Source organism: Cohnella thermotolerans DSM 17683 (assembly GCF_000429825.1).
Classification (GTDB): domain Bacteria; phylum Bacillota; class Bacilli; order Paenibacillales; family Paenibacillaceae; genus Cohnella; species Cohnella thermotolerans.
Map to the genome: position 1 here is coordinate 1 of NZ_AUCP01000040.1, position 57,671 is coordinate 57,671.

General features: G+C 61.0%; 51 protein-coding genes and 2 pseudogenes (1 of these 53 running past the window's edge). 40 read left to right on the top strand and 13 right to left on the bottom strand.

Features of this window, described 5'->3' with window-relative positions:
* Nucleotides 1–420: 420 nt before the first annotated feature.
* The 3 genes from G485_RS0107645 to G485_RS0107655 all read left to right on the top strand — a co-directional run bounded on the left by G485_RS0107645 (nt 421) and on the right by G485_RS0107655 (nt 3,501).
* The gene (locus G485_RS0107645; RefSeq protein ID WP_156922195.1) at nt 421–1,047 is read left to right on the top strand and encodes a helix-turn-helix domain-containing protein; all 627 of its coding nucleotides are present in this window, start codon (nt 421–423) and stop codon (nt 1,045–1,047) included.
* Between the two features lie 18 nt (nt 1,048–1,065).
* Nucleotides 1,066–2,595 (top strand): sugar ABC transporter ATP-binding protein, encoded by a 1,530-nt coding sequence (locus tag G485_RS25550; protein ID WP_051318095.1) that lies wholly within the window; start codon nt 1,066–1,068, stop codon nt 2,593–2,595.
* A 120-nt stretch (nt 2,596–2,715) separates the two neighbouring features.
* Nucleotides 2,716–3,501 carry an alpha/beta hydrolase gene (locus G485_RS0107655; RefSeq protein WP_027092078.1) on the top strand — a complete coding sequence of 262 codons (786 nt, stop codon included), beginning with the start codon at nt 2,716–2,718 and terminating at the stop codon, nt 3,499–3,501.
* Between the two features lie 45 nt (nt 3,502–3,546).
* Here the strand turns inward: G485_RS0107655 and G485_RS0107660 are convergent, their stop codons facing one another.
* Together G485_RS0107660 and G485_RS0107665 are read right to left on the bottom strand one after the other, a co-directional pair.
* A complete protein-coding gene (locus G485_RS0107660; protein ID WP_027092079.1) occupies nt 3,547–4,227 on the bottom strand; it encodes an LrgB family protein in 681 nt (226 codons plus the stop codon).
* Entirely contained in the window at nt 4,221–4,598 is a 378-nt protein-coding gene (locus tag G485_RS0107665) for a CidA/LrgA family protein (RefSeq protein WP_027092080.1), read from the bottom strand. The genes G485_RS0107660 and G485_RS0107665 overlap by 7 nt, the downstream gene beginning before the upstream one ends.
* Before the next feature lie 109 nt (nt 4,599–4,707).
* Here G485_RS0107665 and G485_RS0107670 point away from each other — a divergent pair, with 109 nt between their 5' ends.
* The 5 genes and pseudogenes from G485_RS0107670 to G485_RS28875 all read left to right on the top strand — a co-directional run.
* Nucleotides 4,708–5,595, top strand: a complete 888-nt coding sequence (locus tag G485_RS0107670) for a LysR family transcriptional regulator (RefSeq protein ID WP_027092081.1) — start codon at nt 4,708–4,710, stop codon at nt 5,593–5,595.
* 359 nt (nt 5,596–5,954) lie between these two features.
* On the top strand, nt 5,955–6,851 hold the full coding sequence (locus G485_RS0107680; protein WP_027092082.1) for a DMT family transporter: 897 nt from the start codon (nt 5,955–5,957) through the stop codon (nt 6,849–6,851).
* 43 nt (nt 6,852–6,894) lie between these two features.
* On the top strand, nt 6,895–7,563 hold the full coding sequence (gene rnhA, locus G485_RS0107685) for a ribonuclease H (RefSeq protein WP_027092083.1): 669 nt from the start codon (nt 6,895–6,897) through the stop codon (nt 7,561–7,563).
* Between the two features lie 100 nt (nt 7,564–7,663).
* Entirely contained in the window at nt 7,664–8,179 is a 516-nt protein-coding gene (locus tag G485_RS28275) for a GNAT family N-acetyltransferase (RefSeq protein ID WP_051318096.1), read from the top strand.
* Between the two features lie 29 nt (nt 8,180–8,208).
* Nucleotides 8,209–8,334: pseudogene (locus tag G485_RS28875) on the top strand (acetyltransferase); the annotation flags it as partial.
* A 58-nt stretch (nt 8,335–8,392) separates the two neighbouring features.
* On the opposite strand, the gene G485_RS0107700 reads toward G485_RS28875, so the two are convergent.
* A complete protein-coding gene (locus tag G485_RS0107700) occupies nt 8,393–9,211 on the bottom strand; it encodes a glucosaminidase domain-containing protein (protein ID WP_027092084.1) in 819 nt (272 codons plus the stop codon).
* Nucleotides 9,212–9,402: 191 nt separating this feature from the next.
* Nucleotides 9,403–10,848, bottom strand: a complete 1,446-nt coding sequence (locus G485_RS0107705) for an aminotransferase-like domain-containing protein (RefSeq protein WP_027092085.1) — start codon at nt 10,846–10,848, stop codon at nt 9,403–9,405.
* 156 nt (nt 10,849–11,004) lie between these two features.
* On the opposite strand from G485_RS0107705, the gene G485_RS0107710 reads away from it, so the two are divergent.
* Both G485_RS0107710 and fabI read left to right on the top strand, forming a co-directional pair.
* On the top strand, nt 11,005–11,214 hold the full coding sequence (locus G485_RS0107710; protein WP_156922199.1) for a hypothetical protein: 210 nt from the start codon (nt 11,005–11,007) through the stop codon (nt 11,212–11,214).
* A gap of 112 nt (nt 11,215–11,326) precedes the next feature.
* A complete protein-coding gene (gene fabI / locus G485_RS0107715; protein WP_027092087.1) occupies nt 11,327–12,103 on the top strand; it encodes an enoyl-ACP reductase FabI in 777 nt (258 codons plus the stop codon).
* A 321-nt stretch (nt 12,104–12,424) separates the two neighbouring features.
* Here the strand turns inward: fabI and uraA are convergent, their stop codons facing one another.
* From uraA to G485_RS0107735, 4 genes are all read right to left on the bottom strand, one after another.
* Entirely contained in the window at nt 12,425–13,717 is a 1,293-nt protein-coding gene (gene uraA / locus G485_RS0107720) for a uracil permease (protein ID WP_027092088.1), read from the bottom strand.
* A gap of 238 nt (nt 13,718–13,955) precedes the next feature.
* Nucleotides 13,956–14,813: an SDR family oxidoreductase gene (locus tag G485_RS0107725; protein WP_027092089.1), complete on the bottom strand. Its 858-nt coding sequence runs from the start codon at nt 14,811–14,813 to the stop codon at nt 13,956–13,958.
* Nucleotides 14,810–15,895 carry a mannonate dehydratase gene (gene uxuA / locus G485_RS0107730; RefSeq protein ID WP_027092090.1) on the bottom strand — a complete coding sequence of 362 codons (1,086 nt, stop codon included), beginning with the start codon at nt 15,893–15,895 and terminating at the stop codon, nt 14,810–14,812. The genes G485_RS0107725 and uxuA overlap by 4 nt, the downstream gene beginning before the upstream one ends.
* Before the next feature lie 22 nt (nt 15,896–15,917).
* On the bottom strand, nt 15,918–16,589 hold the full coding sequence (locus G485_RS0107735) for a GntR family transcriptional regulator (protein ID WP_027092091.1): 672 nt from the start codon (nt 16,587–16,589) through the stop codon (nt 15,918–15,920).
* An 89-nt stretch (nt 16,590–16,678) separates the two neighbouring features.
* Between G485_RS0107735 and uxaC the strand changes: the two genes are divergently transcribed.
* The 13 genes from uxaC to cls all read left to right on the top strand — a co-directional run bounded on the left by uxaC (nt 16,679) and on the right by cls (nt 33,736).
* Entirely contained in the window at nt 16,679–18,082 is a 1,404-nt protein-coding gene (uxaC, locus tag G485_RS0107740; RefSeq protein WP_027092092.1) for a glucuronate isomerase, read from the top strand.
* A gap of 26 nt (nt 18,083–18,108) precedes the next feature.
* A complete protein-coding gene (locus G485_RS0107745; protein ID WP_027092093.1) occupies nt 18,109–20,184 on the top strand; it encodes an alpha-glucuronidase family glycosyl hydrolase in 2,076 nt (691 codons plus the stop codon).
* A 282-nt stretch (nt 20,185–20,466) separates the two neighbouring features.
* Nucleotides 20,467–21,426 (top strand): carbohydrate ABC transporter permease, encoded by a 960-nt coding sequence (locus G485_RS0107750; RefSeq protein ID WP_027092094.1) that lies wholly within the window; start codon nt 20,467–20,469, stop codon nt 21,424–21,426.
* Nucleotides 21,423–22,265, top strand: a complete 843-nt coding sequence (locus tag G485_RS0107755) for a carbohydrate ABC transporter permease (protein WP_027092095.1) — start codon at nt 21,423–21,425, stop codon at nt 22,263–22,265. Before G485_RS0107750 ends, G485_RS0107755 begins: the two co-directional genes overlap by 4 nt.
* A 104-nt stretch (nt 22,266–22,369) precedes the next feature.
* A complete protein-coding gene (locus G485_RS0107760; RefSeq protein WP_027092096.1) occupies nt 22,370–24,127 on the top strand; it encodes a sensor histidine kinase in 1,758 nt (585 codons plus the stop codon).
* Between the two features lie 104 nt (nt 24,128–24,231).
* Nucleotides 24,232–25,563, top strand: a complete 1,332-nt coding sequence (locus G485_RS0107765) for an ABC transporter substrate-binding protein (protein WP_027092097.1) — start codon at nt 24,232–24,234, stop codon at nt 25,561–25,563.
* 99 nt (nt 25,564–25,662) lie between these two features.
* Nucleotides 25,663–27,285 carry a response regulator transcription factor gene (locus tag G485_RS0107770; RefSeq protein ID WP_027092098.1) on the top strand — a complete coding sequence of 541 codons (1,623 nt, stop codon included), beginning with the start codon at nt 25,663–25,665 and terminating at the stop codon, nt 27,283–27,285.
* Between the two features lie 23 nt (nt 27,286–27,308).
* Entirely contained in the window at nt 27,309–28,106 is a 798-nt protein-coding gene (locus tag G485_RS0107775) for a Nif3-like dinuclear metal center hexameric protein (protein WP_027092099.1), read from the top strand.
* A 95-nt stretch (nt 28,107–28,201) separates the two neighbouring features.
* Nucleotides 28,202–29,593: an MDR family MFS transporter gene (locus tag G485_RS0107780; RefSeq protein ID WP_027092100.1), complete on the top strand. Its 1,392-nt coding sequence runs from the start codon at nt 28,202–28,204 to the stop codon at nt 29,591–29,593.
* A gap of 382 nt (nt 29,594–29,975) precedes the next feature.
* Nucleotides 29,976–30,323 carry a hypothetical protein gene (locus tag G485_RS25560; RefSeq protein WP_051318097.1) on the top strand — a complete coding sequence of 116 codons (348 nt, stop codon included), beginning with the start codon at nt 29,976–29,978 and terminating at the stop codon, nt 30,321–30,323.
* Nucleotides 30,324–30,345: 22 nt separating this feature from the next.
* Nucleotides 30,346–30,831 carry a nitroreductase family protein gene (locus G485_RS0107790; RefSeq protein WP_027092101.1) on the top strand — a complete coding sequence of 162 codons (486 nt, stop codon included), beginning with the start codon at nt 30,346–30,348 and terminating at the stop codon, nt 30,829–30,831.
* A 13-nt stretch (nt 30,832–30,844) separates the two neighbouring features.
* Nucleotides 30,845–32,257, top strand: a complete 1,413-nt coding sequence (locus tag G485_RS0107795) for an MFS transporter (protein ID WP_240489095.1) — start codon at nt 30,845–30,847, stop codon at nt 32,255–32,257.
* Nucleotides 32,258–32,281: 24 nt separating this feature from the next.
* A complete protein-coding gene (gene cls / locus G485_RS0107800) occupies nt 32,282–33,736 on the top strand; it encodes a cardiolipin synthase (protein WP_027092103.1) in 1,455 nt (484 codons plus the stop codon).
* Nucleotides 33,737–33,816: 80 nt separating this feature from the next.
* Here cls and G485_RS0107805 read toward each other — a convergent pair whose 3' ends face one another.
* Complete coding sequence (locus G485_RS0107805; RefSeq protein WP_027092104.1) at nt 33,817–34,794, bottom strand: aldo/keto reductase; 978 nt, start codon at nt 34,792–34,794, stop codon at nt 33,817–33,819.
* Between the two features lie 233 nt (nt 34,795–35,027).
* On the opposite strand from G485_RS0107805, the gene G485_RS0107810 reads away from it, so the two are divergent.
* The 11 genes from G485_RS0107810 to G485_RS0107865 all read left to right on the top strand — a co-directional run bounded on the left by G485_RS0107810 (nt 35,028) and on the right by G485_RS0107865 (nt 48,802).
* Nucleotides 35,028–35,573, top strand: coding sequence for a helix-turn-helix domain-containing protein (locus G485_RS0107810; protein ID WP_027092105.1), 546 nt, complete (start codon nt 35,028–35,030; stop codon nt 35,571–35,573).
* Between the two features lie 35 nt (nt 35,574–35,608).
* The gene (locus G485_RS0107815) at nt 35,609–37,198 is read left to right on the top strand and encodes an ABC transporter substrate-binding protein (protein ID WP_027092106.1); all 1,590 of its coding nucleotides are present in this window, start codon (nt 35,609–35,611) and stop codon (nt 37,196–37,198) included.
* A gap of 90 nt (nt 37,199–37,288) precedes the next feature.
* Nucleotides 37,289–38,305, top strand: coding sequence for an ABC transporter permease (locus tag G485_RS0107820; RefSeq protein WP_027092107.1), 1,017 nt, complete (start codon nt 37,289–37,291; stop codon nt 38,303–38,305).
* Entirely contained in the window at nt 38,305–39,159 is an 855-nt protein-coding gene (locus G485_RS0107825; RefSeq protein ID WP_027092108.1) for an ABC transporter permease, read from the top strand. The genes G485_RS0107820 and G485_RS0107825 overlap by 1 nt, the downstream gene beginning before the upstream one ends.
* Entirely contained in the window at nt 39,159–40,166 is a 1,008-nt protein-coding gene (locus tag G485_RS0107830) for an ABC transporter ATP-binding protein (RefSeq protein ID WP_035155257.1), read from the top strand. Before G485_RS0107825 ends, G485_RS0107830 begins: the two co-directional genes overlap by 1 nt.
* Nucleotides 40,163–41,128 carry an ABC transporter ATP-binding protein gene (locus G485_RS0107835; protein WP_027092110.1) on the top strand — a complete coding sequence of 322 codons (966 nt, stop codon included), beginning with the start codon at nt 40,163–40,165 and terminating at the stop codon, nt 41,126–41,128. Before G485_RS0107830 ends, G485_RS0107835 begins: the two co-directional genes overlap by 4 nt.
* 68 nt (nt 41,129–41,196) lie before the next feature.
* Nucleotides 41,197–42,309, top strand: a complete 1,113-nt coding sequence (locus tag G485_RS0107840; RefSeq protein ID WP_027092111.1) for a DUF917 domain-containing protein — start codon at nt 41,197–41,199, stop codon at nt 42,307–42,309.
* A 129-nt stretch (nt 42,310–42,438) separates the two neighbouring features.
* Nucleotides 42,439–44,496, top strand: coding sequence for a hydantoinase/oxoprolinase family protein (locus G485_RS0107850; protein WP_027092112.1), 2,058 nt, complete (start codon nt 42,439–42,441; stop codon nt 44,494–44,496).
* 2 nt (nt 44,497–44,498) lie between these two features.
* The gene (locus G485_RS0107855; protein WP_084423196.1) at nt 44,499–46,178 is read left to right on the top strand and encodes a hydantoinase B/oxoprolinase family protein; all 1,680 of its coding nucleotides are present in this window, start codon (nt 44,499–44,501) and stop codon (nt 46,176–46,178) included.
* A complete protein-coding gene (locus G485_RS0107860; RefSeq protein WP_027092114.1) occupies nt 46,175–47,722 on the top strand; it encodes a hydantoinase/oxoprolinase N-terminal domain-containing protein in 1,548 nt (515 codons plus the stop codon). Before G485_RS0107855 ends, G485_RS0107860 begins: the two co-directional genes overlap by 4 nt.
* Nucleotides 47,723–48,802, top strand: a complete 1,080-nt coding sequence (locus G485_RS0107865; RefSeq protein ID WP_051318098.1) for a DUF917 domain-containing protein — start codon at nt 47,723–47,725, stop codon at nt 48,800–48,802.
* Between the two features lie 155 nt (nt 48,803–48,957).
* On the opposite strand, the gene G485_RS0107870 is transcribed toward G485_RS0107865, so the two are convergent.
* Nucleotides 48,958–49,299 carry a LytTR family transcriptional regulator DNA-binding domain-containing protein gene (locus G485_RS0107870; RefSeq protein WP_027092116.1) on the bottom strand — a complete coding sequence of 114 codons (342 nt, stop codon included), beginning with the start codon at nt 49,297–49,299 and terminating at the stop codon, nt 48,958–48,960.
* Nucleotides 49,300–49,387: 88 nt separating this feature from the next.
* On the opposite strand from G485_RS0107870, the pseudogene G485_RS31215 reads away from it, so the two are divergent.
* Nucleotides 49,388–49,513 (top strand): annotated as a pseudogene (locus tag G485_RS31215) (metal-dependent hydrolase); the annotation flags it as partial.
* A 241-nt stretch (nt 49,514–49,754) separates the two neighbouring features.
* Here the strand turns inward: G485_RS31215 and add are convergent.
* Complete coding sequence (gene add, locus G485_RS0107880) at nt 49,755–50,792, bottom strand: adenosine deaminase (RefSeq protein WP_027092117.1); 1,038 nt, start codon at nt 50,790–50,792, stop codon at nt 49,755–49,757.
* A 4-nt stretch (nt 50,793–50,796) separates the two neighbouring features.
* On the bottom strand, nt 50,797–51,204 hold the full coding sequence (locus G485_RS0107885) for a DnaJ family domain-containing protein (protein ID WP_027092118.1): 408 nt from the start codon (nt 51,202–51,204) through the stop codon (nt 50,797–50,799).
* Between the two features lie 249 nt (nt 51,205–51,453).
* Here G485_RS0107885 and G485_RS0107890 point away from each other — a divergent pair, with 249 nt between their 5' ends.
* The 5 genes from G485_RS0107890 to G485_RS0107910 all read left to right on the top strand — a co-directional run bounded on the left by G485_RS0107890 (nt 51,454) and on the right by G485_RS0107910 (nt 57,325).
* A complete protein-coding gene (locus G485_RS0107890) occupies nt 51,454–52,383 on the top strand; it encodes a nucleoside hydrolase (RefSeq protein ID WP_027092119.1) in 930 nt (309 codons plus the stop codon).
* Nucleotides 52,384–52,521: 138 nt separating this feature from the next.
* Entirely contained in the window at nt 52,522–53,637 is a 1,116-nt protein-coding gene (locus G485_RS0107895) for a BMP family lipoprotein (RefSeq protein WP_027092120.1), read from the top strand.
* A 94-nt stretch (nt 53,638–53,731) separates the two neighbouring features.
* A complete protein-coding gene (locus tag G485_RS0107900) occupies nt 53,732–55,276 on the top strand; it encodes an ABC transporter ATP-binding protein (RefSeq protein ID WP_027092121.1) in 1,545 nt (514 codons plus the stop codon).
* On the top strand, nt 55,273–56,385 hold the full coding sequence (locus G485_RS0107905) for an ABC transporter permease (protein WP_027092122.1): 1,113 nt from the start codon (nt 55,273–55,275) through the stop codon (nt 56,383–56,385). The genes G485_RS0107900 and G485_RS0107905 overlap by 4 nt, the downstream gene beginning before the upstream one ends.
* Complete coding sequence (locus tag G485_RS0107910) at nt 56,360–57,325, top strand: ABC transporter permease (protein WP_027092123.1); 966 nt, start codon at nt 56,360–56,362, stop codon at nt 57,323–57,325. Before G485_RS0107905 ends, G485_RS0107910 begins: the two co-directional genes overlap by 26 nt.
* 77 nt (nt 57,326–57,402) lie before the next feature.
* On the opposite strand, the gene G485_RS0107915 is transcribed toward G485_RS0107910, so the two are convergent.
* Nucleotides 57,403–57,671, bottom strand: partial view of an MFS transporter gene (locus G485_RS0107915; RefSeq protein ID WP_027092124.1) — the 3' end only. Its footprint extends 946 nt past the window's final position; 269 of the gene's 1,215 nt are visible here — the last part of the coding sequence; its start codon lies off the right edge, out of view; its stop codon occupies nt 57,403–57,405.

A 57,671-nucleotide genomic window follows, 5' to 3' on the forward strand; every position in this document is an offset into this window, starting at 1 on the left:
TAGTCCAGCACCAGACGCAGACGATCCAAGTCTCCAAGCGTTTGAATTTCATTCCACTCAAACAGTTTCAGTTGTGGTATAATAGCCATAGCAGGCGACCCCTCTCATAGTGAAAATTGTTTTCTCGTCAATTACAATTTTACCATGGATGGACTCGCCTGTTTACTATTTATTACCACATCGGGAGGCTGGGGTGGAATTTCGCTCCGCCTCTCTTTTTACGCCCATAGCCCCGCATTTTTCCGCTTGTTTTTGGGGTAAAATTTATTTTCGCTCATCTTTCAACCTTTGTCGCGTCCGGTTTCCCGGACATCGCAATTAGCTTCATTTGTTGGCGGGTATACGAAAGATTCGCGAGGCCGCAAACGCCTCGAGGGCTCGATTTTCCCTTATACGGTATACCGGCCGAAGAAAGGGGATTTGATCGTACACCATCCGATGGTCGAACACCAGGAGGCTTCCGTCAAGGGTTCTTCATTCCAGGCGATCTCCATCCTGTTTAAAGGATTGAAGCTGGGCGGCAAGCCCGCCGGGCGGATTACGGGAGAAGACGAATCGCCCCTGTTTCATTGCCAGCACAGCTACGATAAGGTCAACCAATATCTGATCGAGGTATTGACCGAGTATTATGAAGAGAAGCCCGGATACGTCGAACTGAATTCCTCCCTGCTTCAGACCGTCATCCTTTTGCTGCTGCGCAATCAGCAAGCTGCGCCTCCTCCTTCGCTTTCCTCGGTTTCCGAGAAGGTGAAAGCTTATATAGAAGAGAATTTCCGGCTCGAATTGACTTTGAGCGATTTGGCGGAAATCGTCCATGTCAGTTCGTACCACCTTGCTCACGTTTTCAAGGAGGAAGTCGGGGTATCCCCCATTCAATACCTCATCCGATGCCGGATCGAGGAGGCCAAGAAGCTGCTGCTCCAAACGGATCTTTCCGTTGCCGATATTTCCGCGGAAGTCGGTTACCCCAACGCCAACTATTTCAATATTCTGTTTAAAAAAGTGACGGGTGCAAACCCGGGAAAATTCAGATCGAAACGCGGTTGAAGGATTGGAGGCAAAAAGATGCTACTGCAGATGCAGAACGTGTTCAAACAATTTTTCGGCGTCAACGTCCTTTCTTCCGTTGATTTCGACCTGAAGCGAGGGGAAGCGCACGCTCTTCTCGGCTTGAACGGCGCGGGCAAGTCGACGCTGATCAACATTATTTCAGGGTTGTACGAACCGGATTACGGGCATATTTGGATGAACGGCCGTCCCGTTAAAATAAGTTCTCCCGCCCAAGCGCAAAAACACGGCATTTTCACGATCCATCAAGCCCCGGCGCTGGTTGAAAACTTGAGCGTCGCCGAAAATATTTTTCTCGGGAACGAGCCCCGGTTGTTTAAAATGTTCACGGATTTCAAAACGATGAAGCGGCAGGCGGCAAACGTATTGAACATGCTGGGGAATCCGATCGATCCGGAGCTCCCGGTCCGTTCCTTGTCGCTCGGCGAGAAGTATGAAGTGGCGATCGCGAAGTGCTTCGTGATCCAGCCGAACATTTTGATCCTGGACGAGCCTACGGCCGGGTTGTCCGAGCGGGAGCGGACGCTGCTGTTCGAGCTGATTCGGAATCTCAAGCGCCGGAATACCGGCATTATTTATATTACGCACCGCTTGAATGAGCTTCCGTTCATTTGCGATCGGATCACGATTTTGAAGGACGGCCGCAATATCGTCACTTGCGGCATCGACGAAATGTCGGAGCAAGAAATGATCGAGACGATGTGCGGCAAGATGATCGTCCAATATTTCCCCGAGATCATTCCCTCCTGCGGGCAGGAAGTGCTCAAGGTGGAAAATCTGTGCCTGGACACCCGGCTCAAAAACGTAAGTTTTTCGCTCCGCGAGGGCGAAGTTCTGGGCATTGCCGGCCTTGCGGGCTCGGGCAAAAAGGAATTGGCGAAGTCGATATTCGGCCATATCAAGAAGGATGCCGGCCGAATCTGGTGGAGGAACAAGGAAGTGGATTTTAAGGATCCTTCGCATGCGGTCGATCAATCCTTCGGTTATATTAGCGACAACCGGATCAAAGCGGGCCTTTTTATGGATATGGGCGTGACGGCGAACATGACGATCGCCAGCTTGAAAAAGCAGAATATCTGGCAGCTGATCCGTCTGGACAACGAGAAGGAGTCGGCCGTAGACAAGGTGATCGAGCTCGACATCAAAATTCGCCATCTCGAACAGGAAGTCAAATATTTGAGCGGAGGCAATCAGCAGAAGGTTTTGCTTGGACGCTGGATGATGTCGGAGAGCGAACTGTATATTCTGGAGGAGCCAACGCAAGGCATCGACGTAGCCTCGAAGAGCGACATTTACCTTGCGATAAGCGATCTGGCCAATCAGGGCAAAAGCTTCATCTTGATGTCCGACGATATTAAAGAATTGATCGGGCTGTGCTCCAGGATCATCGTCATGCACCAGGGCGCCATCGTCGACGAGATGAGCGCTTCCGAAGTTTCCGAAGAGCGCATCCTTAGGGGGATGAAAGGAGCGGCGCCGCTTATGGCGGACCCCTCGCAAGCGAGTGAAGTCGGCTCGATTCGATAAGTGCAAAATAGGGAACGATGTTCCTTGTCCAAGACGGAGAAGCCGTTTTACTTCATGCGCGATTTGAGCCATACTTGAAGAGGAAACCTAGCAACCAATCTCATGGGAGGCTGACGCCAGGTGGCTCTTATTCATTGTCAATTTTTCTCCGAAGTTTTGGGCTTGAGCACCTCGATGACCGTTATTTTGCCGCAGCAGACAAACAACCAGATCGGCATGAGCGGCCATGCGCATAGCGGCAAGCATCCGACGCTGTATTTGCTGCACGGCTTGTCGGACGACGACACGATCTGGACGAGGCGAACCTCCATCGAGCGCTATGTCGCGCCGCTCGGGCTCGCCGTCGTCATGCCCAACGTCCATCAGAGCTTCTATACGGACATGGAATACGGCAATCCGTACTGGACGTTCCTGACGGAGGAGCTGCCGGCGGTGGCTCGTTCGTTCTTCCCGCTGTCCGGGGAGCGGGAGCATAATTACGTCGCGGGGTTGTCGATGGGAGGATACGGAGCGTTCAAATGGGCGCTTCGGCATCCGGACAAGTTCGCGGCGGCAGCCAGCTTGTCGGGAGCGCTCGATATGGTGTCGCGGATCGCCAGGGAGAAGGGAACGCCGATGGGACGGGTGCTGCAGCTTGTGTACGGCGGCAAGAACATTCAAGGAACGCCGGACGATTTGCTGTGGCTTCTGGAAGAGGCGAGCCGTTCCGGCGAGCCGAAGCCCGCCTTGTATCAATGCTGCGGAACGGAGGATTTCCTGTACGACGACAATCAAGCGTTTCGGCAAGCTTGCCTGAGAACCGGCTATCCGGCGTACGTCTACGAGGAGGGGCCGGGCGACCATACTTGGGAGTATTGGGACGAGCATATCCGGAAAGCGCTCGATTTCTTCTTTAAAGCCCAATGAACGCTTCCAAACCGAAGCCGCCCGTCGAAGAATAAGCGCAGGACGCTATGGGAGAAAAGACAATATCCACGGAGCCGCGCACAGCGTGACGAAGGCGGTGAACATCATGGCGACGCTCGCGACGGACCCGGTGACCGGGTCGTATTCCAGCGCTTTGCTGATGCCCGCCGAGTGCGCGCTCGTTCCGAACAAGACCCCGCGTCCGATGGGACTTTGCATGCGCAGCCCTTTGACGATGAGCGGCCCCATGACGAGACCCAACAAACCCGTAATCAACGTCGCCACGGCCGTAACGGTCGGAATGCCGCCGATAAGGCGCGATATGGAGATCGCGATCGGCGTCGTCGCGGACCGCGGCGCCAGGCTGTCCGTTACGGCCGGCTGCAGCCCGAACCATCGGGCCAGACAGACGGACGTGACGATGGCGGCGACGCCTCCGCAGCCGGCTCCGACCGCGATCGCGACCGCATGCTTGCGCAGCACGTCGATATGCTTGTAAAGCGTAACGGCCAGCGCGATCGTGGCGGGTTCGACCAGATCGCTGAGCAGGCCCGCGCCGCGGTCGTACGTGCCGAACGATACGCCGCTGCACTCGAGCAGCGCGATCAGGACGACCGGCGTGACGAGCAGCGGGGTCAAATAAATTTTCGGATACCGTCTATAGATTCGTTTGGCCGCAGCATAGACCACGACCGTGACAAGAAGCCACATCGCCGCGCTTAGCATTCCTTCGCTTCCTCCTTCCGGCGAGCCGCGATCCGCTCTCCGATCCAACCGGAGCAAGCCATGACCGCCGCGGTGCTGAGCACGATCGTCAAGGCGATTTGCCAGCCGCTGTTCGCCACGAGGCTGCGGTAGTTGACGATGCCGACGGCGGCGGGAATGAAGAACAGCAGCATCTCGCCGAGCAGCCAGCTCGCCCCCCGCTCGATCCAAGCGAGCTTGACAATTCCGAGCTTCAGCGAGACGAACAGGATGGCGATGCCCGCGATGCTCCCCGGAATCGGCAGATGCAGCCGTCCGACGAGCCAATCGGCGCCGCGGGCGAGCGCAATATAAAACGCCACTTGGACGAGGGTGATTGCCAACGTCTTCATGATGTCATACCCCTTCCTTTATGACGTAAGTATATACGGTTGATTTTCATGCGTAAAATGAATATATTGAATGTGTTACATTCCGTTTATCTATGTTAGGAGCGGCTGCATGGACATACGCCATCTGCAAGCGATTTCCGAGATCGTCCGCCACAACAGCTTTACGAGGGCGGCCGATGCGCTCCACGTTACGCAGCCGACGATCAGCAAGATGATCAAGAGCCTGGAGCAGGAGCTGAATATCGAAATATTCGCGCGCGACGGCAAGCAAGTGAAGCTGACCGATGCCGGCGAGGCGATTTTCAAGCACGCGGGACCGATTCTGCAGCTGTTCGACCGCCTCGTTACGGAGATCAACGACCTGACCTACTTGCACAAGGGCAGCATCCGCCTCGGCATCCCGCCGATGGCGGGCTCCAGTTTTTTTCCGCCCGTGATCAAGCGGTTCCAGGAACGGTATCCGGGCATCGCCATCCAGATGGAGGAGGACGGGGCCCTCAAAATCGAAGAGCGCCTCGCGGACGGCGCCCTGGACGTGGGGGTCGTGCTGCTGCCGATCGATCGCGAAGAGTTCAATTGGTTCCCGATCGTCGAAGACCGGCTGAACGTGCTCGTTCAGCCCGCCCACCGGCTCGCTTCCCGCAAGCGGATCGAGCTGGCGGAGCTGGAAGGGGAGCCGTTTATTCTGTTCAACAACGATTTTGCGCTGCACGACCGCATTCTCCGGGAATGCCGCGCGATCGGGTTCGAGCCTCGCGTCGCGTACGAGAGCACGCAGTGGGACTTTATCGGCGAATTGGCCGGGGCGGGACTCGGCGTCGCCATGCTGCCGGATACGGTCTGCCGCTCGCTCCACCCGGACAAGGTGCGCGCCGTGCCGCTCGTCCGGCCGGTCATTCCCTGGCATCTGGCCATGGCTTGGAGGCGGGACGGGTATTTATCGCTTGCCGCGCGGGAGTGGATCCAGTTTACGAGAGAAGCGTTCGGACAGACTTAGCGGATCGGGCGGTCTCGTTCATATTCCGTTCAAAAAAAGATGGTATAGTTTCGATAACAGAGGAGGGGGGTGGTCGGATGAAAGAGTGCCTGGACGTGCGAAGAGCCGTCCTCTACGTCGGATTCGCCATGGTGCTGTTCTCGCTCATCACCGCCTTCGTACCTCATTGATCGCGATAGCGGCGAAGCCGTCCCGTCAAGGCCCCGAGCCTTGCGGGACGGCTTTGTTGTTGCGGGCCGAACGGCCGCCCGGTGCGTTTGCCGCACGCCGGTTCCGATCGCGCCATGAAACATTCATTTCAATAACGCCGGAATTGGTGTATCATTCGAAATGAATTTCATTCGAGGAGAGAGGCTATCATGGCGCGATTGTCGCGTAAGCAGACCGTTCTGTATTTATCGTTTCTAGTGCTGATGTGGGGCGTCAACTGGCCTTTGTCCAAATACGCGCTCAGGTTTACGCCGCCTGTTCTGTTTGCGGGCATCCGCACGCTGATCGGCGGCCTTCTCTTAATCGCTGTGGCGCTGCCGCGCTGGAGACAGCTGCGCCTCCGGGAGACTTGGCGCATCTACCTGCTGTCCGCCATTCTGAGCATCGTGTTCTATTACGGCTTCCAAACCGTAGGCCTTCAATATATGCCGGCCGGGCTGTTCTCGGCGATCGTCTTCCTGCAGCCCGTCCTGCTCGGCTTGTTCGCGTGGATATGGCTGGGAGAGGCCATGTACGGCCGGAAAATCGCCGGGCTGCTCGTCGGCTTCGCGGGCGTGGCCGCGATGAGCATCGGGGGGCTGGAAGGCGGCGTCTCGGCCATCGGCATCGTCCTGGCGCTGGCTTCCGCCTTGAGCTGGGCGCTTGGCACCGTCTACACGAAGCGGGTGACGGCCAAAGTCGATTCGCTCTGGATGACCGCTATGCAAATAACGATCGGCGGCATCGTCATGCTCGCGTACGGTTCTTCCGTCGAGAGCTGGTCGGCGATCCGCTGGACGGGATCGTTCGTTTACGACACGCTGTTCATCTCGATTTTTGTCATCGCCCTCGGCTGGCTCGTCTACTTCCGGCTTATCGGTTCCGGCGAAGCTTCCACGGTAGGCTCGTTTACGTTTCTCATCCCGGTCGTCTCCATTATTTGCAGCGTGCTGTTCATGAACGAGAAAGTGACGCTGAACCTGGTCGCCGGTCTTGCGCTCATCGTCTCCAGCATTGTTCTCGTCAACGTGAAGCCGAAGCGCTTGAGAGGTTCCGTGCAACCCTGATACAATGAGAGCCGGAATGGCGGACGAGCGGTCGAAGGAGAGGGTGGGAATGGCCAAATATTATGTGGTGTGGGCGGGAGCCAACCCCGGCATTTATGCGAGCTGGCCCGAATGCCAGGCTCAGGTGAAGGGAATCGCCGACGCCAAGTACAAATCTTATCCGACCCGGGAGGAAGCCGAGCGGGCTTACCGGGAAGGGTGGAAGAAGCATTGGGGGCAAGGCGCGCGAGGCGGCTCGTCCGGAGCGGCGGCTGCCGGGAGGAAGGCCGCGCCGGCCAAGGCCTCGCCGAAGCCAGCCCCGGAGGCCATCGACTACGACAGCATCTCGGTCGATGTCGGCACGCGGGGCAACCCGGGACCGGTCGAATACAAAGGCGTGGACACCCGCACGGGCGAGGTGCTGTTCGAACGCGGGCCGATCCCGAACGGCACGAACAATCTCGGCGAATTTCTCGCCATCGTGCACGCGCTGGCCTACCTGAAGAAGCAGGGCAGCGCGAAAACCGTCTACAGCGATTCCCGCACCGCCTTGAAGTGGGTCAAGACGAAGCGAGTGGCGACGACGCTTCCGCGCAACGAATCGACCCGCGAAATTTGGGAGTTGGTCGACCGGGCGCTTCGCTGGCTGCAAACCAACACTTATCCGAACAAGGTGCTCAAGTGGCAGACGGAGGAGTGGGGCGAGATCAGGGCGGACTACGGGAGAAAATAAGGTATGGGGCTGTTCACGAGGAAGAAGTGGGGCTCTTCATTCGCGATGAGTTGGAAGTCTACTCGATTCGCAAGAGGCGCCAGAGAGGGGAATCCATCGAATGCCGACGAGTTACCGGTTAAGACCCGCAGTGCCGGCCGATATCCCGGGCATTCAGGTGACGGCTCAGGTCACTTGGGAGCACACGTACGGATCGTTTTATTCGGAGGCTTATATTCGTTCGTTTCTCGAGAGGGCCTATTCTACTGCAAATCTTGAGGCTTCGATCGCCCGGGACGAAGCGAGCGCGATCCGCCGATTCCTCGTGGCCGAGACCGAGGCGGGCGTCGTCGGGTACGCGCAGCTGGCCGAGCCCAAAGCCGGCGAAGCTGAACTTTATCGGATTTACGTGCGCCCGGAATGCCAGGGACAAGGCATTGGCAAGGCGTTGCTTGAAAAGCTTATTGCAGCCGATCCGGAGATCGGTCGCGTAACGGCTTGGGTAGAGAAGGATAACCGGTCGGGAATCGCCTTCTATCGATCGAGCGGATTCCGGTTCGAAGAAGATACGGAAGAGAAGGAAGACGGGCAAACCTTCACGTTGAGCAAGTTTGTATTGAATTTGCAAGATAGATAAGCCGGCATACCGGCAGCGGACCCAACGGAGCCACGCATCCGATAAACGCGGAGGAACGGATATCGGGTGCGGAATACGGAATGCCGGTGAAGATCGGCTACAACGTGTGGATCGGCGGGAGGGCGGTCATCAACCCCGGCGTAACCATCGGCAACACGCCGCGATTCTGATACAAGATTTCCCCCTTTTCCGGACCGATGGGTCAAGAAAAAATTACGCGGGCGAAGCTCGGGCATAATCGCGATTGATGATGTTTTTGACTAACCCCGGCCATTTCGAATTGGCGGGACAATATTTTCTGCCGATTTTCTCGATGGTGGTGTAGCCCTTGCCTATGTAATTTTTGGAGATCAACTGTCCGAATTTTTTCACGCTGTCGACCTTCGTCTTGAACCGGAGGTAGCCGGTTCCGTTGCTTGAGTTCAAGCCGAACAAATTGTTTTTGTTTTTGGCGATTTTGCTGTTGCCGTTGCCGCTTTCCAGCTTCATGACGGCGATGGTGAAGTAAGCGTTGATTCCGTATTCTTCCTCGATTTCGAGCACCGCTTGTTCCAGGTCGTTACCCGCGAGTCCCGTCCCTTTGAAGATGGCCCGAATCGCTTCCTCCGTCAATCCGGAGTCGGAGACGACCTGGGAAGCGGGCTTGCGGGGAGAATCGGCGGCCAGCTTCCGGACTTTTGCGGCCGGCGCGGGGGTTTCTTTCACCGATTTGCCGTCAGGCTTGGCATACGCGCCGTGCACGTAGGTTCCGTCGGCCAACTGCAGCCAGCCGTTCTCGGTTTTGCCGACGACCGATATCGACGCCCCTTTTTTGAGAACATTCAGAATTTTTGATTTGGCGGATGCTTCCGCCCGGACATTTAGATAATAAGCGGTGGTTACGTATGGCGTCGCAACGAGCTCCTTCTCATCGGATACGGCCGCCGCGTCGGCGAGGCCGCCCTGGGCGATGCCAAAATATAAGAAAATCGCAAAGAAGACGGCAAAGTAAACGCTTGAACGGCACGTTCTTTGAACAGGAAATTTCATCATACGACCACTCCTCCTACAGATGGTTGGAGACAGGTTACAATGATTGTACTGAGAAGCGGCCGAGAAGCATGTCAAAGTCTCTGAGCGTATTGCATGTTTATTTGTCGCAATAAGCGAAATCCCCCGCCTTTTCGGTCGAGGGATAGGGGAACGCAACTTAAAAAATTTTAATATTGATTCGGTTTGGCCGTTCAAGACGGAGTCGGCCCGGCGATTTTGCGCAGCGCTTCGGACAATCGGACGACGCCTTCTTCGATCTGATCGAGCCTGGGCCTTGCGAAGCATAAACGGAAGCAATCGGCATCCGAGCCGTATACGCTGCCCGGGACATAGACGACTCCTTCGCGAACGGCTTGCTCGAACAAGCGCAGATCGTCGATAGGGCGGCGCCATTGAACCCACAGGTTCAAGCCGCCTTCCGGCACCCGGTATTCCGTCTCGCCCGGGAGATGGGCGTCCAACGCGACGCGCAGGCTGTCCAGCTTATAAGCGAGCTTCAACCGAAGGTCCCGCAGATGGCGGTCGAATTCGCCGGAATCGAGAAATTCCGCTGCGACCCATTGCGGGATGGTGCTCAGGCCGAAATCCATTTGCCGTCTGGCGTCGGCCAGCCGGGAGACGACGGAACCCGGCGCGGCCAGCCAGCCGATGCGAAGGCCCGATGCCGCAATTTTGGACAACGATCCGATATAGAGCACTTGCCCGCCCGCATCCATCGACCGGAGCGGGGGCGGAACGTTCCCGTCGAACGCCGTTAAGCTGAACGGGTCGTCCTCGACGATCGGAATGCCCCATTCGGCTGCGACGTCCAGCAGCCTTCGCTTGCGCTCGGCCGACAGGACGGTGCCCGTCGGATTTTGAAAGTTCGGATTGGTGAAAATCATTTTGAGCCGGTGCCGGCGGTGGAGCGCGACGATATCGTCGGGATCGAGGCCTTCCCGGCGATCGGCGCGCAGCCTGAGAACTTTGAGCCCGGCCGACTCGAAGAGCGAGAGCGAGCGGCAGTAGGACGGATCCTCCACCGCCACGGCGTCTCCCGGCTGCAGAAGGCAGTGGGTGATCAGAAACAGCGATTGCTGCGAGCCCGACGTCACGATCAGCGACGATTCGGAAGCCTCGACGTTCAAATATCGCCGGAGAAACCGGGACAACGCCTCGCGGAGCGGTCGGAAGCCTTGCGGATCGTCGTAGCCCAAATAGCCGGAGTAAGGCCGTTCTTGCAGCAGCTTGCGCACGATGTCGTTCGGGAACAGGTCGGCGGACAGCTCCCCGCTGGCGAAATCGATCACCGGGGCTTCCACGTTCAATTCGGAGCGGATGCGGCGCATGGCCGGAACGTTCGGGAGGAAGGTGCCGCTCTCGAGATATTGCCGCCAGTTCGGCGTCTTGACCGTGCCCGCTGCAGGTCCGGCCACCCGGGTTCCGCTTCCGACCGCCCGTTCGACGAGCCCCAAGGATCGGAGTTCCTCGTAAGCTTGAATGACGGTCGTCCGGTTCACCCGGAGCATCGCCGCCAGCTTGCGCTCGGAGGGGAGAACGCTGCCCGGCGGAAATTCGCCGCTGCGTATTCGCCCTTCCATATGTCCGGCGATCTGCCGGTAAATCGGCGTCTTGGCTTGCCGATCGGGTTTCCACATGTTCTCGTTCACCGCTTTCGTCATGCTCCCATTATTGCGGAAATCCGAGGCTCGTTCAAGCCGTATTGGATGGGACAATCGGCTCGGAATTGGATGGTGAACTCGCGGCGCAAACCGACTAAGATACACGATAGAGAAAAAGAAATGGGGGATTCGATGAACGTCGAATGGTTGATCGCCCTGGTCGTCGTCGTTATGCTGATCGCGCTGGTGAGCACGTTCACCGTGGGATTCTCCCGCAGCAACCGGGAGGAGAACTCCGATTATATGAAGCGGACGGGCCGGAACTGGACGAATCTGGCGCTGCTGTACGCCGTTATTTTCCTGATCGTCTTGTTGATCTTTTTTATCGTCTGGAAAAGCTGACCGCACCCGCCCGGGGAAGGGAACGGCGCCCGGCTTTGCCTCCGGATGTAGAACTATCCCGCGCAAAGTAGTATAATAGCGGCTAGCTCTGCATTGTATTGGAGGAAACTTCATGTCTCAACTGTTGGAAGGCAAAACGATCGTTGTCATGGGCGTCGCCAACGAGCGCAGCATCGCTTGGGGAATCGCCAAGTCGTTGCACCGTCAAGGCGCCAAGCTTGTATTTACGTACCGGAAGGAGCGTTCGCGGGACAAGCTCCTGAAGCTCCTGGAGACCAGCGGCATCGAAGCGAAGGCAGTCGTCGCCTGCGACGTGTCGGACGACGCCAGCGTCGCCGAAGCGTTCGAACGCATCGGCAAGGAGGCGGGGACGATTCACGGCGTCGCGCATTCGCTCGCGTATTCGGACAAGGACGAGCTGAAGGGCGAATACGTCGATACGTCGCGCGCCGGCTACATGCTGGCCCAGGATTCGAGCGCCTATTCGCTCGTCGCGGTCGCCCGCGAAGCGAAGAAATGGATGACCGAAGGCGGCGGCATCGTCACGCAGTCGTATATCGGGGCGGAGCGCGTCGTGAAAAACTACAACGTCATGGGCGTCGCCAAGGCGGCGCTGGAAGCGAGCGTCCGTTATTTGGCGGAGGATTTGGGCAAATACGGCATTCGCGTCAATGCGGTATCGGCCGGGCCGATCCGCACGCTGGCCGCCAAAGGCGTATCCGGCTTCAACGAGATCATGTCGACCATCGAGGAGAAGGCGCCGCTTCGCCGGAACGTCGACCACGAGGAAGTCGGGGATGCGACGATGTTCCTGCTGAGCGACCTGTCCAGAGGCATTACCGGCGAAGTGCTGCACGTAGATGCCGGGTACCATATTATCGGGCTGTAATTCGATTCCGAAGAACGGGGGATTTGTCCCGCGCGCGGCGCGGCGGCAAGTCCTTTTTTTTCTTGCCGGTTATTCGCGTTACCCAAGCCCGCCGTACTTCCGGTTGCGAATCCAAACGTCAGGGGCTGTCCCGGGGGGCCGAGAATCGGCCCTCTGGAGACAGCCCCTGTTACATTCTTACGTTAACGCGACGAATTGCGGTCTTCCGCCTGCACTCCATCGACTTTGGCGCCGAGCGGCTCCCTGATGCACCGGAGCGGCCAATAGGAGGAAGAGCCGGCGATCGTCACGCAAGGGCGGGAGCGTTCTGCTTATGCGGCATCAGTGTCCGGCGTCCACCGTGTCGTTGGAGACGCGCATGACTTCGAACAACTTGAACAACAGGCTCAAGACGATAGCGACGACGGTGGCCAGCGCCATGCCGGTCAGGGAGAAGTCGCCGATCTTGATCGTGACGCCGGACAAGCCGGTGACGAGGACGACCGTCGTCAGATAAAGGTTCGTCGGCTTGCTGTAGTCGACCTTCGATTCGACGAGCATGCGCAAGCCGGAAGCGGCGATGACGCCGAACAGCAGCAGGGAGACGCCGCCCATGACCGCACCCGGAATGGCCGCAATCAGCGCCGAGAACTTGCCGAGGAAGGAGAGCACGATCGCGAACACGGCCGCGCCGCCGATGACGAAGGTGGAATAGACGCGGGTGATGGCGAGCACGCCGATGTTTTCTCCGTAGGTCGTGTTCGGAGTTGCGCCGGTGAAGCCGGAGAGAATCGTCGAGATGCCGTTGCTCAGGAGCGAACGGTGCAGGCCGGGATCTTTGGTCAAGTCTTTGCCGACGATGTTGCCGGTAACGATCAGGTGGCCGGTATGCTCGACGACGACGACGAGCGCGGCCGGGACGATCGTCAGAATGGCGGACAGCTCGAAGGTCGGCCAGGAGAACGTTGGCGCATCGAAGAAGCGGGCCGCTTCGACGCCGGAGAAATTCGTCAGGCCGGCGAGCCAGGCAATGACGTAGCCCGCGACGATGCCGAACAAAATTGGGATGATGCGCATAAAACCCCGGAACAGCACGGAACCGAGCACCGTGATGAGCAGCGTAACCGTCGAGACGAAAATCGTGGTCGCGTCCGGCTTCCAATCCGGCGTTCCGTCGGAGATCCATCCGGCCATCCGCGCGGCGACGGGGATCAGCTCAAGCCCGATGACGGCGATAATGGCGCCCATGGCGGCCGGCGGGAACACGACGTGAATCCATTTGGTTCCGGCCAATTGGATGATGTAAGCCACCAGGGCGAACACGACGCCCGCGACGATAAATCCGCCCAGTGCCGCGGAATAACCGTCTCCATGGGAAGCGTGCGCGCCGATGACGGCGCCGGCCGGTGCGATGAACGCGAAGCTGGAGCCGAGGTAGGCGGGAATCTTGCCTTTGCAAATCAGGATGTAGAGCAGGGTGCCGATGCCGTTCATAAGCAAACAAACGGCCGGATCGACTTCCAGCAGGTTCGGGACGAGCACGGTCGAGCCGAACATGGCGAATAGGTGCTGCAGGCTGAGCATAACGCTCTGCCCGAGCGGGGGTCTTTCGTGAACGCCGATCTCGCGTCTCATAATCGGTGAATTCCTCCAATGAAATAAGGTCGCTTCCTTTGATGCCCTTGTAGATTCTACATAGCGCGGCGCAAGTTGACAAGCGTTCCTTTCAAAGTTTTCGAATCGCCGCGTCTAAATATCCCTTTCGCGCCAGCGGCGCCCAACGGCGAGGCGAACCCGCGCTTCCCGTCCGACGCAAAAAAGGGGATCGTCCCGCAGCAGCGGAACGATCCCCATTGGCGCTTGTTTGATTCGCCTATACGCCCGAATAGGCCAGAAACCCGCCGTCCACCGGCACGACGGTGCCGGTGACGAAGCCGGACGTCGCGTCGTCGACGAGCCACAGCAGCGTGCCGAGCAGATCCTCCGGCTCGCCGAACCGCCGCATCGGCGTGTGCGCGACGATTTTGCGCGAACGCTCGGTCGGCGTGCCGTCCGCGTTGCGGAGCAGATTGCGATTCTGCTCGGTCAGGAAGAAGCCCGGCGCGATCGCGTTCACGCGGATGCCCGCTTCGGCGAAATGAACGGCGAGCCATTGCGTGAAGTTTTCGATGGCCGCCTTCGCCGCGCTGTACGCCGGCACCTTCGTCATCGGCGACGGAGCGCTCATCGAGGAGACGTTCAGGATGACGCCCGAGCCGCGCTCCGTCATGTCGCGGGCGAAAATTTGCGTCGGAATGAGCGTCCCGACGAAGTTCAGGTCGAGGACGTTGCGGAACCCTTCCACACTGACGTCGAAGAACGTCGTCACGCCCGGGGCGCCAAGATCGTCCGGCCGGAAAATTTCGTTCGTCGTATTGGCGCTCGGATGGTTGCCGCCCGCGCCGTTCAGCAAGATGTCGCAAGACCCCAGCCGCTCGCGCACGACGCGCGCCGCCTCCTCGACGCTTGCTGCGTCGGTCACGTCGCATGCGACCGCGATAGCCGTGCCTCCGGCCGCTTCGATCTCGCGGACGACGTTTGCCCCTTTCTCGGCCGTGCGGTTCAGAATCGCCACCTTGACGCCCTGCCGGGCAAGCTCGATCGCCATGACCCGGCAGAGGACGCCGGAGCCTCCGGTGACGACGGCGACTTTGCCGGCCAGCGCCGGATGAATCGGCAATTCCGTTCTCATGGCGCAACCTTCCTTTCCCGGGCTGCGCGGCGCTCGGCGCCGTCCCACAGCCCCCACAAATACATGATGCCTAAGGCGCGATCGTACAACCCGTACCCCGGCCGGCATTGCTCGCCCCACAGATGGCGGCCGTGATCGGGCCGCGCATAGCCGGTGAACCCGATGTCGTGATACGCCTGGACGATGCCGGCGATATCGACCGTGCCGTCCTGCGTGCGGTGGGACGTCTCGATGAAGTCGCCGTTCTCGTACACGCGCACGTTGCGGATATGGGCGAACGGAATGCGGTCCGCGAACTCGTGAATCATGGCGACGATGTCGTTGTCCGGATTGGCCCCGAGGGAGCCGCTGCACAACGTAATGCCGTTATAAGGGCTGTCGTACAGCTTCAAGAAACGGCGCAGGTTGGCCTGGCTCGTAATGATGCGGGGCAAGCCGAACACCGGCCACGGCGGATCGTCCGGATGAATCGCCATCTTGATGCCGCAGCGCTCGGCGACCGGAACGATCTCGCTGAGGAAATAGCGGAGATTGTCCCACAGATGCTCCTGCGTCACGCCTTGGTACGCTTCGAACAGCGCGGTCAAATGCGCGAGCCGCTCGGGCTCCCAGCCGGGCATCGTCAGCGCCGAATTCTCGTTGATGCGCCTCACCAGCTCGAACGGGTCGATATCTTCGATTTTGCTTTTCTCGTAGAACAGCGCCGTCGATCCGTCTTCCAGCTCCTTGCGCAGATCGGTGCGCAGCCAGTCGAACACCGGCATGAAATTGTAGCAGATAACCTTCACGCCGACTTGCGCCAGCTTCTCGATCGTCCGCTTGTAATTGGCGATGTACCCGTCCCGGCTCGGCCGTCCCAGCTTAATGTCCTCATGGACGTTGACGCTCTCGACGACGTCGATGTTCAGACCGGCGCGCGCCGCCTGATCGCGTACCGCCTCAATTTTGTCCATCGGCCATTCCTCGCCGGCCGGCACGTCGTGCAGCGCCCACACGATGCCCGTCACGCCGGGAATTTGCCGGATTTGGTCCAGCGTGACGGTGTCGTTGCCTTCGCCGAACCAGCGGAATCCCATTTGCATGCTCGGTTCCTCCCCCAAGGATTCATTTGAAGTATTGCGGAAACTTCTCCTTGAGCATCGCCTGATCGTGAATGTTCAAGGAGAGATGTTCCTTCATGACCTTCTCCGCCGCGTCGGCGTCGCGGGACCGGATCGCTTCCGCCATCTGCTTGTGCTGGGCGTACAGATGGTCCCAATCGTGATCGCTGACGAGGCGCAGCATCCGGCTGCGGTTCAGATGGGCGTTCATCTGCTGAATGACCGACCACGTGTTCAGCTTGCGGCAGCCTTCGAAGATCGTGCGGTGAAAAGCTTCGTCCAGCTCGAACATCCGCTTGTCGTCTTCGCGGGCGATGCTCTCCCGCTGGCGGAGCAGATTCGTCTCGAGCGCCTCGAGGGATTCGTCGGGAAAAGACGCGCAAGCGAGGCGGATGACCGCCTTCTCCAGCTGCTCCCGCATGAAGCGGGCTTCCTCGACGAGCTCCGGATCGATGAGCGAGACGAACGTGCCGCGCTGCGGCAGCACCTGCACGAGGCCTTCCTGCGCGAGCCGGACGAAGCTCTCGCGGACCGGCGTGCGGCTGACGCCGAACGCGAGGGAGGCTTCCTTCTCCGACAAAGCCGCGCCCGGAGGCAGCTCCAGGCTCAAAATTTGCTCCCTTAGCTTCGCATAGACGGCATCCCGCGCGGATGCCGGCGTTACGTTCAAATTCATTTCTCAGCCTCCTATGGTTCCATACTACCACACTTGTATGGTAGTATGGAACTCGTGAAGTTATTTTTGTAGGGGGAGGCTATCGGCGGATGGCTGTTTTCGAGACGGAAAACTTGCTGCTCACGAGCAAAAGCGCGCGAACGTTATATTACGATTACGCGGCGGCGATGCCGATTTACGACTTTCACAACCATCTGGATCCCGGCAAAATCGCCGGCCGCCACCGGTTCCGCAATTTGACCGAGGCCTGGTTGAACGGAGATCACTACAAATGGCGGGCGCTGCGATGGCTCGGCGTGGACGAAGCCTATATTACGGGGGAAGCGCCGGACAAGATCAAGTTTCTGACCTGGGCGAAGGCGGTTCCCGCCATGGCCGGCAACCCGCTCTACCATTGGACGCATCTGGAGCTTGAGCGGCATTTCGGCATTCGGGAACGGCTCTCGGAGGACAATGCGGAAGAAGTATGGAACGTCTGCAACGAGCGGCTGCGGGACGACGATTCCTTGACCGCCGCCGGCATTCTGGAGCGATTCGACGTTCGGGTCGCCTGCACGACGGACGACCCGGCCGATTCGCTGGCCGCGCACCGGACGATCCGGGATAAGGGCGAGATCCGGACGAAGGTCGTTCCGACGTTCCGGCCGGACCGCATCCTGGACATCCGGCGGCCGGATTTTGCCGCTTATTTGGAACAGCTCGGGGCGGCTGCGGGTGTCGGGATCGATTCGCTGCCCGGCTTGCTCAAGGCGATCGAGGCGCGGGCGCAAGCGTTTCACGAGCAGGGCTGCCGGCTGTCGGACCACGGCTTCGGGGAGCTTCCGTACGAGCCTGCGGACGAGAAGACGGCAGGGGACATTTTCGCGCGCGCGCTGGCCGGAGGGGATATTTCGGAGAAGGAAGTCAGGCAGTATCAGACATTCATGATGCTTAAGCTCGGCGAATTGTATCATGCGCGCGGCTGGACGATGCAGCTTCATATCGGAGCCATCCGGAACAACAACACGCGCATGTCCGCGCTTCTCGGCAAGGATGCGGGGTACGATTCGATTCTCGATTTCCACCTGGCGCGCTCGCTGAACGGATTGCTGAACGCGTTGGACGCGGAAGACCGGCTGCCGCAAACGATCGTCTACACGTTGTTCCCGGCGCAATACGACATGATCGCGACGACGATCGGCAACTTCCAGGGAGGGGGCGTGCGCGGCAAGCTGCAGCTCGGCTCGGCCTGGTGGTTCCACGACCAGAAGGAAGGGATGCGGCAGCAATTGAAGGCGCTGTCCAGCATCGGACTCGTCAGCACGTTCGTCGGCATGCTGACCGATTCGCGCAGCTTCCTGTCGTTCCCGCGCCACGAATATTTCCGGCGGGTGCTGTGCGGCTTGTTCGGCGCCTGGATCGAGGAAGGGGAGCTGCCGGCCGATTATGAATACGTAGGGGAAATGATTCGCGATATTTGCTTCCGCAACGCCGAAGCATATTTTGGAATTTGAGGATGGACAACGGGAGGAGAATCGGCATGGCTGATTATGCATACGTAAAAAGGGAACCCGGTTACGACGCGTGGCTTGGGCGAGAGCCGATCGCAGACGAAGCGCGCCGCTCGTATGTCGCGGATTGGGGAGGCGCGGTCGTCGCCGAGGAACGCGACCCGCTCGTGCGGAATGCCGCCAAGGAGCTGGAGGAAGGTTTGGCGGCCATGCTCGGCGGGCGTTCCGCGCAAGCGGACGAGATAGGCGGCGCGCGCCGCATTGTGCTGGGCACGTTCGGGGGGAGCCCGGAAGCGGCGCAGCCGTTCCAGGCGGCGGAGATGGCGGCGGTCGGCGAGGAAGGGTTCCGCCTTCGGGCGGCCGCGGACGGGCGCACGCTCGTCGTCGCCGGCACAACCGGCAAAGGCGTGCTGTACGGCGCGTTCCATCTGCTGCGGCTGCTCCGGACCGGAGCGCGGCTGGATGATCTGGACGTGTTTGAAAACCCGGCCAACGAGCTGCGCATGATCAACCATTGGGACAACGCCGACGGCAGCATCGAGCGCGGGTATGCGGGCCGGTCGATTTTCTACAAGGACAACGAGATCGTCGAAGACCTGTCGCGCGTTCGCGATTACGCCAGGCTGCTCGCTTCGGTCGGCATCAACGCGCTGTCGATCAACAATGTCAACGTTCACCGCTATGAGACGATGTTCGTGACGGAACGCTATCTGCCGCAAATCGCCAAGCTCGCGGACACGTTCCGCGACTACGGCATCCGGCTGTTCCTCAGCATCAACTTCGCGGCGCCGATCGAGATCGGCGGTCTGGCGACGGCCGATCCGCTCGACGAGTCGGTTCGGGCTTGGTGGCGGCGGAAGACGGAGGAGGTGTACAGCTACGTGCCCGATTTCGGCGGCTATCTCGTGAAGGCCGACTCGGAATTCCGCCCGGGTCCGTTCACGTACGGGCGCGATCACGCCGACGGCGCGAACATGCTGGCCGAGGCGCTGCGGCCGTTCGGCGGTCTCGTCGTCTGGCGCTGCTTCGTTTACAACTGCCGGCAGGACTGGCGGGATCGGACGACGGACCGCGCCAGGGCCGCTTACGATCATTTCACGCCGCTGGACGGCCGGTTTGCGGACAATGTCATTCTGCAGGTCAAGAACGGGCCGATGGACTTCCAGGTGCGCGAGCCGGTGTCTCCCTTGTTCGGCGCGATGGAGAAGACGAATATGGTGATCGAGTTTCAGGCGACGCAGGAGTATACGGGCCAGCAGCGCCATTTGTGCTACCTCGTCCCGCAGTGGAAGGAAGCGCTCGACTTCGACACCTACGCCAAGGGCGAGGGATCGACCGTGAAGCGCGTCGTCGACGGCTCGCTGTTCGGCAGCCGCCACGGCGGGTTCGCGGCCGTCTCCAATATCGGCGACGATGCGAACTGGACCGGGCATACGCTCGCGCAGGCCAATCTGTACGGCTTCGGCCGCCTCGCGTGGAATCCGGAGCTGTCGGCCGCGGAGATCGCGCAGGAATGGACGCTGCTGACGTTCGGCAGCGACGGGCGCGTCGTCCGCACCGTATGCGGGATGCTGCTCGACTCCTGGAGCATTTACGAGTCGTACACCGCGCCGCTGGGCGTCGGCTGGATGGTCAAGCCGAACCACCACTACGGCCCGGACGTCGACGGATACGAATATTCGATGTGGGGGACGTACCATTTCGCCGATTGCCGCGGCATCGGCGTCGACCGCACGTCCCGGACCGGAACGGGCTACGCGCGGCAGTACAAAGGGCCGAACGCGGAACGTTACGAATCGCTCGCGGATACGCCGGACGAGCTGCTGCTGTTTTTCCACCACGTTCCTTATACGCACGTGCTGAAGTCCGGCAAGACGGTCATCCAGCACATCTACGATTCCCGCTTCGAAGGCGCTGAGCGCGCGGAAGCGCTGGTCGCCCGGTGGGAGACGCTGAAGGGGCTCGTCGACGACGGCCGCTTCGCGCAGGTCAAGGCGCGGCTTCAGGAGCAAGCCGAGCACGCGAAGGAATGGCGCGACGTCATCAACACGTATTTCTGGCGCAAAAGCGGCATTCCCGACGCTCACGGGAGGAAAATTTACTAAAGCGCCGGACCAGGCGCGAAGCCAGCGTCCCCGCAACCGCTTCAGGCGGCTGCGGGGGCTTTTTTTGCGGAGCGGGCAGCTCCGATCGCCGCAAGAGAGTAACCAGGTTCCTCACATCACCGCCGCCCAATACGCTAGGCAGCTCGCCGCAGCTCAGGCGGCGCCGGCCTCATTTTCGTAGCATTTTAAAAGAATTTGTGGATCTCTCTTCTACTGCCGCCTCGGCGCCGCTTCTATACTAGAGTTACGATTACGACTAGAAGAACGACACGAGGTGAGATCATGAGCCGCACCGCAGCTGCGCCGACGCCCCAGACCGGCTCGAAAAAGCGGAACCGCTTCCTGAGCCGCTGGGAATCCCCGGTCGCCGGGTATTTGTTCATTTCCCCGTGGCTCATCGGATTTTTTCTGCTGACGCTTTATCCGATGCTGCTGTCCCTGTACTACTCCTTTACCGACTATACGCTGATGAAAGACATCAAGTGGGTCGGCTTCCGCAACTACCACCGCATCTTCACGGCCGACGACAAGTTCGTCCAATCGATCAAAGTTACGTTCCTGTACGTGCTGGGCTCGGTGCCGCTGAAGCTGATCGCCGCGCTGCTCGTCGCGATCGTGCTCAACAAGGCGGTTCGCGGCATCTCCGCGTATCGCGTCGCCATCTACTTCCCGTCGCTCGTCGGCGGAAGCATCGCCGTATCGATGCTGTGGCGCAACATTTTCGGCGTCGACGGGATTTTCAACGGCTTCCTCTCGCTGCTGGGCATCGAAGGCACCGGCTGGATCAGCAATCCGAAGACGGCGCTCTGGACGCTTATTTTGCTGACTGTCTGGCAATTCGGCTCGTCGATGGTCATTTTCCTGGCCGGCCTGAAGCAAATTCCGAAGGACTTGTACGAAGCTTCCGGCGTCGACGGGGCGAACCGGTTCGTTCAGTTTTTCAAGATTACGCTGCCGATGCTGTCCCCGACGATCTACTTCAATCTGATTATGGGCATCATCAACGCGTTCCAGATGTTTACGTCCGCCTACGTCATCACGAACGGCGGCCCGATGAATTCCACCTTCGTGTACGCGGTGTACTTGTACGAGCGGGCGTTTAGCCGCTACCAGCTCGGCTACGCGTCTTCGCTGGCGTGGATCATGCTCGCGATCATCGTCGTATTCGCCGGCGTCATCGCCATGACATCCAAGTACTGGGTGTTCTACGAGACGGAGTCGGGAAGGGGGAAGCGCAAATGACGCTCAGATCGAAAGGCATCGTCCGGCACGTTTTCATGATTCTGTTCAGCTTGCTGATGATTTATCCGGTCGTCTGGTGGATCGGCGCTTCGCTCAAAACGAACGAAGAGCTGAGTTCGCCCGGCCTGTTCCCGTCGGTTCCGCAATGGAGCAACTTCAAGGACGGCTGGCATTCGATTCCGGGACATTCGTTTACCGACTTTTACCTGAATACGTTCGGTCTGGAGATCGGCGTGCTTCTGACGACGCTGTTCTCCAGCACGCTCGTCGCGTTCGGCTTCGCCCGGCTCGATTTTCCGCTCAAAAACTTCTGGTTCTCCCTGCTCATGCTGACGCTGATGCTGCCGGGGCAGGTGCTCATCATCCCGCAGTACGCGATGTTCCACCAATTCGGCTGGGTCAATACGTACTTGCCGTTCTTCGTGCCGCATCTGCTGGCGACGGGAGCGGGCGGAACGTTCTTCGTCTTCCTGCTCGTCCAGTTTATCCGCGGCGTTCCGCGGGAGCTCGACGAATCGGCCAAAATCGACGGCTGCAGCTGGCTGGGCATCTACCTGCGGATCGTCATGCCGCTGACGAAGCCGGCGATCGTGACGGTGATGATTTTCTGCTTCCTGTGGAACTGGGACGACTTCCTCGGCCATCTGCTGTACATTAACTCGGTAGACAAGTACACGGTCGGGCTCGCGCTCAAAATGATCAATGACTCGCAGTCGGGCATGCAGTGGGGACAGGTGCTCGCCATGTCGCTCGTCTCCATCGTGCCGGCCACCATTGTCTTCGCCTTCGCGCAGAAGCAGCTGGTCGAAGGCGTTGCAACGACAGGGTTGAAAGGGTAAAATAACACGGACGAACCGACGCGCGAAAGCGCGGACAAGCAGGCGAAAAAAAAGCGACGAGCGATCGTTGCTTTTTTGTCGTCCGGAGGGAAGAAGGCTGCCGCATGAGCAATCCTTTCAAAAAATATAGGATCGACTATTTGTTTTTCGGCAGCTTCGCGATTTTGATCGTCGCCGTGCTCGGCTGCACGGTCTGGACGAGCTACGCGCTCTCGTCCAAGGAGCTGGCCGAGACGACATCGATCAACCAGCAGAAGCTTCTTGACCAACTGAATCAGGAAATTGCCGCGCGTCTCGTCACGATCGAGCAAATCTCGTTGTCGACTTCAAGGGACAACACCCTTGTCGGTTTTCTGGCCGGCCACGGCGAGGAAGACGAATTCACGCGGCTGCAAAATTTCAAGGACGTCCAGCAATCGCTGGCGAACCTGACCTACTCGATTCCGCTCATCCAGGGGATCGACCTGTATATGAAACGGCCGTTCGTAGGCGATCCGCAGAGCTATATTCAATTTCGCGACTTGTCGGAAGCCCCGTCGCAAATCTGGTACGAAGCGATGAAGCTGAGCGATTCGGCCTGGACCCAGACGCATGTGATCCACGCCTTTCGGGGCGACGTCAAGGTGATCAGCTTCGTCCGGTCGATCGAGTACAACAATCGCCATCTCGGTTACCTGGTCATTCACGCGAAAGCCGAGACGCTGGAAAATATGCTCGCCGGCTCCTCGGGGGAAGCGAACCGGATGATGCTGGGCGCGGACGGCAAGCCGATGCTGGCGATCGGGCGCGTGCCTTCCGACGAGCAATGGGCCGCATGGAGCGCCAAGCTCGGGGACGGTTCGGGCGTCCTTCGCGTCGGCCGGGAATCGGGCGGTTCGGGCTCGCTCCTCGTCTATTCCAGAAGCGACAATTCGGATTGGACGATGGTGGAGATAACGCCGTGGAAGCAAATAACGGCGGGCAGCCTCCGGCTGGCGCAATTCGTCGGCCTGATCGGCGTCGGCGCCATTCTGCTCGCGCTGCTGCTGACGCTCTGGCTCGGCCGGCAGCTGTCGAAGCCGATCAAGCGGCTCGTCCGGGAGATGAACCGCTATTCGGTCGGAAGTCCGGTGGAGCTGCCGGACGATTACCGCAACGAATTCGGCTATTTGTTCTCCGGCTACCGCAAGCAAATGGAGCGAATCGACGAGCTTTACCGCTCGCTCGAACGGCGGCATGAGCAGCAGCGCCGGGCGGAGATCGAAGCGCTGCAGGCCAATATAAACCCGCATTTTCTGTACAATACGCTCGATCAATTGAACTGGATGGCGATCGCGGCGGAGCAGCCGGAGATGAGCCGGATTCTGGAGCTGATGGGCCGGATGTTCCGCATCAGCCTTTCGAACGGAGAAAGCTTCATCACGGTCGCCGAAGAAATCGAGCATATCGGCTGTTATTTGGAAATCCAGCAGCTTCGCCGGGGGGACGGGCTGACGTTCGAAGTCGACGCGCCGGAGGACGTTCTCCGGCTTTATATGCCGAAAATGATTTTGCAGCCGTTCGTCGAGAACGCCGTCATCCACGGGCTTCACATGCGCGACAGGGGCAACGTCTCGATCCGGATTCGCCGCGAGGAGACGAGGCTCCGCATAGTCGTTGAGGACGACGGCGCCGGGTTGCGCGCCGGCCTCGACCTGGAGCGCAAGCGCAAGACCGGAGGCTACGGCGTCCGCAACGTCAAAGAGCGGATCAAGGCGTACTTCGGCGAGCTTTACGGCGTCGCGCTGTCCAACCGCCCGGAAGGAGGCGCGAGAGCGGAGATCGTGCTGCCCGTTCTTCTGGAGAGGCCGGGTTTTTCCGCGGAACGGGGAGAGTTCGGATAATATTAAAACAAATTGTGCATCTCTCTTCTACATTCGCCCCGGGCGAATTGGTACGATAAACGACGTAAGCTACGATAGACAACTACAGGGGAGATGAAGACAGGATGAAATCTTGGAAGCGCTTTGCCGGCGCGTCCGCCGCGCTTGTCCTGACCGTCGCGCTTGCCGCTTGCGGCGGAGGCAACGGAGGGGGCGGGAACAGCGCCGCCAGCCCGTCCGGCAGTGCCGATGCGTCCGCATCGAGCGGGTCGTCTTCGGGCGAGAAAGTGAAGCTGCGCATTATGTGGTGGGGCTCGCAGCAGCGCCATCAAGCGACGCTCGACGCATTGGAACTGTATACGAAAAACAATCCGAACGTGACGTTCGAGCCCGAATATTCCGGCATGGACGGGTACCTGGACAAGCTGTCCACCCAAGCGGCGGCGAAAAACGCGCCCGACATCTTCCAGATCGACCCGAGCTGGGTAGCGGACTGGGCGTCGCGCGGCCAATTGGCGGATCTGTCCTCGGGCGTCGATCTGTCGCAAGTGGATCAAAAATTGGTGGACGCCGGGAAATACGAAGGAACGCAATACGCCATTCCGCTCGGTTCGGCGGCGTACGGCATGATTTACGACAAGGCGGCGCTGGAGAAGCTCGGCCTCGCCGCTCCGAAGAACGGCTGGACCTGGGACGACTTCTTTGCGCTCGCGGAAGCGGCGAAGCCGAAGATGGCCAAAGGCCAATACTTCACCAAAGACTATGCGGGCGACTATTTCGCGTACAGCGCGTACCAATACGCGAAAGGCAAAGGCCTGCTCGTCACCGAAGACGGCAAATTCAACATCGATAAGGATACGTTCCTGGACTGGACGAACAAGTTCCAGAAGCTGCGCGAGGAAGGCGTCGTGCCGCCGGCCGACGTCAATGCGTCGGACAAGGAGATGGATCCGACGGCCGACCTGATGGTCAAGGGCACGGTGCTTTTCCGCCTCGCGTTCTCCAACCAGTCGGCTTCCTATGACAGCTTGAAGCCGGACAATTACGCGATGGTCACGATGCCCCGCGACGTGGAAGCGGGCGGTTGGGTGAAGCCGTCCCTGTTCTTCGGAGTTTCCTCGTCGTCCAAAAACGCGGAAGAGGCGAAGAAGTTCCTCGACTGGTTCACGAACAGCCCCGACGCGGTCAAAATTCTCGGCACGACGCGCGGCAATCCGGTGAACAACAAAGTCGCCGCGGAGCTCATGTCCAGCTTCAGCAAGGCCGACCAGATCGGCATCGACCTGTTCAACGCCTCCGTCGCCGACGCGCAGCAATGGACGCCGGGCGCGAGCGGCTGGTCGAACTGGGTCGACAAGGACTGGATTCTCGTCCGCGACAAGTTGAGCTTCAAGAAGATTACGCCGGAGCAAGCGTTTGACGAGTTGAAGAGCACGGCTCAGGAATACGAAAATTAACGGATGACCCGGCGGGAAGCCCGGAGCGCAGCCTTGCGTTCCGGGCCTTGTCGCGCTCGTACGGCAAGCCGGGGCTCAGCGTCGGAGGAGGGAGACACGATGTGGAAAATCGCCATTATCGACGACGACCAGCAGGTGCTCCAGGGGATGAGGAAGGCGATTCCGTGGGACCGGCTCAACGCCGAATGGGTCGGCGAAGCGATGAACGGCGAAGACGGCTTGCGAATGATCCGGCGCGAGCGGCCGGACATCGTCATTACGGATATTTATATGCCCGTCATGAACGGGCTCGACATGATCGAGCGGCTGCGGGACGAGCAGTTCGACGGCAAGATCGTCATCCTTAGCGGGTATTCGGACTTCGAATACGCGCGCAAGGCGCTTCGGCTGAACGTCTGCGATTACTTGTCGAAGCCGGTAAGCCTGCCGACCTTGCATTCGGTGCTCGGCCAAATCGTCGCCGATCTCTCCGAAGACGAGGAGAAGCGGATGGAGCAGGAAGATCTTCACCGCAAGCTGTCGCTCTACGCCCCTTTCGTCGAACAGGAGTGGATCAAATCCGCCGTCTCCGGCACGCTGACGGAGTCGTATTTGCGCAGCGGCGCGATTCCCGCTCCATATCGGCACTGGGCGCGCGGCAGCCATCTCGTGCTCGCCGTCGACATTGCGAGAGACGCCCGGTTCAGCGGGCTGTCGCTGCCGGACCTCCACTTGTTCCGCTTTGCGGTCCGCAATATCGCGACCGAGCTCGCCGGAGCCGCCTTCGAGACGTTCGAGCATACGGAATTGTACGGAACGCGCTCGGCGCTCGTCCTACACGCCGAACGGGAGACCGACCCGAGCGCGATCGAAGCGCGCGTGGCCGAGCTCGGCATGAAGCTGATCGATGCGGTCCGCAGCTACCTGAAGCTGACCTTGTTTCTCGGCGTCGGCGGCATCAAGTCGGACTGGAGGGAGATCTCCGATTCCACCGAGGAAGCGTTCCACGCGATTGACCGGAAAAGCCGGCCGCTCGCGGCCGGTTACGCCCTGTACTCGAACGGAGGGAAGGATGCCGACGCGGCTTCGGGGACGGCGCCGATTCGCCCGGTCAAGTTCTACCAGGAGCTGGCCGCTGCGCTCAAGCTTAGCCACGAGCAGCAGGCGAACGAGCTGATCGACGCCTTCGTCGGGCAATTGAAGGAGGCGAACGAGGCGACGCCCGCCTATTTGCAGATGCTGGCGAGAGAGCTTTGGACGATTTTCGCCTACAGCCTGTACGAAGTCGGGATGGTGCTGGACGAGATGTTCCCCGACGAGCGTCTGCGCCAAGAGCGAAGCGCCATCGCGCAGCCCGAGCAGCTGGCGGAGTGGCTCAAGGGTAAGGTGTCGTTCATTTGCAACAGCCGGCAGTGGAAGGGCAACAGCAAGCATCGGCAGGCGGTCGATTTTATGATCCAGTACATTCACGAGAATTACCGCGAAGAGATTACGCTCGCCGATCTGGCGGACAAAGTGTACATTTCGCGCAATTATTTGTCCAACATTTTCAAAAATACGACGGGCGAATCGTTCAACACGTATTTGACCCGCGTGCGCATGGAGAAGGCGAAGGAGTTGTTGATGGAACGGCGAATGCTTGTCTACGAGGTGGCGGAGAGCGTCGGTTACAAGAACGTGCCGTATTTCAGCACCTTGTTCAAGAAGTTTACAGGCATGAACCCGACGGAGCTTGCAAAGTAGGGCATAACGGAGGAGCCGAAGACATGTCGATTACGATACGGATGGCGCTCGAGCGGTTAGAGGAATTAACCGGCGGTAAGCCGGAACATACGGTGGACGGGCTCCTGTCGGGCGATCCGAGTACGCCGGTCGCCGGCATCGCGGTTGCGTTCATGCCGTCGCACGCGACGATCGAGAAGGCGATCGCTTGCGGCGCGAATTTGCTCATCGCGCATGAAGGCGTCTTTTACAGCCATCGGGACGCTGCGGAACGGTTGAATAACGACGAAGTCTGCATGGCGAAGCAGCGTCTGATCGAACGATCGGGCATCGCCGTCTACCGGTGTCACGACGGCTGGCACCGCCGCCGGCCCGACGGCATTGCATACGGTCTGATCGAGAAGCTGGGCTGGACGGAATTTGTGGAAAGTCACCAGATGGCGGCGTCGATCCTGACGCTTCCTCCCACGACGGTCGGCGAAGCGGCGGCCCGGCTGAAGCGCCGGCTTGGCGTTCCGATGCTGCGCGTCGTCGGCGACCTGGCAATGCCTTGCCGCCGCGTCGGCTTGCTCGTCGGGTACCGCGGCGGCGGGGACACCGCGATTCCGCTGCTGGAGCAGGAGCGGCTCGATTTGGTCGTCGCGGGCGAAGGGCCCGAATGGGAGACGCCGGAATACGTTCGCGACGCCGTGCGCCAAGGGAGAAGCAAGGCGCTGATTTTGCTGGGCCATGCCGCGAGCGAAGAGCCGGGCATGGCCTTTTTGGCCGAACGGCTGCAAGCGGCTTGTCCGGAGGTTCCGGTACGCTATCTGCGCGACGAGCCTTTATTTCAATGGATTTGAAGATTAGCAATTGACAACAAATGGAGCCCGCTTGATAATGAGATAGTAAACATTTGTGTTTAAAAAGTCATTCATCGAAAAGGGGCTCCAGTCACGTGGCAAAACAAACGAATCTGAAGTGGGTTGTGGTCGGGCTGTTGGTGGCGCTCTTCATCGGGGCGTTGGACGTAACCGTTGTAAGCACCGCGGTTCCGAACATGATCGGCGACCTGCAAGGCGGGCATCTCATCAGCTGGGTGTTTACGACTTATACGCTGACCACCTGCGTGACGACGCCGATCTTCGGCAAACTGACCGATCTGTTCGGCCGGAAAGCCGTGTTTGCGATCGGCGTCGCCATGTTCGTCATCGGTTCTGCGCTGTGCGGCATGGCGCAATCGATGACCGCGCTCATCTGGTTCCGCGCGCTGCAAGGCATCGGAGCGGGCGCTCTCAATCCCGTCTGCTTCACGATCGTCGGCGATTTGTTCACCGGCGAGAAGCGCGGCAAAATGATGGGGGTATTCGCTTCGGTCTGGTCGGTCGCCGGACTGCTGGGCCCGCTCGTCGGGGGTTATTTCGTCGATCAGGTGTCGTGGCGCTGGATTTTTTTCATCAACCTGCCGCTCGGCATCGTCGCGTTCGTTCTCGTCATGGGCTTCTTGAAGGAGAAGTTCGACAGACAAGCGAAGAAGATCGACTACTGGGGCGCGGTTACATTTACGGTGGCCGTCTCCGCGCTGATGTACGCACTTCTGAGCGGCGGGGAGAAGTACGCCTGGGATTCGCCCGTCATTCTCGGGTTGTTCGCAGCCGCGGCCTTGTTCCTCGTTCTGTTCCTTCGGATCGAGAGCCAAGCGAAGGAGCCGATGATGCCGCTGAGCCTTTTCCGCAATCGGGTCATGAACATTTCCAATTTGAGCGGCTTCCTGGCGTTCAGCATCACATCGGGCGTAACGATCTACGCCCCGATCTGGATTCAATCCGTGCTCGGCCATTCCGCGACAAGCTCGGGCCTTACGGTCATGCCGATGTCGATCTTCTGGCCGATCGCTTCCAACCTGGCCGGCCGGTTGATGTACAAACTCGGCGTCAAAGCGAGCGTCGTCGCGGGAGCGGTCATCGTGACCGCGGGCGCCGCCTGGCTGACCGCCCTCGAATTGCAATCGCCTTATTGGTACTGGGTGTTCATTTTGAGCATGATCGGCTTCGGCATGGGCCTCGTCTCGACGCCGACGACCGTTATGGTCCAATCCGCGGTCGGATGGGAGCAACGCGGCGTAGCCACCGCAGCCAACTCCCTGCTGCGTTCGCTCGGGCAAACCGTCGGCGTCGCCGTGTTCGGCACGATCTACAATTATTACGTCGCCGATCAGAACGTCCCGGCCCAGCTCGTCCGGGGCATGCACGTCATCTTCTTGCTCATGATCGCCATCGCGGCGGCTCATCTGCTCGCGGTGCTGTTCCTGCCCTCACACCGCAAAGTCATGGCGCAGCAGGCTTCCTAAGTCCCGCCCGATCCGCAATTCACACAGGCGTTCCTCCCCCCGGCGGGGCAGGACGCTTTTTTTACGCCTGCAGCTCCAACCATCCTTCCGCACCTCCTCCCATCCGCAACCTCACGCGCTGCGCTCCTGAGACAAGAAAAGCCCTTTTTCAAGCATCAAACGGCCTTGCCCAAAAACGGGGAAGACCAAAAGAACGGATCCGTTTGCTGAGCAGTGGGGGAGCCCACAAAAGGGCTGCGAAAGGCTGCATCGGTCTAGAAAACAGGACGCTGCCTGGGGCGCTTCTGCGCGCTTGACGATTTCAGCAATCGCGTATACATTTGTATACGAGAGGAAAAGGTATACAAACGGCGACGTCGCGAAAGGGAGGTGAATGGGCAGGATGAACGGAGACCGCAGACATGGAGGCCATGGAGGGCGCGGGCGACGCGGCGGGGGCGAGCCGGGATCCGACGGCCGGGCAGGAGCGGGTTCGGGCGTTCATAGCGCTCAGACGTTTCGCAGGGGCAGGGCGATCGCCTTTCTCGAGCGGCTGCAGGTGATGCGCTCCACGCTTGCGAAGCAGCTGAACGAGCCCGAGTTCCAATCCATTCAACCGGTCATCAGCGGAGAACTGAAGGCGATCGACAACGTCATTCAGGCGTTCATTCATACGTTCGAGCTTCGGGAAGAACAAGAGCAGAGCCCAGGTTCGGACGATCCTCACAAATCGAGCGACTCAAATACTTAAATAAGAAGGAGATCTCATTAACATGAATACGATCGAAGCGATTCAAACCCGCCGCAATATCAAGCTGTTCAAGGCAGATCCTATTGCCAGGGAGACGATCGTCTCTTGGCTGGAAGCGGCCAGCTTCGCGCCCAACCATCGGATGACCGAGCCGTGGGAGATCCGGTTCGTCGGGCCCGAGACGAGGGCGAAGCTGAACCATAAGACCGACTTCGGAGGCGCTCCGGTCGTCGTATTGATCACTTCCAAAGGCGCGCCGACGCCGATCGATCGCGAGGAACACCTGATGGCGTCGGCCTGCTTCGCCCAGAACTTCCTGCTCGCCGCCCACGACGCGGGAGCGGGCGCCTTCTGGTCCTCGCTCGCGGCATCCCCGCGCAGCCGGGAAATTCTCGGCGTCCCCGAAGGCGACGACGTCGTCGGCATCTTCGGCGTCGGATATCCGGCCGAAATTCCGCAGCCCAAAGAGCGGACGCCAATCGCGCTGAAAATTACGGATTTGGCGTAAGGAGGAGCAGCGCTTGAACGGGAACGCGCAGCCGGCCGGCCTGCGGCGGCCGGCGCCCAATCGTTGGATCGTCCTCGCAAACGTCTCGCTCGGCACCTTCATGTCCACGCTCGACAGCAGCATCGCCAACGTGGCGCTGCCGACGATGTCCCGGGAACTGGCCGCTCCGGTTCATCTCATTCAATGGGTGCTTACCGCTTATCTGCTCACGATATGCGCCACGCTCCCGATCATGGGCAAGCTGTCGGATCTATGGGGCCGAACGCGCGTCTATCAATTCGGCTTCCTGCTGTTTGCGTTCGGATCCGCATTGTGCGCCATGTCCCATTCGCTTGGCCTGCTTATCGCGTCCCGAATCGCGCAGGCGCTCGGAGCCGCCTGCCTCATGTCCAACAGCCAGGCCATCGTGGCGCAGACATTCTCCAAGGGCGGCCGCGGGCGGGCGCTCGGCATCATCGGCACGGTCGTGTCGCTCGGCTCGCTGACGGGGCCGGGCATCGGCGGCATCCTCGTCGAACGGTTCGGCTGGCCGACTATCTTCTGGATCAACGTCCCGATCGGCGTTGTCGCGTTCCTGGCCGGCCTTGTTTTCTTGCCGAAGGACACGGCTTCGCGCCGGGAGCCGTTCGATTATGCCGGCTCGGGCTTGTTCATCGTCGGGATGACCGCCTTTCTGTACACGTTGTCGAACGCCCAGGATTGGGGCTGGTCGTCCGTTGCCGTCGCGGCCGGCGGCGCAGGCTCGCTTGCCGTTCTCGCCGTTTTCTACGTATGGGAGAGAAGAACCCGCTATCCGATGCTGGATTTCGGCCTGTATCGGATCAAAGCGTTCGCGGTGGGGAACGTGACCGCCATGCTCGTGTTTGCGGCGAACTTTTTTACGACGGTCATGATGCCTTTCTACATGGAGAACGTGCTGGGCCTGTCCGCGGAAAACACCGGCTACATGATGATGGTCTATCCGCTCACGATGGCGGTCGTAGCGCCGCTGTCCGGCTTCCTGTCCGACCGGATCGGCTCCAAGCTGCTGACGACAGCCGGCCTCGTCGTTATGCTCGGGGGATTTCTCTGCCTGACGACGCTCGGCGCCGCCGAGCATTTGCTCGTGCTCGCGTTGTATCTCGCGCTGTTCGGCCTGGGGAGCGGCTTGTTCCAATCGCCGAACAATGCGAGCGTCATGGGCGCCGTGCCCGCTCCGAAGCTGGGCTCCGCCGGCGGCTTGAACGCGCTGGCCCGCAACGTCGGCATGGTGCTCGGAACGTCCGTGTCCGTCTCGATTTACGCGACCGGACTGCAGCATTTCGGCGGCGGGGCGGCGACAACCGATCCGCAGGCGATGATGAGCGCTTTGCGAATCGTGTTCGTCTCGGGCATGGCGGTTTGCCTGCTGGCGCTGGCCGTCTCCTTAAGGCGCCTTAAGCTTTAACAATAACGATGCGAGGTTAACCGGATGTCTTACTCGTCGTTTTCGCAAAATTTCAATACGGTCATCATCGCCATCAACGTCGTGCTGGCGATCAGCGTCATTTTCCTGGAGCGGCGGAACGTCGGCGCGACATGGGCATGGCTGATGGTTTTGCTGTTCCTGCCGATCGTCGGATTCGTGCTGTATTTGATCTTCGGCCAAAATTTGAGCCGGTTCAAAATTTACAAGGTCCGCAAAGAGAGCGAGGAACGGATTGCCGAACTGATCAAGCGCCAGCGGGAGGAGTTCAAAAATTACCGGCTCGCCTACAACGACCCTGCCGCAGCCGCCTACGAAGACCTCATTTATATGAACTTGTCGAGTGCCATGGCGTTCTACAGCCAGGACAACTCCGCCGAGCTGTTTATCGACGGTCCTTCCAAATTCGAAGCGCTGTTCAAGGATCTCGAGCAGGCGAAGGAGCATATTCACCTCGTCTACTATATCGTGAACAACGACGGCATCGGGCGGAAGCTGCTGGAATGCTTGACGCGCAAAGCCGAGGAAGGCGTCGAAGTGCGCTTCCTGTACGACCCGATCGGCAGCTACCGTCTTCCCTCCGGCTTCTTCGCGCCGCTCATCCGGGCGGGGGGACAGGCGGCGGCCTTTTTCCCCTCCAAAATTCCTTACCTGAACTTCCGTGTCAATTACCGCAATCATCGCAAGCTGGCGATCGTCGACGGCAAAATCGGGTATATCGGCGGCATCAACGTCGGAGACGAATATATGGGGCTGGACAAACGCTTCGGCTACTGGCGGGACACCCATCTGAGGCTCACCGGCTCGTCGGTCAGGCAAATGCAGGCGCGGTTCCTGATGGATTGGAATTTGGCCGCCAAGGAAGATTTGGGCGAGAGCGAGAAGTTCTTTCCGCCGGTAGCAGACGCAGGGACCGTCGGAGTCCAAATCGTCGCCAGCGGACCCGACCAGACGCTGGAGCAAATCCGCAACGCCTATATCAAGATGATCCACCATGCCAAAGAAAGCGTCTGGATCGAGACGCCGTACTTCATTCCCGACGAGAGCCTGCTGAACGCCTTGCAGATGGCCGCCTTGTCCGGCGTGGACGTGAGAATCATCATTCCCGGCATTCCGGACCATCAAATGGTGTACTGGGCGACGCATTCGTATCTCGGCGACCTGCTTCCGCTCGGCGTGAAGTGCTACCTGTACCAGAACGGCTTCCTCCACGCCAAGACGCTGATCGTCGACGGGGAGGCGGCCACCGTCGGAACCGCCAACTTCGACATCCGCAGCTTCAAGCTCAACTTCGAGGTGAACGCCATTTTGTACGATCAAGGCGTTGCGCGCCAACTGCAGGACATTTTCCGCAAGGATATGGAGAACAGCGTCGAATGGACCTACGAAGCCTATTTAAAAAGGCCGACGAGCCACAAGTTCCGCGAATCGGTCACCCGCCTGCTGTCTCCGATCTTGTAACGCAACGGCAGGCGCCGTCCGAACGATCTCCGCGAAGCTCCTTCGTCGTCCGAAGACGCCGAAGGCGCATCTCCGCACATTTACTCCGGCAGCCGGTAAGTCGCGAACGGCTCGCCGTAGCGGTAAGGGGCGCTCAGCCGGTCGAGCTCCCGCCACACGGCGTCCCCCGGATCGAGCGCGACGGCTTCCAGATTCTCGTCCAACTGCTCCACTCGCGTCGCGCCGACGATGACCGTCGCGACGGCGGGCCGGCGCATCAGCCAGGCGATCGACAGCACGCCCGGCGTGCAGCCCGCCTCTTCCGCGATCCGGCCGACCTGCCGGCCGAGCTCGATCCGGTCCTCGCTCAGAAACCGCGCGAAGCTCGGGTCCGTTCGCACGCGGGAGCCTTCCGGCGCGGCGCCCGCAGACGCGTACTTGCCCGTCAGAATGCCGCCCGCGAGCGGAAAATACGGGATGATGCCGACGCCCTGATCCAGCGACATCGGCACGAGCTCCCGCTCCGGCACGCGATCGGCCAGCGAGTAGCTGACCTGCGTCGAGACGAAGCGGTTCAAGCCGAGCCGTTCGCTCAGGCCGATCGCCTTCATCAGCTCCCACGCCGCGTAGTTCGATGCGCCGATATACCGCACCTTGCCGGCCCGGACCATGTCGTCCAGCGCCCGGAGCGTCTCCTCCAGCGGCGTCGACGGATCGAACGTGTGGATCTGGTACAGGTCCACGTAATCCGTCCGCAGCCGCTTCAGGCTCGCGTCGAGCTGCTGCATCAGATGATGCCGCGAAGATCCCCGATCGTTCGGCCCCGCGCCGAACACAAGCCCCGCTTTGGTCGCCAGCACGACTTCGTGCCGCCTGTCCGCGAGCGCCTCCCCGATAATCGACTCCGACGCAGTTCCCGCGTAAATGTTGGCCGTGTCGATAAAATTAATGCCGCAGTCGATCGCCCGGTGAACGATCCGGATCGACGTCTCGCGGTCGGCCCGCTTCCCGAACGCGTTCGTGCCGAGCCCGAGGGCGGACACCTTCAGTCCGCTGCGGCCCAAAGGCCGGTAAATCATCGTCATCGCCAATCCCTCCGTTTCTCTATTCAGCCATTATACCATCTCGTCCGCCGCTGTCGCCCCCCCTCCTCCTAATCGAACTATTACGGTATATGTAAAATTTATGCGCGAAAAATGAAGCAAAAGTAAAATTTTTTTATCGGATTATGCAGGAGATTGTTTATTTATACCGAAATTCATTATAGTGTCATCAAAATTTGTCGAATCGATAGGGAAGAAAGGGGCGTTGTATGGATCACGTTTACGAGAAAATCCGATCCCTGCGAACGCAGCGTAACTTGACACTGAAAGATTTGTCCGAGAAGACGGGCCTGTCCATCAGCTTCCTCTCGCAGGTGGAACGAGGCGAATCCTCGCTTGCGATTACGTCGCTGCAGAAGATCGCGGAAGCGCTGGGCGTGCCGATCTCGAAGTTTTTCGAATCCCCGCACAACAACAATTTCCTTGTCAAGGCGGACGAACGGAAGACGTTCACGATCGAGACGTCGAGCAACAGCTACGCCAGACTGGGGAGCGAATTCCCGGGACGGCTTCTGGAGCCGATTCTGGTCACCCTCAATCCGGGCGACGACCAGAACGGAACGTACTCGCATCCGGGAGAAGAGTTCTACTACCTGCTGAGCGGGACGATGACGATGGTCGTCGACGGCCAGGAATACGAGCTGAAGGAGGGGGACAGCATTCATTTTCCTTCTCATCTGCCGCATCACTGGTACAACCCGTCGGACAAGCCGGCGCGCATGATCAGCGTGCTGACTCCGGCCATCTTCACTTAGGCAGTACATCAACTCAACGATAGAGGAGAGAGACCATGAGGAAAAAATGGACGATGACGGCCGCGGCCGTGCTGCTGACGGCGGCGCTCGCGGGCTGCAGCTCCGGAGGAGATTCCGGCGCAAGCGGGGGAGACGGCGGCTCGGGAAGCGCCAAGGACGCGAAGGTGGCGGTTTACGGCTCCACTTCGGAGCCGGTCATATTCTGGGATCCGTCCGAAAGCCACTCCAACGAAATTATCGTGCTCAACAATATTTACGAGACGCTTCTGCGTTACAACGCCGCCGACGACTCGATCACGCCGGTGCTGGCGGAGTCCTACGAGAAATCCGAGGACGGCCTGACCTGGACGTTCCATCTGAAAAAAAACGTGAAGTTCCACAGCGGCAAAACGATGACGTCCGCGGACGTCAAAAAGTCGTTCGAGCGCACCATCAAGCTGGGCAAGGGCGCGGCGTACATTTTGGATCCGATCGATACGATCGAGACGCCGGACGACCAGACGGTCGTGTTTAAACTGAAATACACCGCCACCCTCGACCTGATCGTCAGCGCGCCTTACGCCGCCTTCATCTATAATACGGACGAGCTGGACAAGCAGGGCGACGATTACTTCACCAAAGGCCACGAGGACGGCACCGGACCTTACATGCTCAAAAGCTGGTCTTCCGGCAAGCCGGTCGTGCTGACCAAATTCGCGGACTACCACGAAGGCTGGTCGGGCTCGCACTACGAGAACGTCGTTTTCCAGACTGTGGCGGACGCGAATACGAAGGCCCAAATGGTCAAAAACGGCGAGCTGACCTACGTCGACATGCTGCCGGTCCAACAGCTGAACGCGCTCAAGAGCGACAGCAGCGTCTCCGTCGTCACGACGCCGTCCTATCAGAATCTGATCGGCTTCCTGAACACGAAGAGCGAGAAGCTGTCCGATCCGAAAGTGCGCGAAGCGCTGGTCGACGCCTTCCCTTACGACCGGGTCGTAAACGACGTCATGGGCGGAACGGCCACCGCGGCGAACGGCCCGCTGCCGAAAGGGCTGTGGGGTCATGACGACAGCCTGCCCGCGCCGAAGTACGACCTGGAGAAGGCGAAGTCGCTGCTCCTCGAAGCGGGCGTGAAAAATTTGACGCTCACCTTGACCTATACGACCGGCGACAGCAACCAGCAGCAAATCGCCGAATTGTACAAGGCGACGCTGGCGCAAATCGGCGTGACGCTCGACGTGAAGCCGATGCCCTGGGATTCGCAGTGGCAGCTCGCCAAGGCGACCGATCCTTCGCAGCGCCAGGACATCTTCATGATGTATTGGTGGCCCGACTACGCCAACCCTTACGGCTTCATGTACAGCTTGTTCCATACCGAGAAGGAAGTGAACTACAACATGTCCTACTACTCGAACGCGGACATCGACAAGCTGATCGACGAGGCCAACGTCAAAGCGGGCGTCGACCGGGCCGCGGCCGCGCGAATGTACGGGGAAGCGCAAGCGAAGCTGAATCAGGATTATCCGGCCATCTGGATGTACGACCAGCAGTACGTAAGGGTCATTAACAGCAAAATGCAGGGCTTCGTGGACAATCCGGCTTATCCGAACGTCGTCTTCTGGTACAACGTTCATCCCTAAGCATTCGGCAACCGAGCGAAGATCCTCCCCGGCGGAGGATCTTCGTTGTTGCCCGCCGGACCGGAACGCGAACCGCTAGGAGGAATACGATTGCTCTCATACATCGGACGCAGAATCATGCTCAGCGTCTTGGTCATCATCGGCTTGTCCGTCGTAACGTTTCTGATCGCGCGGGTCGTTCCCTCCGATCCGGCCGCCCGCTACGCGGGCCCGAAAGCGACGGTGGAGCAGATCGCCGCCGCGAAGCAAGAGCTCGGTCTCGACAAGCCGCTGCCGGTGCAGTATGTCCGCTACATGGCGGGGGTGCTGCGCGGCGATCTGGGCACTTCCATCACGACCCACAACAAGGTGGCCCAGGACATTCGGGGAACGCTGCCTCCCAGCCTGGAGCTCATCGTGCTCGGCATGCTGATCGCGCTTGCCGCGGGCATTCCCGTCGGCGTGCTCGGCGCGATGAAGCCGGGGTCGTGGATCGACGGCTTCGGCCGCCTGGCTGCCGTCGTCCTCGTGTCGTTCCCGAGCTTCTGCCTCGGGTTCGTGCTTCAACTGCTGCTCTACGACTGGCTTCATCTGCTGCCCGTCTCCGGACGGGTGTCGAATTTGGCCATGGTGCTCCATCCGGTCGAAGCCCGCACCGGGTTTTATCTGATCGACAGCGCGCTTGCGGGCAACTGGTCGTTTTTCGGAGACGCGCTGTCGCACCTGCTGCTTCCGGCGCTGACGCTCGCCGCTTATCCGTTCGGCCTCGTCGTGCGCATGGTTCGCGCCTCCATGGTCGAAGTGCTGGCGCAGGACCATACCCGGCTGCTGAAGGCGCTCGGCATGAAGCTGCCCAAGATCGCTTTCCGCTACGCGTTCAAGCTGACGCTGCCGGCGCTGCTGACCGTTATCGCCTTATCGTTCGCTTATTCGCTTACGGGCACCTTCCTGATCGAATCGGTGTTCGGATGGCCCGGTATGGGCGACTACGTCTCCAAGGCGCTCATTACGAACGACTATCCGGCCGTCATGGGCACGACGCTCCTGATCGGCATCGTTTATATCGGGCTTAATCTCATCGTCGATCTGGGCATCGCCTTCGTCGATCCGAGAGTGAGGTGGTCGTAATGGGCAAAAGCAAGTTGATCTACTACATGCGGCACAACGCGCTCGTGACGTTCGGCTTCGCGATTCTGGCGCTGCTCGTTCTCGCAAGCCTGCTCGCGCCGTGGCTCGCCCCCTACCCGCAGGACGCGCACGGCGCGGTCCATACGGAGCGGGCGTTCCTGCCGCCGTCCGGCGCCCACTTGTTCGGCACCGACGCCCTCGGGCGCGACCTGTTCTCCCTCGTCCTCTACGGCGGGCGCATCTCGCTGTCGGCGGGCTGCATCGCCATCGTCGTATCGGTCGCCGCCGGGGCGCTCATCGGCCTTATCGCCGGCTACGTCGGGGGCTGGATCGACGAAATGCTGATGCGCTTCACCGACATCGTGCTCAGCTTCCCGCCCTTGCTGCTGGCGGTGTCCATCGCTTCGCTGCTGGGGCCGAGCCTGAGCCACGCGCTGCTGGCCATCATGCTCTCGTGGTGGCCCTGGTATACGCGGCTCATCCGCTCGCAGATCGTGCAGCTGCGCAGCGCCGGCTACGTCGAATCGGCCATTGTCTCGGGCAAAGGCGCGGGGGCGATTATGCGACGCCACATTTTGCCGAACTCGCTGTCGCCCGTCATCGTGCAGGCTTCGATGGACTTCGGCTCGATCATTCTGACGCTGGCCGGCCTCAGCTTCCTCGGCATGGGCGCGCAGCCTCCTTCGACGGAATGGGGACTGCTGGTGTCCCAGGGCAAAACGTACGTGCTGTCGAACTGGTGGTACGCCGCGTTCCCGGGCTTGCCGATTCTGCTGACCGCCGTGGCGCTCAACCTTGCCGGGGACGGGCTGCGCGACCTGCTCGATCCGAGACAGAAAGGAGTGACCCGCTGATGCTTCTACAGATGAAGGACGTGAAAGTAACGGTCCAATCGTCGTCGGGCGCCCGCGATCTGCTGAATTTGTCCGAACTGTCCGTCGCGGAAGGGGAGGCGGTCGGCGTCGTCGGGGAGACGGGCTCCGGGAAAACGATGACGTCGCTGGCCATCACGCGGCTGTTCCCCACGCCGGCCATCCGGCTGACCGGAGGCTCGATCTCGTTCGCCGGACAAGAGCTGTCCGGGCTGCCGGCGAAGGACGTGGAGCGGCTGCGGGGCAAGCAGATCGGCATGATCTTCCAGGATCCGAGCACGTCGCTCAATCCGGTTTTCCGAATCGGCCGAACGCTGTCGGATTTGATTCGCGAGCATCACAAAGTCGGCCGCCGGACGGCCCGCGAACGGGCGGTCGAGCTGCTTCGCCGCGTCGAACTGCCGCAGCCCGAGGAGATGCTGGAGCGCTATCCGTTCGAGCTGTCGGGCGGCCAGCGGCAGCGCGTCATGATCGCGATGGCGCTAGTCGGCAAGCCGAAGCTGCTCATCGCCGACGAGCCGACGACCGCGCTCGACGTCACGATCCAGGCGGGCGTTCTGTCGCTGCTCAAGCGGCTGCAGCGGGAAGAGGCGATGTCCATGATGATGATCACGCACAACATGGGCCTCGTCGCCCATACGACCGACCGTCTGTACGTGATGTACGACGGCGAGGTCGTCGAGACGGGCGAGACGAAGCGGGTGCTGACGTCGCCCGGACATCCGTATACGCGAATGCTGCTTCGCTCCATCCCGAGCTGGGAGAAGAGGGGAACGAAATTGTCCGCGCTGCCGGTCGCAGACGGCCGGGAGGCGGAGCCGGGGGGCGAGCCGGCTCCGGCGTCGGACGGGCGGCCGAACGGCTGCGTCTTCGCCGGACGCTGCCCGTACGCGGAAGCCGTCTGCCGCAAGGTGAAGCCGGAGCTCCGTCCGATGCCGGACGGGTCTCATCTGGCCGGCTGCCATCGATTGGAGGAGATTGGAGCATGAACCCGCCCATCGTCGAAGTGCGCGGCTTGCGCGTGGAACATATCGTCAAAGGCAAAGGATGGAGGCGCGAACGCGGGCGGGTTCAAGCCCTCGGCGGCGTCGATCTGACGCTCCGGCAAGGAGAGGCGCTCGGCATCGCCGGCGAATCCGGCTCGGGCAAGACGACGCTCGCCCGTGTGCTGATCGGCCTGCAGAAGGCGACGGCCGGCGAAGTGAAGCTGTTCGGGCAGCCGATTCCGGAAGGCAAGTGGCCGAAGGAGCTGCGCAAAAGGGTGCAGATGGTGTTCCAGGACGCATCGGGCTTTCTCGATCCGAGGCAGTCGATCGTTCGCGCGGTGTACGAGCCGCTGGAGGAGCTTGCGGGACTGAGCGGAGACAAGCTGCGGACGGAAGCGATTGCGCTGCTCGAGCGCGTCGGCTTGTCCGCCCGGCACGCGAACCGGCTGCCGCACGAGCTGTCCGGCGGCCAGCGGCAGCGGGTCGCGATCGCGAAGGCGCTCGCGTCTTCGCCGGACCTGGTCATTCTCGACGAGCCGACGTCGGCGCTGGACGTCTCGGTGCAGGCGCAAATTTTGAACCTGCTGGAGGAGCTGCGGAAGGAGAAGGGAATGAGCTACATTCTCATCTCACACGATCTGAACGTCATCGCCCATCTGTGCGATCGGGTGTCGATCATGTATCTCGGCCGGATCGCGGAGAGCGGACCGATCGAGCGGGTGTTCCCGCAACCGGCGCATCCGTATACGAAGGCGCTGCTTGCGGCGGCGCCGAGCGCCGACCCGAACGTGCCGTGGGCTCCGATGATGCTGTCCGGCGAACTGCCGTCGGCGATGAACCCGCCATCCGGCTGCGCGTTCCATCCGCGGTGTCCGATTGCGGCGGACGTCTGCCGCAACGCCCGACCGGAAGCGCGGCTTAAGGACGGCGTGGAGACGGCCTGCCACCTGGCCGGCAACGGCTGAAGAAGCGGCGGGAAGAACAAGAATGACGGCCGCTCCGCCCGGCGGGCGGCCGATAACGAGGTGCGAATATGAGGCGTTTAACCTACCAAGAAGCGGAAGACATCATCTACGGCGCCTGCATATGCGGCACGGGCGGGGGCGGGAGCGCGACCGAAGCGCTGGACGTCGTCCGCCGGATTTACGACGAAGGCAAGAGCATCCGGCTTGCCGCTCTGGAGGAGATCGGCGACGACTGGACGGTCGCATCGCCTTATTATATGGGTTCCATTTTGCCGCCTCCCGAACATCTAATGAAGCGATTCGAAGGCAAGAAGCCGCTGCCGGTGCCGGTGGCCCGGCTCGCGCTGGAAGCGCTGCAAGCGTATCTGGGCGAGCCGATCCGCGCGGTGATCGCGACCGAGCTCGGCGGGAACACGTCGTGCGCGATGGAAGCGGCGGCGGCGTTGGACATTCCGCTCGTGGACGCGGACCCTGCGGGCCGGTCGGTGCCGGAGCTCGAGCATACGACGTTCCGCCTCCACGGCATCGACATTTATCCGCTGGCGCTGGCGAGCCGCTTCGGCGACACGCTCATCGTGACGAACGCGGTCGATCACAGCCACGCGGACATGATCGGCCGCGCGTTCGCCGGCCAATTCGGCAATCTGTGCGGCGTCTGCGACCATCCCGTCAAGGGCGGCAAGCTGCGGGGCAGCGTCATCGGCGGAACGCTGACGATGGCCGAGAAGCTCGGCCGCGCGCGGCGCATCGCCTGCGAGACGGGCCGGGGCCCGGCGGCGGCGATCGCCGAAGCCGGAGGCGGCAAGCTGCTGGCGGAAGGGACCATTGTCGAGGCGTACTGGAACGACGCCGCCGGCTTTACCGAAGGAAGCCTCGAGATCGAAGCGGCGGAAGACAGGGCTCGGTGGTCCATTGGTTACCGCAACGAGCATATGGTCGCGCGAAGGAACGGAGAGATCGCGTCGGTTATTCCGGAGCTGATCGTGCTGCTGGATCGGCACACCGGCATGCCGATTCTCAACCCGGACGGCGAGCCGGGCATGGAGGTGGCTATCGTCACGCTGCCGGCGCCCGCCGCCTGGGAGACGGAAGAGGGCTTGGCCGCGTTCGGGCCGGAATATATCGGTCTGCCCCGCGAGACGTATTGGGAGCTGAAGGAGGCTAGGCCCTTCAAGAAATGATTCTTCCGGCCGCGGGTGCGGCAGCGCGGGCGAACGAAGCGGCTCCGAGCCGCCGCCGTTGCCGCCCGGAAGGCGGATCGAATGTCCGACGATCCGAACGCGCAAACGAACAGAAAAGCAGGTGATCCCATGAAGCTCGCGGTTGACGTGGGCGGGACGTTCACCGATCTCGTCCTGTATGACGAGAAGACGGGCAACGTCTCCATCGTGAAATGTCCGAGCACGCCGGAAGGGTTCGAGCGCGGCGTGCTGAAAGCGGTAGACGAGGCGGCCGCGGAACGGGAAGGCCGGGAGGTCGTCTTCATCCACGGCTCGACGGTCGTCATCAACCATTTGCTCGAACGCAAGGGAGCCCGGACGGCGCTCGTGACGACCAAAGGGTTCCGCGACAACCTCGACATTCAACGGACGAACCGTCCGGATTTGTATAATCTGCGCTACCGGAAGCCGAAGCCGTTCGTGGAGCGGGCCGACCGCTACGAAGTAGACGAACGGATCGGCGCGGACGGCGCGGTCGTGAGGCCGCTCGACCCGGCCGAGATCGGACGGATCGCGGAGCGGGTGCGCGCGGGCGGCTACGAGGCGGTGGCGGTCGCTTTTATCAACGCGTACAAAAATCCGGTCCATGAGCGGGAAGCGGCGAGGCTGCTGAAGGAGATGCTGCCCGGCGTCTACGTGACTTGCTCTTCCAACGTCGCGCTCTGGCGCGAATACGAACGGACGAACACGGCCGTCTCCAGCGCTTATGTCGGTCCCGCGGTCCACTCTTATCTGGGCAAGCTCGAAGACGGGCTGCGCGAACGGGGCATCGGCGGCGAGAAGGAGCTTCAGCCGACGATGATGCTCTCGAACGGGGGACGGACGACGTTCGACGAGGCCAGAAGCTGGCCGATCGACCTGGTCGAATCCGGACCGGCCGCCGGCATTACCGGCGCTTGCGCGCTGGGCGAACGGACGGGCAAACGCGATTTCATCGCGCTTGACGTCGGGGGGACGACCGCCAAGGCGGGGCTCGTCGAGAACGGCAAGCCGATGCGGCTGCAGGAATATACGCTGGAGCCCGGCTCGCGCAGCGCGGGGTATCCGCTCCTCGTGCCGACCGTCGACATCGTCGAGGTCGGCGCCGGAGGCGGCAGCATCGTGCGCGTCACCGAGGACGGCGCGATCCGCGTCGGTCCCGACAGCGCGGGCGCGAATCCGGGGCCGGCCTGCTACGGCCGGGGAGGCCGGCTGCCCGCCGTGACGGACGCCAACTTCCTGGCGGGCCGGCTGCCGGAGACGCTGGCCAGCGGGCTGAAGCTGGACCGCGCGGCGGCGGAGCGGGCGTTCGAGCCGATCGCGCGGCAGCTCGGCATTCCGCTGGAGGACGTCGTCCGGGGCGCGCTGCGCGTCGCCGAATCGAAGATGGCGCAGGTGCTTAGGCTGGCGACCGTCGCCCGGGGCAAAGACCCGCGCGAATACGATCTGATTGCGTACGGCGGCAGCGCGCCGCTGCACGCGGCCGAGATGGCCCGCGACCTGCGGCTGCGCTCGGTGCTCATCCCGCCGAACGCGGGCGTGTTCTCCGCCTGGGGCATGCTGCATGCGCCCTTCCTCGCCGACGCGATGCGGACGGTGTGGGTGAGCTGGCCCGAAGGACGGGAGCGGATCGAGCGGGAGACGGAAGAACTCGTCGCCGAAGCGCAGGCTAAATTCGCCGCAATGGGGCTTACAGCCCGCTCCTTCGAGAAGAACGCGGAAGTCCGCTACCAGGGACAAGCCCGTTCGATCACGGTGGACGCGAGCGATCTCGACCGGGTGGCGGAGGCGTTCGCCGCCGCGCACAAGGAGAAGTTCGGCTTTACGATGGACGCGCCGCTCGAGATCACCGGCATTCACGTGGTCGCTTCGGACGCCGAAGCGGCCGCCGATGCCGGAACCGGGTCCGGCGGAACGGATGCCGGCGCCGACGAGGAAGCCCGGACCGCGGCTTCGCCCGTTCCGGCGGGCCGCCGCCGCGTCCTCGCTTCGGACGGCTGGCATGAAGCGGCCGTCTACCGCCGCGGCGACCTGAAGCCGGGCGACCGGATCGACGGCCCCGCCGTCGTGGAGGAGCATACGACGACGACGTACGTTCCGCCGGACGCGAAGCTTGCGGTCGACCGGTTCGCCAATTTGGTCCTTACGTTCGGGAAGGAGGAGGGATGAGCATGGATCCGTTTACGCTGGCGATTATCGAAGGCGCGCTGATGGCGGCCAGCGAGGAGATGTTCGGCGCCGTCAAGCAGTCGAGCTACAGCCCGATCATCTACGAGGTGCTGGACTACGCGGCCGGCATTACCGATACGTCCGGGCGGCTCGTCGTGCAGGGCAACGGCATTACCGGCTTCCTCGGAAGCCTGTCGGACGCCGTCAAGGCGGTCATTGCCAAGTACGGCCGGTTCGAGCCGGGCGACGCGTTCGCGGTCAACGACCCGTATACGGCCGGAGGCACCCACTCCTCCGACGTGACGGTCGTAAGGCCATATTTCGCGTCAGGCGAGCTGATCGGGTTCGGCGCCTGCAAAGCCCACTTGACGGAAATGGGCGGGGCGCGGCCGGGCAGCTGGTCCACGGAGGCGGAAGACGTCTTCGCGGAAGGCTTCCGCCTTCCGCTGATCAAGCTCGTCGATCGCGGAACGGTCAACGAGACGATTCTCGAACTGCTGTCGGCCAACGTGCGGACGCCGCGCGAGACGCTGGGCGACCTGTACGCCCAGCTCGGCGCGCTTCAGGTCGGGGAGCGCCGCGTGGCCGAGCTCGTCCAGCGCTACGGCGCGGAAGCGGTCGCCGCCGCGATGGACGGCATTATCGTCCGCGGCCGGAAATCCGCCGAGCGGATGCTAAGGAAGCTTCCCAAAGGCGAGTTCGTCGCCGAGGACTACCTTGACTCCGACGGCAAGACGGACAAGCCGGTGTACGTGCGCGTGAAGTTGACGATAACGGACGACGCATTCACGGCGGACTTCACCGGCAGCTCGCCGGCCGTCGCCAGCACGATCAACGGGACGTGGCCGAGCCTCGAATGCGGCGTCCGGATCGCGTTCCGGGCGCTCATCGACACGGACGAGCCGACGTCGGACGGCATGTTCGCGCCGCTGAGGATCGTATGTCCGAGCGGCACGGTATTCACAGCCGAGCCCCCGACGCCGGTGTCGACCTATTGGGAGTCGTCGGACATGGCGACCGATCTCGTGCTCAAAGCGCTCGCGGGCGCGATGGGCGGCCGCATTCCCGCCGGCCATACGCTGAGCGTGTGCGCATCGATTCTGGCGTTCGAGCAGCGCCCGGGCGACGAGTCTCCGCTTATTTTCTGCGAGCCGATGGGGGGCGGCTGGGGCGGCAGCCTCGGACAGGACGGGGAGAGCGCCCTCGTTCCGATCAGCGACGGGGATACGAATTCGATTCCGGTCGAAGTCCTGGAGGCGACGTATCCGGTGCTCGTCGAGCGGTACGCGCTCAACCTGGACGCCTCCGGAGGAAGCGGACAATTCCGCGGCGGCTACGGCCTGATCCGTCAAATGAAGCTGCTGCGTCCCGCCACCTTGACGGCGAGCTTCGGCCGCAGCCTGTTCCCGGCATGGGGCATCGAAGGCGGCTCGAACGGAACGCCCAATTATGTGGAAGCGAAGGACGAAGACGGGAACGTGCTGGTGCGGTCGGGCCGCGTCAACAATCTGGCGCTGCGGGCGGGCGCGACCGTATCGCTCGTAACCGGCGTAGGCGGCGGTTACGGCGACCCCGCGAAGCGCGACCCGCGCCGGGTGGAAGACGACGTCCGCAACGGCCTGATCTCGGTCGAGGACGCGCAGCGTCTATACGGTTATAAGCAAGGAGCGATGGAACGGTGAGAATCGGAATCGACGTAGGCGGCACGAACACGGACGCCGTACTGATGGACGGAACGGAAGTGCTGGCCTCGTTCAAAACCGCGACGACGCCGGACATTATGACCGGCATGATGAAGGCCGTCGCCCAAATGGCGGAGGCGTGCGGCGACCGCCGGCCGGCGTGCGTCATGGCGGGGACGACGCATTTCGCCAATGCGCTCGTCGAACGCAAAAGGCTGTCGCGAACGGCCGTGCTGCGGCTCGGGAAGCCGTACGGCGCGGCAATTCCGCCGTTCGCCGCGTTCCCCGGGGAGCTGGCGGAGGTCGTGCAGGGACCGGTGTTCCTGCTGTCCGGCGGCCACGAATTCGACGGCCGGGAGATTACGCCGTTCCGGCCGGAAGAGATCGTCATGGCGGCGGAGCGGCTCCAGGAGGAAGGCATCCGGACGGCGGTCGTCTCCAGCCCGTTCAGCCCGGTCAACGACGAGATGGAGCGCCGGGCGGCCGAGCTCGTTCGCTCCGTTTGTCCGGACATCCGGATCACGAAGTCTTCCGAGATCGGCTCGGTCGGCTTGCTCGAGCGGGAGAACGCGGCCATTCTGAACGCGTCGCTGTCGCTGCTGGCCGAGGAGATCGTGGACGCGCTGCGGAATGCGCTTCGGGAGCTCGGTCTGGACTGCCCGTTCTACTTGACGCAGAACGACGGCACGCTGATGAACGCCGATTACGCGCGCAAATATCCGGTGCTTACGCTCTCTTCGGGACCGACCAACAGCATGCGCGGCGCCGCTTATTTGTCCGGTCTGAAGGACGCGATCGTCATCGATATCGGCGGCACGACGGCGGACATCGGCATCTTGTCGGGCGGGTTCCCGCTGACGTCCTCCCGCACGTCCGAAATTGCCGGCGTCCGCACCAACTTCCGCATCCCGGACGTTTATTGCCTCGGATTGGGCGGCGGGAGCCGCGTGCGCAAGCGGGAGGACGGCGGCTGGGCGATCGGCCCGGACAGCGTCGGCTACCGCATCCGCGAAGAAGCCTGCGTGTTCGGGGGAAGCGCGTTGACGATGACGGACGCGGCGGCGGCAGCCGGCGTCACGGATGTCGGGGATGCCGCCCGCGTCCCGCTGACGCGGGAAGAGGCTTCGTCCATTATGGACGAAGCTGCCCGGATGCTCGACGCGATCGTCGACCGGATGAAGCCCGGCAAGGAGCCGCTGCCGGTCGTTGCGGTCGGCGGAGGCTCGGTGCTGCTCGCGAAGCCGCTGCCGTCGGCCTCGCGGGTCGTTAAAGCCGAGCATTACGCGGTGGCGAACGCCATCGGGGCGGCGATCGCCCAGGTCGGCGGCGAGATCGACCGGATTTTCTCGCTGGAAGGAAGGAACCGGGAAGACGTGCTGGCTGAAGCGAAGCAACTGGCCGTAAACCGGGCGGTCGACGCGGGCGCCGCGCCCGAGACGGTCGAGATCGTATCGCTGCACGAGGTGCCGCTCTCTTATTTGCCGGGCAGCGCTTCGCGCATTCGGGTCAAAGCCGTCGGCCAATTGAAGGGAGCGAATGCGTAAATGGCATGGAAATTGACCGAAGACCACGTCCGTTCCATCGCGATCGGCGCCGGCGTGCTCGGCACGGGCGGCGGCGGCGATACGTATTTGGGGGAGCTGCAGCTCATTCGCCTGTTGAGGCAGGGCAAAACGGTGGAAGTCGTCTCCGTCTCCGAGCTGGATGACGAAGCCGAAGGGTGCGCCGTCGGCGGCATGGGCGCCCCGACCGTCAGCATCGAGAAGCTGCCGGCCGGCGACGAGATGTGGCGGTCGGTGCAAGCGCTCGAGCGGCATCTGAACACGCGCTTCTCGTTCCTGGTCGTCGCCGAGATCGGCGGCGGCAACGCCCTCAATCCGCTCATTGCGGCGGCGTATTCCGGCGTGCCGGTCGTGGACGCCGACCCGATGGGCCGCGCGTTCCCCGAGCTGCAGATGGACACCTTCATGATCGGAGGCGTCAGCCCTTCGCCGTTCGCGCTGGCGGACGGCGAAGGGAACAGCGTCATTTTCAACGTGAACGACGCGCTGACCGGGGAGAAGCTGGGGCGGGCGCTGACCGTCGCCATGGGCGGAAGCGCCGCTCTTGCGATGCCTTACGTCAAAGGGAAGGACGTCCGGGCGCACGCGATTCACGGCTCGATTACGCTTTGCCGCCAGATCGGCGACGCCGTCCGGGCCGCGCTTCGCGATAAAACGGACATTTCCGAGGCGATTGCGTCTGTCGTGCCCGCGCGTCCGCTTTTCACAGGCAAAGTGACGGATGTGGAAGTGCGGACGACGGGCGGCTTCTCCCGCGGCTTCGTGGCGCTGGAAGGGCTTGACGCTTGTGCGGGCCGAGAGCTTCGCATCGACATCCAGAACGAGTATCTGGTCGCTTGGGAAGGAGACCAACCGATCGCCACCGTGCCGGATCTGATCTGCGTCCTGGACCAGGAGAGCGGCATGGCGGTCGGCACGGAATCGCTCAAGTACAACATGCGGATGCGCGTGCTCGGCATTCCGGCTTCCGAGAAGCTGCGAACCAACCGGGCGCTTACGGTCGTCGGTCCCCGCCAATTCGGGTACGACCTCGACTTCGTCCCGCTGCAGCGCTTGCGCTAGAAGCCGCAGATGCGGCAAGAAGCCTCCGGAGATCGCCGCTCGGCGTTCCGGAGGCTTCATTGCTCATTCGGGACCCTTCGCTTCCGAATGAGCTTAAACAAAGCTTCTTCGTCGTCCGAAGACGCCGAAGGCGTTTTTGCCCGTCCCGCGCGTGATCAGACCGGAACGGTCTGTCCCTTGCGTTCGAGCATCCGCTGTTTGATCTGCTGCTGCTTGCGTTTGGATACGGGAATCCGCTTCGACCCGGCGGACCGGTCCCCGAAGTAAAGGTTGTCGTCGGAGATGTCCGTTATTTTGTCTACGTTGACGTAGCAATCGGAGGATACCCGGAAAAACGACGGGTCCTTCAACAACTGGTTACGCTGCTCGACGGACATTCTCTTTTTAATGTTGTAATTTCGTCCGTGGAAGCTGATCAACCCATGCGTGCCGACCTTGAAAAAGAGCGTATCCTTGCGCGGCTCGAAATTTTCGTAATCGTTCACGGCTACGTCCATCTTCCCAAACCCCCATTCAGTGTGCTTGGTAGCGCTTACATTATATCATATTCCGCGCTTTTGTTAAGCCCAATTTTGTCGTTTTTCTTACCGGGACGGAGGCTGGACGGTTCGCCAGGTCGTGCATCATGTGGCGGACAGCCACATGAACAGCTTTACGCGCTTCAAGCTTGCGCTGACCGAAGACAACCCGACAATCAAGCCGTACGAGGAAGCGCTGCACCCGCGGTGAACCGCGCCCTCGGCCAATATTCCTGCACGGGAGACACCATGTCGCCCATATTACGACGCTGCGCGACCGGATGGGCTTGTAAGCTGGTATCTCCGGTGTTCTTGACGGACCGAACCATCCACGTGCCGGACGCCGCCGACGGGCATGATTGAACGAAAGAAGAATCCGAAGATGAAAATATGTGCACAATCCTCGTCGGAAAATGTGACGTAATTTAACGCCTTTACGCGATCGAAACGTCGATTGCGGCCATTCGGCGATCGAACTCGGCGCGGAGAACGTCCTTCTCGCCGCTGTCGAGAAAGCTGTAGTCGATGGCGTTCGCCATCAGCCGGGCGATCTCCGGCACGGTGAAGCCCAGCCGCTCGGCCAGCGACCGGCATTCCCGGGTCATGCTCGTGCCCGACACTGTCGGATTGTCCGTGTTGATCGTAACGGCGATGCCGCGCTCGATATAGTCCCGGATCGGGTAGTCGTGCCATCCGGATACGGCCTTCGTCTGCACGTTGCTCGTCGGACACAGCTCCAGCGGGATGCGGCGATCCTTCAGCAGTTCCAGCACCCGCGGGTTTTCCCGCGACCGCACGCCATGGCCGATTCGGACTGCCCCCAATCCTTCGACCGCCTCCGCGACGTTGTCCGGACCGCCCGCTTCGCCGGCGTGAATCGTCCGCGGGAGGCGGTATTCCCGCGCCAGCGCGAACACGTCCCGGAACTTCGCCGGCGGATGCCCCGCCTCGTCTCCGGCCAGATCGACCGCGACAAGCCCGCGGCCGTAATGGCGCGCCGCCGCTTCCACGACTTCCAGGTTCGTCCGGGCGGAATGGTGCCTCATGCAGATCGCAATCGCCCGCGCTCTGACCCCGAACGCTTCCTCGCCTTTGCGCAGGCCGCGGAGGACGGCTTCGATCGCCCGGTCTGCGGACAATCCCCGTTCGACGTGAAGCAGCGGGGCGAATCGAACCTCGATATAAATGCAGTTGTCCGCCGCCGCCCGTTCCACCGTCTCGTAAGCGCAACGCTCAAGCGAAGCTTCGGTCTGGAGGAAGGGAAGCACGAAGCCGAATTTATCCAAGTATTCGACCAGGCTGTTGCAGCCTTCGTCGACTTTCATATACCGCAACAGGCCTTCCGGGTCCGAGGACGGCAGCGGAACGCCCTCCGCCTTCGCCCAATCGAGCACGGTCTCCGGCTTCACGCAGCCGTCCAGATGCAAATGCAAATCCACTTTCGGCAAACGCCCGAATACATCCGTGTCCACGTTCTTACTCCTCCTTCCGGTTTCCCGTTCCTGACTCCCCGCCGAACAGCTTCTGCTCCAACTGCCCGCGGTATTGCTCGTAGGCGCCGATCGACGACCAGCCCCGCTGCTCCGCCATGGCACGGTACTGCAGCCGGGTCGCCGTAAGCTTCTCCTTCAGCCGCCCCCGTTCGCCTTCGTCCCGGCAGCAGCGGAGCAGATCCTCCAGCGTGACCATCTCCTTGCGAAGCTGGAGCTCGGGCGGCAGCGCTCCGGCGTTCTTGAGCAGCCGGTAACCGACCCGAAGCTCGTCGGGCACCCCTTCCAATTCGTCCGGAGGCAGCGGCTTCCCCTTGCCCGGCAAATCGTTGAATTCGCCTTTCGCCTGCGCTTCGCGAATTTTCTCGTCCGCGATGGAAGCGAACCAGTCCATGCCGCATCGGCTCCTTTCCTGCTAATGTTATATCGATTGTAGCATGCCCCCGCCGCGGGGAGAAGTACCGATTTGATGGGTATGTCACATTTTATTACACGAAAAAAAATATAAATTGATTTTTTTTCATAAAAAATAGATAATAGATTTGCACAAGTAAACAAATGTGAAAATGTGTTTTGAAAAATGTACGAGTATAGCGACGAACTACGTAATCTAGATGTCAGCTTACTCCCAGGAGGTCGACCCTTGAACGTTTACTTCAACCACGATGGCGGAGGGGACGACTTTATCGCTCTTCTTCTGTTGCTTCAAATGCCGGACGTCCGGCTCACCGGAGTGTCCGTCATCGGAGCCGACGGCTACTTGGAGCCGTCCTTCGACGCCAGCCGCAAAATCATCGACCGCTTCGGCCATTCGCCCGTCGAAGTGGCCAAATCCGACTCGCGCGGCAAAAATCCGTTCCCGAAGGAATGGCGGCTGCACAGCTTTTATGTGGACGCGTTTCCGATTCTGAACGAATCGGGGAAGATGGAAGCGCCGGTGTCGGAGCTGCCCGCTCATCTGCATCTGATCGAGAAAGTCCGGGCGGCCGAAGGCAGCACGACGCTCGTGTTCACCGGACCGCTCACCGATCTGGCAAGGGCCCTGGACGCGGCGCCGGACATCGAGTCCCGGATCGACCGGCTTGTCTGGATGGGCGGAACGTTCCTGCCGAGAGGGAACGTCATGGAACCGGAGCACGACGGGACGGCGGAATGGAACGCTTTCTGGGATCCGGACGCGGTTGCGCGCGTCTGGCGGAGCGGCCTTTGCATCGACATGGTCGCCCTGGAGAGCACGAACCGGGTTCCGCTGACGCTGGAAATCCGCCAGGCGTGGGCCGAACTGCGGCGATACGAAGCGATCGATTTCGTCGGCCAGTGCTACGCGCTCGTGCCGCCGCTCGTTTTTTTCGAGACGAACTCAACGTATTATCTGTGGGACGTTCTCACCGCCGCATATGTCGGTAATCCCGGCCTCGTGAAGGTCAGGACGGTCAACAGCGTCGTATATACGGACGGCGTCCGCCAGGGAAGAACCGCGGAGTCTCCGGACGGCAGGCCCGTCAACCTGATTTACGACGTCGACCGGGAAGGATTTTTCTCGTACATGACCGAATTGATGAAGCGGGCGTAAGTTTGGGGGGCCGAACTTTCGAAGATCCGCCTCGAAAAACAAAGCAAGGCATTACGCGCAACCCGCCCCCCTATCGACAGGAGGAGCAAGCGTAAGCGCACCAAATAAAAAAACATATTGTGGGGAGAGGATCGGGGAATGAAGAAAGCAGGAATGAAGTCCGCAAGTCTCGTACTGACGCTGATCGTGTCGCTCGTGCTGATATTGTCCGCCTGCGGCAAGAGCGGCGGCAACAACGGAGCGGCCAGTCCGTCGGCAGGCTCTTCCGCCAGCGAATCGCCCGGCGCTTCGCCAAGCGAGTCCGCAAGCGCGTCGCCGAGCGCGGCTCCGGTGGACGGCAAAGGCAAGAAGATCGGCATGGTCACCGACGTTGGCGGCGTCAACGACAAGTCGTTCAACCAGCAAGCCTGGGAAGCGCTCCAGAGAATCGGCAAAGATACGGGCGCCGAAGTGAAATATCTGGAGAGCAAGAAGGATGCGGACTATGAGACAAACCTGAACCAATTCGTCAAAGGCGGCTACGATCTGACGTGGGGCATCGGCTTCCTGTTCCAGGACGCCGCCAAGAAAATCGCCGACCAGAACCCGAACGCCAAGCTGGCCGTCATCGATACGACGGTGGACGCTCCGAACGTAGAGTCCGTTACGTTCAAGGAAAATGAAGGCTCCTTCCTCGTGGGCGTCGTCGCCGGTCTGACGACGAAGACGAACAAGATCGGCTTCGTGGGCGGCATGCAGCTTCCGGTGATCAAAAAATTCGAAGCCGGCTTCAAGGCGGGCGTCGCGGCCGTCAATCCGAACGCGACCGTAACGGCCAACTACGTCGGCGACTTCAGCAAGCCGGACCTCGGCAAGCTGGCGGCGGCGACGCTGTACGACGCGGGCAACGACATTATTTTCCACGCGGCCGGCGGCAGCGGCAACGGCGTATTCAACGAAGCGAAGGACCGTCTGAAAGCGGGCAACCAAGTTTGGGTTATCGGCGTCGACAAAGACCAAGCGATCGAGTTCGGCGACGATGTGACGCTCACTTCCATGATGAAGAAAGTCGACCAAGCGGTTTACACGGTCACGCAAGATCTGCTGAACGGCAAATTCCAAGGCGGTCTGACAAACGCGAAGGAGCTCGGCCTGGCGGAAGGCGGCGTAGGTCTGCCGGAGAAGAACCCGAACGTGCCGCAAGACGTGCTGGACAAAGTCGAAGAGTACAAACAAAAGATCATCAGCGGAGAAATCAAGGTTCCGACAGAATAAGCTGCAGCCGATTTTCACGCAAGGGCAAGGCGGCTCTCCGTCTTGTCCTTCTTCCTTTTCGCTGCCTTCATTCGGACAAAGGAGATGGCTTACCATGGAACAACCGGTACCCGTCGTCGAGTTAAAAGGGATTACCAAACGTTTCCCTGGCATCGTCGCAAACGACAGCATCAACCTGCAGCTGCGCAAAGGGGAAATCCACGCGCTGCTGGGCGAGAACGGAGCGGGCAAGTCGACGCTCATGAGCATTTTGTTCGGCTTGTACCAGCCGGATGAAGGCGAAATTTACGTAAACGGAAAGCGCGAAACGATCGACGGTCCCGGCAAGGCGATCAAGCTCGGCATCGGGATGGTTCACCAGCATTTCAAGCTCGTTCACAATTTTACGGTCGCGGAGAACATCGTCCTCGGCATTGAGCCGAGGAAGGGGTTGTCGATCAACTACAAGCAAGCGAACGGGCGAGTGGCGGAGCTGTCGGAGCAGTACGGCCTTATGGTCGATCCGAAAGCGCTCATTCAGGACATTACCGTAGGCATGCAGCAGCGCGTCGAAATTTTGAAGACGCTGTACCGGGGAGCGGAAATTTTAATTTTCGACGAACCGACCGCGGTGCTTACTGTGCAGGAAATTCACGAATTGATGCAAATTTTGCGGAACTTGGCCGCAGAGGGCAAGTCCATCATTCTCATTACGCACAAGCTCAAAGAAATTATGGAAGTATCGGATCGCGTCACCGTCATTCGGCGGGGCAAAGTGATCGACACGCTCGTCACCTCGGAGACAAGCGAGAGCGAATTGGCGGAGAAAATGGTCGGCAGACGCGTCTCGTTCCAGTTGGACCAGGAGAAGCGCGCGCCCGGGCCGGCCTTGCTGCAGGTTCGCCAATTGACCGTTAAAGGACACGACAAAGGCAGGAACGTTCTAAACGACGTATCCTTTGAGATTCGCGCAGGCGAAATATTCGGCCTCGCCGGCGTTGACGGGAACGGCCAACACGAGCTTGTCGAAGCGCTTACAGGCCTAAGGCCGATCGATGGGGGAAGCGTGCTGCTCGGCGACATCGACATGACCCGCAAAAGCGTGCGGGAACGCATGCGGGCCGGCATCGCGCAAATCCCCGAAGACCGGCAGAAGCACGGGCTTGTGCTCGATTTCAAGGTGAGCGAGAACATGGTGCTCACGACGTACAAGGACACCCGCTTCGGCCGCGGCGGCTTTATCGACGACAAAGCCGTCGACGAACATTCGGCCAGGCTCGTCCAGGAGTTCGACGTCCGGACGGCGGGCATCCACGTGCCGATGCGCTCGCTCTCCGGCGGCAATCAGCAGAAGGCGATCATCGCCCGCGAGCTGTCCCGCAATCCGCAGCTGCTGATCGCGGTCCAGCCGACGCGCGGCCTCGACATCGGGGCGATCGAATTCGTGCACGAGCGGCTGCTGCAAGCGAAAAACGAAGGCAAAGCGATCCTGCTCATCTCCTACGAGCTGGACGAGTTGTATAAAATGTCCGATCGGATTGCCGTCATCTTCGACGGACAGATTATGGGCGAGCTGGACAGCGAGCAGGTGGACGACGAGAAGCTCGGTCTGATGATGGCAGGCAATCGTTTGCAAGAAAAAGGAGGGGGAGCGGCGTGACGAAGTGGAGCCGGATTTTCATCAAATCGAACGTATGGATCCCGCTCATCGCGATCGTTCTGGGCCTGCTGTGCGGCGCCATCGTCATGTGGATCGGCGGATACAACGCCTGGTCGGCCTATTCGGCTCTCTGGCAGAAAGTGTCCGGCTCGAAGTACGATATCGGCGAGACGATCCGGACGATTACGCCGCTGCTGTTCACCGGATTGTCGGTCGGCTTCGCGTTCCGGGCGGGCTTGTTCAACATCGGCGCCGACGGCCAGTTCATCATGGGCATGACCGGGGCGACGATCGTCGGCATCAAGCTCCACGGCTTGCCCTGGATCGTCCACGCCCCGATCGCGGTCATCGTCGGAGCGCTCGTCGGCGGCCTGTGGGGCGCGATCGCCGGGGTTCTCAAATCGAGCCGCGGCGTCAACGAAGTCATCTCCTGCATCATGCTCAACTGGATCGCGCTCTACCTGTCCAACTATCTCGTTCGAACGCTCGTGTTGGAGAAGGGACAGCAGCGTTCGCAGATGATTCAGGATTCGGCTTCGCTGTCGATCGGCTGGCTGTCCAAGGCGATGGACAACGCCCGTATGGACGGGGGCATCTGGGTCGCTTTGATTTGCGTCGCGGTGTTCTACGTGCTGCTCTGGCGCACGAAGCAGGGCTACGAGCTGCGCGCTGTCGGCCATAACGCGGATGCGGCCAAGGTCGCCGGCATCGACGTCAAGAGCAGCTTGCTCAAATCGATGATGATCTCCGGCATCTTCGCCGGCCTGGGCGGGGTGTTCGAGGTGCTCGGCGTCTTCCATTACCAGGTCATCTCCGCCGCATCGTCCGGCTACGGCTTCGACGGCATCGCGGTCGCACTGCTCGGCGGCAATCACCCGATCGGCATTCTGCTCGGCTCCATTCTGTTCGGCGTGCTGACCTACGGTTCGGCGGGCATGAATTTCACCGCCAACGTCCCGACCGAGATCGTTCGCATCGTCATCGGCTGCATTATCTTCTTCGTGGCGTCGCACGGCTTTATTCAAATGCTTCTTAACCCCCGGAAGCCGCGCCGCAGTTCCAAAAAGAAGGGAGCGGTAGAACGTGGATCTGATCTCGGACTTGGCTAATCTGGTCAATTCGACGCTTGTATTCACGACGGCGTTGATCTTCGGCGCGATGGGCGGGTTGTTCAGCGAGCGATCCGGCGTGTTCAATATCGGAATCGAAGGCATGATGACGGGCGGCGCTTTCGCCGCGGCGATCGCGACCTGGTACGCGGAGAAAGCCGGCTACGGAGCCGCGTCGCCCTGGCTGGGACTCGCCGCCGGCATCGTCTGCGGCATTATGATCTCGCTCCTGCTCGCGGTCGCGGCTGTGACGCTCAAGGCGAATCAGGCGGTCGTCGGCGTCGTCATCAACATTTTGGCGGCGGCTATCACGCTTTACCTCGTCAAGATTATTTTCAACGGAGCGGGCGATACGGATGTGCTGAGCGACGTCTACTCGAAATGGGCGATCCCTTGGCTGTCTGACATTCCGTTTTTCGGCAAAGCGCTGTTCAACACGTATCCGACCACCTACATGGCTTACGTGCTCGTGCCGTTGTGCTCGTACCTGCTGTTCAAGACGCCGTTCGGTCTTCGCCTGCGTTCGGTCGGCGAGCATCCGGGCGCTTCCGATACGGTCGGCATCAACGTGACGAAGTACCGCTACATCGGCGTCCTCATCAGCGGTTTGCTCGCGGGAATGGGCGGCGCGGCCATTACGCTGACGACGACCGGCAACTTCTCGCACAGCACCGTCTCGGGCCAAGGCTTTATCGCGCTCGCCGCGATGATCTTCGGCCGGTGGAGCCCGTGGGGCGTGTTCGGCGCGACGTTCTTCTTCGGAATGGCGCAGGCGCTCCGCAACTTCGTCAAGCTGTACGATTGGTCCAAAGATATTCCGATGGAATTTCTGTATATGTTCCCCTACGTGCTTACGCTGCTCGTGCTTGCGGGCGCAGTCGGCAAATCCGTCAAGGGGCCGGCCGCCGCGGGCGAGCCTTACGATCCTTCCAAACGATAAGGATTGGTCGTTGTGGGAGAATAAGGAGCGCCTCGTCCGGAACGGACGAGGCGCTCCTTATTACGCTCCCGAACCGCTTATGCGCTCAGCTTCGAAGGCTCGGCTGCGGCCGCAGGCTTCCGATGGAGCAGGGCGAAGTAAACGAGGGCGCCCAGAGCGACGGATACGGCGCCGCACAGGAACATGATCCGGTTGTTCGACATTGAAGCGATGCTGCCGAGCAGCACGGAGCCGATGCCGATGCCGCCGTCGAAGAAGATGAAGAACGTGCCGGTAGCCAGTCCTGTGCGATCCTTCGGCGCGGCTTGGATGGCGATCGTTTGCAAGCAGGGGAACAGGCTTCCGT

Coding starts and splice junctions, on each gene's coding strand:
- G485_RS0107750 (WP_027092094.1), top strand. CDS start 20,467: ATGAGCCGCACCGCAGCTGCGCCGACGCCCCAGACCGGCTCGAAAAAG.
- G485_RS25550 (WP_051318095.1), top strand. CDS start 1,066: ATGCTACTGCAGATGCAGAACGTGTTCAAACAATTTTTCGGCGTCAAC.
- G485_RS0107790 (WP_027092101.1), top strand. CDS start 30,346: ATGAATACGATCGAAGCGATTCAAACCCGCCGCAATATCAAGCTGTTC.
- G485_RS25560 (WP_051318097.1), top strand. CDS start 29,976: ATGAACGGAGACCGCAGACATGGAGGCCATGGAGGGCGCGGGCGACGC.
- G485_RS0107705 (WP_027092085.1), bottom strand. CDS start 10,848: ATGTGGAAACCCGATCGGCAAGCCAAGACGCCGATTTACCGGCAGATC.
- G485_RS0107825 (WP_027092108.1), top strand. CDS start 38,305: ATGGGCAAAAGCAAGTTGATCTACTACATGCGGCACAACGCGCTCGTG.
- G485_RS0107755 (WP_027092095.1), top strand. CDS start 21,423: ATGACGCTCAGATCGAAAGGCATCGTCCGGCACGTTTTCATGATTCTG.
- G485_RS0107770 (WP_027092098.1), top strand. CDS start 25,663: ATGTGGAAAATCGCCATTATCGACGACGACCAGCAGGTGCTCCAGGGG.
- G485_RS0107865 (WP_051318098.1), top strand. CDS start 47,723: ATGGCATGGAAATTGACCGAAGACCACGTCCGTTCCATCGCGATCGGC.
- G485_RS0107840 (WP_027092111.1), top strand. CDS start 41,197: ATGAGGCGTTTAACCTACCAAGAAGCGGAAGACATCATCTACGGCGCC.
- G485_RS0107805 (WP_027092104.1), bottom strand. CDS start 34,794: ATGATTTACCGGCCTTTGGGCCGCAGCGGACTGAAGGTGTCCGCCCTC.
- G485_RS0107870 (WP_027092116.1), bottom strand. CDS start 49,299: ATGGACGTAGCCGTGAACGATTACGAAAATTTCGAGCCGCGCAAGGAT.
- uxaC (WP_027092092.1), top strand. CDS start 16,679: ATGGCTGTTTTCGAGACGGAAAACTTGCTGCTCACGAGCAAAAGCGCG.
- G485_RS0107855 (WP_084423196.1), top strand. CDS start 44,499: ATGGATCCGTTTACGCTGGCGATTATCGAAGGCGCGCTGATGGCGGCC.
- G485_RS0107745 (WP_027092093.1), top strand. CDS start 18,109: ATGGCTGATTATGCATACGTAAAAAGGGAACCCGGTTACGACGCGTGG.
- uraA (WP_027092088.1), bottom strand. CDS start 13,717: ATGAGACGCGAGATCGGCGTTCACGAAAGACCCCCGCTCGGGCAGAGC.
- G485_RS0107775 (WP_027092099.1), top strand. CDS start 27,309: ATGTCGATTACGATACGGATGGCGCTCGAGCGGTTAGAGGAATTAACC.
- G485_RS0107700 (WP_027092084.1), bottom strand. CDS start 9,211: ATGATGAAATTTCCTGTTCAAAGAACGTGCCGTTCAAGCGTTTACTTT.
- G485_RS0107895 (WP_027092120.1), top strand. CDS start 52,522: ATGAAGAAAGCAGGAATGAAGTCCGCAAGTCTCGTACTGACGCTGATC.
- G485_RS0107815 (WP_027092106.1), top strand. CDS start 35,609: ATGAGGAAAAAATGGACGATGACGGCCGCGGCCGTGCTGCTGACGGCG.
- G485_RS0107665 (WP_027092080.1), bottom strand. CDS start 4,598: ATGAAGACGTTGGCAATCACCCTCGTCCAAGTGGCGTTTTATATTGCG.
- G485_RS0107850 (WP_027092112.1), top strand. CDS start 42,439: ATGAAGCTCGCGGTTGACGTGGGCGGGACGTTCACCGATCTCGTCCTG.
- cls (WP_027092103.1), top strand. CDS start 32,282: ATGTCTTACTCGTCGTTTTCGCAAAATTTCAATACGGTCATCATCGCC.
- G485_RS0107810 (WP_027092105.1), top strand. CDS start 35,028: ATGGATCACGTTTACGAGAAAATCCGATCCCTGCGAACGCAGCGTAAC.
- fabI (WP_027092087.1), top strand. CDS start 11,327: ATGTCTCAACTGTTGGAAGGCAAAACGATCGTTGTCATGGGCGTCGCC.
- G485_RS0107660 (WP_027092079.1), bottom strand. CDS start 4,227: ATGCTAAGCGCGGCGATGTGGCTTCTTGTCACGGTCGTGGTCTATGCT.
- G485_RS0107680 (WP_027092082.1), top strand. CDS start 5,955: ATGGCGCGATTGTCGCGTAAGCAGACCGTTCTGTATTTATCGTTTCTA.
- G485_RS0107670 (WP_027092081.1), top strand. CDS start 4,708: ATGGACATACGCCATCTGCAAGCGATTTCCGAGATCGTCCGCCACAAC.
- G485_RS28275 (WP_051318096.1), top strand. CDS start 7,664: ATGCCGACGAGTTACCGGTTAAGACCCGCAGTGCCGGCCGATATCCCG.
- G485_RS0107725 (WP_027092089.1), bottom strand. CDS start 14,813: ATGAGAACGGAATTGCCGATTCATCCGGCGCTGGCCGGCAAAGTCGCC.
- G485_RS0107900 (WP_027092121.1), top strand. CDS start 53,732: ATGGAACAACCGGTACCCGTCGTCGAGTTAAAAGGGATTACCAAACGT.
- G485_RS0107765 (WP_027092097.1), top strand. CDS start 24,232: ATGAAATCTTGGAAGCGCTTTGCCGGCGCGTCCGCCGCGCTTGTCCTG.
- uxuA (WP_027092090.1), bottom strand. CDS start 15,895: ATGCAAATGGGATTCCGCTGGTTCGGCGAAGGCAACGACACCGTCACG.
- G485_RS0107760 (WP_027092096.1), top strand. CDS start 22,370: ATGAGCAATCCTTTCAAAAAATATAGGATCGACTATTTGTTTTTCGGC.
- G485_RS0107835 (WP_027092110.1), top strand. CDS start 40,163: ATGAACCCGCCCATCGTCGAAGTGCGCGGCTTGCGCGTGGAACATATC.
- G485_RS0107830 (WP_035155257.1), top strand. CDS start 39,159: ATGCTTCTACAGATGAAGGACGTGAAAGTAACGGTCCAATCGTCGTCG.
- G485_RS0107885 (WP_027092118.1), bottom strand. CDS start 51,204: ATGGACTGGTTCGCTTCCATCGCGGACGAGAAAATTCGCGAAGCGCAG.
- G485_RS0107735 (WP_027092091.1), bottom strand. CDS start 16,589: ATGAATTTGAACGTAACGCCGGCATCCGCGCGGGATGCCGTCTATGCG.
- G485_RS0107710 (WP_156922199.1), top strand. CDS start 11,005: ATGAACGTCGAATGGTTGATCGCCCTGGTCGTCGTCGTTATGCTGATC.